The 57,671-nt window shown below is 41.7% G+C and carries 46 protein-coding genes and 1 pseudogene (1 of these 47 running past the window's edge); 24 read left to right on the top strand and 23 right to left on the bottom strand.

Annotated elements, in window-relative coordinates; all coding sequences use genetic code 11:
- Positions 1-934: part of a diflavin flavoprotein coding region (locus ACEW80_RS02890; protein ID WP_373525151.1), annotated on the top strand (this coding region is incomplete at its 5' end). The annotated region extends 532 nt beyond the left edge of the window; the window shows 934 of its 1,466 annotated nt.
- A gap of 355 nt (positions 935-1,289) precedes the next feature.
- On the opposite strand, the gene ACEW80_RS02885 is transcribed toward ACEW80_RS02890, so the two are convergent.
- A complete protein-coding gene (locus ACEW80_RS02885; RefSeq protein WP_373525150.1) occupies positions 1,290-2,891 on the bottom strand; it encodes a peptide ligase PGM1-related protein in 1,602 nt (533 codons plus the stop codon).
- Positions 2,892-3,614: 723 nt separating this feature from the next.
- Here ACEW80_RS02885 and ACEW80_RS02880 point away from each other — a divergent pair.
- Both ACEW80_RS02880 and ACEW80_RS02875 read left to right on the top strand, forming a co-directional pair.
- Entirely contained in the window at positions 3,615-4,505 is an 891-nt protein-coding gene (locus tag ACEW80_RS02880; protein WP_373525149.1) for an SDR family oxidoreductase, read from the top strand.
- Between the two features lie 297 nt (positions 4,506-4,802).
- A complete protein-coding gene (locus ACEW80_RS02875) occupies positions 4,803-5,060 on the top strand; it encodes a hypothetical protein (RefSeq protein WP_373525148.1) in 258 nt (85 codons plus the stop codon).
- 69 nt (positions 5,061-5,129) lie between these two features.
- Here the strand turns inward: ACEW80_RS02875 and mgtE are convergent, their stop codons facing one another.
- Positions 5,130-6,530 (bottom strand): magnesium transporter, encoded by a 1,401-nt coding sequence (mgtE, locus tag ACEW80_RS02870; protein ID WP_373525147.1) that lies wholly within the window; start codon positions 6,528-6,530, stop codon positions 5,130-5,132.
- 898 nt (positions 6,531-7,428) lie between these two features.
- On the opposite strand from mgtE, the gene ACEW80_RS02865 reads away from it, so the two are divergent.
- Positions 7,429-10,506, top strand: a complete 3,078-nt coding sequence (locus ACEW80_RS02865) for a PA14 domain-containing protein (RefSeq protein WP_373525146.1) — start codon at positions 7,429-7,431, stop codon at positions 10,504-10,506.
- Positions 10,507-10,923: 417 nt separating this feature from the next.
- Here the strand turns inward: ACEW80_RS02865 and ACEW80_RS02860 are convergent, their stop codons facing one another.
- Together ACEW80_RS02860 and ACEW80_RS02855 are read right to left on the bottom strand one after the other, a co-directional pair.
- Complete coding sequence (locus tag ACEW80_RS02860; RefSeq protein ID WP_373525145.1) at positions 10,924-12,456, bottom strand: mercuric reductase; 1,533 nt, start codon at positions 12,454-12,456, stop codon at positions 10,924-10,926.
- A gap of 71 nt (positions 12,457-12,527) precedes the next feature.
- On the bottom strand, positions 12,528-13,286 hold the full coding sequence (locus ACEW80_RS02855; RefSeq protein WP_373525144.1) for a TVP38/TMEM64 family protein: 759 nt from the start codon (positions 13,284-13,286) through the stop codon (positions 12,528-12,530).
- A 171-nt stretch (positions 13,287-13,457) separates the two neighbouring features.
- On the opposite strand from ACEW80_RS02855, the pseudogene ACEW80_RS02850 reads away from it, so the two are divergent.
- Both ACEW80_RS02850 and ACEW80_RS02845 read left to right on the top strand, forming a co-directional pair.
- A pseudogene (locus ACEW80_RS02850) lies at positions 13,458-14,035 on the top strand (single-stranded DNA-binding protein).
- Positions 14,036-14,252: 217 nt separating this feature from the next.
- Positions 14,253-15,455, top strand: a complete 1,203-nt coding sequence (locus ACEW80_RS02845) for an SUMF1/EgtB/PvdO family nonheme iron enzyme (RefSeq protein WP_373525143.1) — start codon at positions 14,253-14,255, stop codon at positions 15,453-15,455.
- 83 nt (positions 15,456-15,538) lie between these two features.
- On the opposite strand, the gene ACEW80_RS02840 is transcribed toward ACEW80_RS02845, so the two are convergent.
- Positions 15,539-18,904 carry an AAA domain-containing protein gene (locus ACEW80_RS02840; RefSeq protein ID WP_373525142.1) on the bottom strand — a complete coding sequence of 1,122 codons (3,366 nt, stop codon included), beginning with the start codon at positions 18,902-18,904 and terminating at the stop codon, positions 15,539-15,541.
- Positions 18,905-19,007: 103 nt separating this feature from the next.
- The gene (locus tag ACEW80_RS02835; protein ID WP_373525141.1) at positions 19,008-19,973 is read right to left on the bottom strand and encodes a caspase domain-containing protein; all 966 of its coding nucleotides are present in this window, start codon (positions 19,971-19,973) and stop codon (positions 19,008-19,010) included.
- 379 nt (positions 19,974-20,352) lie between these two features.
- Between ACEW80_RS02835 and ACEW80_RS02830 the strand changes: the two genes are divergently transcribed.
- Both ACEW80_RS02830 and ACEW80_RS02825 read left to right on the top strand, forming a co-directional pair.
- Positions 20,353-22,218, top strand: a complete 1,866-nt coding sequence (locus ACEW80_RS02830; protein WP_373525140.1) for an ABC transporter ATP-binding protein — start codon at positions 20,353-20,355, stop codon at positions 22,216-22,218.
- A 334-nt stretch (positions 22,219-22,552) separates the two neighbouring features.
- On the top strand, positions 22,553-25,663 hold the full coding sequence (locus tag ACEW80_RS02825) for a plasmid replication protein, CyRepA1 family (RefSeq protein WP_373525139.1): 3,111 nt from the start codon (positions 22,553-22,555) through the stop codon (positions 25,661-25,663).
- A gap of 259 nt (positions 25,664-25,922) precedes the next feature.
- On the opposite strand, the gene ACEW80_RS02820 is transcribed toward ACEW80_RS02825, so the two are convergent.
- From ACEW80_RS02820 to ACEW80_RS02800, 5 genes are all read right to left on the bottom strand, one after another.
- Positions 25,923-26,072, bottom strand: coding sequence for a hypothetical protein (locus ACEW80_RS02820; protein ID WP_373525138.1), 150 nt, complete (start codon positions 26,070-26,072; stop codon positions 25,923-25,925).
- A 142-nt stretch (positions 26,073-26,214) separates the two neighbouring features.
- On the bottom strand, positions 26,215-26,808 hold the full coding sequence (hpsU, locus tag ACEW80_RS02815; RefSeq protein WP_373525137.1) for a hormogonium polysaccharide biosynthesis acetyltransferase HpsU: 594 nt from the start codon (positions 26,806-26,808) through the stop codon (positions 26,215-26,217).
- Positions 26,809-26,842: 34 nt separating this feature from the next.
- Positions 26,843-27,799, bottom strand: coding sequence for a glycosyltransferase family 2 protein (locus tag ACEW80_RS02810; protein ID WP_373525136.1), 957 nt, complete (start codon positions 27,797-27,799; stop codon positions 26,843-26,845).
- A 23-nt stretch (positions 27,800-27,822) separates the two neighbouring features.
- Positions 27,823-28,752 carry a glycosyltransferase family 2 protein gene (locus ACEW80_RS02805; protein ID WP_373525135.1) on the bottom strand — a complete coding sequence of 310 codons (930 nt, stop codon included), beginning with the start codon at positions 28,750-28,752 and terminating at the stop codon, positions 27,823-27,825.
- Between the two features lie 120 nt (positions 28,753-28,872).
- Complete coding sequence (locus ACEW80_RS02800) at positions 28,873-29,703, bottom strand: hypothetical protein (RefSeq protein ID WP_373525134.1); 831 nt, start codon at positions 29,701-29,703, stop codon at positions 28,873-28,875.
- A 500-nt stretch (positions 29,704-30,203) separates the two neighbouring features.
- Here ACEW80_RS02800 and cobU point away from each other — a divergent pair, with 500 nt between their 5' ends.
- The 5 genes from cobU (at position 30,204) to ACEW80_RS02775 (ending at position 33,699) form a co-directional block, all read left to right on the top strand.
- Positions 30,204-30,761, top strand: coding sequence for a bifunctional adenosylcobinamide kinase/adenosylcobinamide-phosphate guanylyltransferase (gene cobU / locus ACEW80_RS02795; RefSeq protein ID WP_373525133.1), 558 nt, complete (start codon positions 30,204-30,206; stop codon positions 30,759-30,761).
- A 118-nt stretch (positions 30,762-30,879) separates the two neighbouring features.
- Positions 30,880-31,776, top strand: coding sequence for an ABC transporter permease (locus ACEW80_RS02790; protein WP_373525132.1), 897 nt, complete (start codon positions 30,880-30,882; stop codon positions 31,774-31,776).
- A 66-nt stretch (positions 31,777-31,842) separates the two neighbouring features.
- Positions 31,843-32,052: a hypothetical protein gene (locus tag ACEW80_RS02785; RefSeq protein ID WP_373525131.1), complete on the top strand. Its 210-nt coding sequence runs from the start codon at positions 31,843-31,845 to the stop codon at positions 32,050-32,052.
- Positions 32,053-32,134: 82 nt separating this feature from the next.
- On the top strand, positions 32,135-33,037 hold the full coding sequence (locus tag ACEW80_RS02780) for an ROK family protein (RefSeq protein WP_373525130.1): 903 nt from the start codon (positions 32,135-32,137) through the stop codon (positions 33,035-33,037).
- A gap of 2 nt (positions 33,038-33,039) precedes the next feature.
- Positions 33,040-33,699 (top strand): type I restriction endonuclease subunit R, encoded by a 660-nt coding sequence (locus ACEW80_RS02775; protein ID WP_373525129.1) that lies wholly within the window; start codon positions 33,040-33,042, stop codon positions 33,697-33,699.
- Positions 33,700-33,759: 60 nt separating this feature from the next.
- Here ACEW80_RS02775 and ACEW80_RS02770 read toward each other — a convergent pair whose 3' ends face one another.
- The 3 genes from ACEW80_RS02770 to ACEW80_RS02760 form a co-directional block, all read right to left on the bottom strand.
- The gene (locus ACEW80_RS02770; RefSeq protein WP_373525128.1) at positions 33,760-34,323 is read right to left on the bottom strand and encodes a Uma2 family endonuclease; all 564 of its coding nucleotides are present in this window, start codon (positions 34,321-34,323) and stop codon (positions 33,760-33,762) included.
- 68 nt (positions 34,324-34,391) lie between these two features.
- On the bottom strand, positions 34,392-34,814 hold the full coding sequence (locus ACEW80_RS02765) for a hypothetical protein (protein WP_373525127.1): 423 nt from the start codon (positions 34,812-34,814) through the stop codon (positions 34,392-34,394).
- A 132-nt stretch (positions 34,815-34,946) separates the two neighbouring features.
- Positions 34,947-36,578, bottom strand: coding sequence for a CTP synthase (locus tag ACEW80_RS02760; RefSeq protein ID WP_373525126.1), 1,632 nt, complete (start codon positions 36,576-36,578; stop codon positions 34,947-34,949).
- An 84-nt stretch (positions 36,579-36,662) separates the two neighbouring features.
- On the opposite strand from ACEW80_RS02760, the gene ACEW80_RS02755 reads away from it, so the two are divergent.
- The 4 genes from ACEW80_RS02755 (at position 36,663) to ACEW80_RS02740 (ending at position 39,962) form a co-directional block, all read left to right on the top strand.
- The gene (locus ACEW80_RS02755) at positions 36,663-38,417 is read left to right on the top strand and encodes an N-acetylmuramoyl-L-alanine amidase (RefSeq protein WP_373525125.1); all 1,755 of its coding nucleotides are present in this window, start codon (positions 36,663-36,665) and stop codon (positions 38,415-38,417) included.
- A gap of 287 nt (positions 38,418-38,704) precedes the next feature.
- Positions 38,705-38,929: a hypothetical protein gene (locus ACEW80_RS02750; protein WP_373525124.1), complete on the top strand. Its 225-nt coding sequence runs from the start codon at positions 38,705-38,707 to the stop codon at positions 38,927-38,929.
- A complete protein-coding gene (locus tag ACEW80_RS02745; protein WP_292846745.1) occupies positions 38,929-39,192 on the top strand; it encodes a type II toxin-antitoxin system RelE/ParE family toxin in 264 nt (87 codons plus the stop codon). Before ACEW80_RS02750 ends, ACEW80_RS02745 begins: the two co-directional genes overlap by 1 nt.
- Before the next feature lie 524 nt (positions 39,193-39,716).
- Positions 39,717-39,962 carry a hypothetical protein gene (locus ACEW80_RS02740; RefSeq protein ID WP_373525123.1) on the top strand — a complete coding sequence of 82 codons (246 nt, stop codon included), beginning with the start codon at positions 39,717-39,719 and terminating at the stop codon, positions 39,960-39,962.
- Between the two features lie 313 nt (positions 39,963-40,275).
- Here ACEW80_RS02740 and ACEW80_RS02735 read toward each other — a convergent pair whose 3' ends face one another.
- Both ACEW80_RS02735 and ACEW80_RS02730 read right to left on the bottom strand, forming a co-directional pair.
- Positions 40,276-41,055, bottom strand: coding sequence for a Uma2 family endonuclease (locus tag ACEW80_RS02735; protein ID WP_373525122.1), 780 nt, complete (start codon positions 41,053-41,055; stop codon positions 40,276-40,278).
- Positions 41,056-41,310: 255 nt separating this feature from the next.
- Complete coding sequence (locus ACEW80_RS02730; RefSeq protein ID WP_373525153.1) at positions 41,311-41,907, bottom strand: pentapeptide repeat-containing protein; 597 nt, start codon at positions 41,905-41,907, stop codon at positions 41,311-41,313.
- 23 nt (positions 41,908-41,930) lie between these two features.
- Here ACEW80_RS02730 and ACEW80_RS02725 point away from each other — a divergent pair, with 23 nt between their 5' ends.
- Complete coding sequence (locus ACEW80_RS02725; RefSeq protein WP_373525121.1) at positions 41,931-42,503, top strand: YraN family protein; 573 nt, start codon at positions 41,931-41,933, stop codon at positions 42,501-42,503.
- 78 nt (positions 42,504-42,581) lie between these two features.
- Here ACEW80_RS02725 and ACEW80_RS02720 read toward each other — a convergent pair whose 3' ends face one another.
- Entirely contained in the window at positions 42,582-42,971 is a 390-nt protein-coding gene (locus ACEW80_RS02720; protein ID WP_012412259.1) for a hypothetical protein, read from the bottom strand.
- 251 nt (positions 42,972-43,222) lie between these two features.
- Here ACEW80_RS02720 and queA point away from each other — a divergent pair, with 251 nt between their 5' ends.
- The 3 genes from queA (at position 43,223) to ACEW80_RS02705 (ending at position 46,670) form a co-directional block, all read left to right on the top strand.
- Entirely contained in the window at positions 43,223-44,443 is a 1,221-nt protein-coding gene (gene queA / locus ACEW80_RS02715; protein WP_373525152.1) for a tRNA preQ1(34) S-adenosylmethionine ribosyltransferase-isomerase QueA, read from the top strand.
- 89 nt (positions 44,444-44,532) lie between these two features.
- Entirely contained in the window at positions 44,533-45,156 is a 624-nt protein-coding gene (locus ACEW80_RS02710; RefSeq protein ID WP_373525120.1) for a serine O-acetyltransferase, read from the top strand.
- Between the two features lie 401 nt (positions 45,157-45,557).
- A complete protein-coding gene (locus ACEW80_RS02705) occupies positions 45,558-46,670 on the top strand; it encodes a tetratricopeptide repeat protein (RefSeq protein WP_373525119.1) in 1,113 nt (370 codons plus the stop codon).
- A gap of 147 nt (positions 46,671-46,817) precedes the next feature.
- Here the strand turns inward: ACEW80_RS02705 and ACEW80_RS02700 are convergent, their stop codons facing one another.
- A complete protein-coding gene (locus ACEW80_RS02700; RefSeq protein ID WP_373525118.1) occupies positions 46,818-47,513 on the bottom strand; it encodes a TrkA family potassium uptake protein in 696 nt (231 codons plus the stop codon).
- A gap of 178 nt (positions 47,514-47,691) precedes the next feature.
- Positions 47,692-49,026 carry a TrkH family potassium uptake protein gene (locus tag ACEW80_RS02695; RefSeq protein WP_373525117.1) on the bottom strand — a complete coding sequence of 445 codons (1,335 nt, stop codon included), beginning with the start codon at positions 49,024-49,026 and terminating at the stop codon, positions 47,692-47,694.
- A 260-nt stretch (positions 49,027-49,286) separates the two neighbouring features.
- On the opposite strand from ACEW80_RS02695, the gene ACEW80_RS02690 reads away from it, so the two are divergent.
- Positions 49,287-50,129, top strand: coding sequence for a methyltransferase domain-containing protein (locus ACEW80_RS02690; protein WP_373525116.1), 843 nt, complete (start codon positions 49,287-49,289; stop codon positions 50,127-50,129).
- A 213-nt stretch (positions 50,130-50,342) separates the two neighbouring features.
- Here ACEW80_RS02690 and apcB read toward each other — a convergent pair whose 3' ends face one another.
- Positions 50,343-50,852, bottom strand: coding sequence for an allophycocyanin subunit beta (gene apcB / locus ACEW80_RS02685; RefSeq protein WP_373525115.1), 510 nt, complete (start codon positions 50,850-50,852; stop codon positions 50,343-50,345).
- A 358-nt stretch (positions 50,853-51,210) separates the two neighbouring features.
- On the opposite strand from apcB, the gene glnA reads away from it, so the two are divergent.
- Positions 51,211-52,632: a type I glutamate--ammonia ligase gene (gene glnA / locus ACEW80_RS02680; protein ID WP_373525114.1), complete on the top strand. Its 1,422-nt coding sequence runs from the start codon at positions 51,211-51,213 to the stop codon at positions 52,630-52,632.
- 121 nt (positions 52,633-52,753) lie between these two features.
- Here the strand turns inward: glnA and ACEW80_RS02675 are convergent, their stop codons facing one another.
- The gene (locus ACEW80_RS02675) at positions 52,754-52,954 is read right to left on the bottom strand and encodes a hypothetical protein (RefSeq protein WP_373525113.1); all 201 of its coding nucleotides are present in this window, start codon (positions 52,952-52,954) and stop codon (positions 52,754-52,756) included.
- Between the two features lie 307 nt (positions 52,955-53,261).
- On the opposite strand from ACEW80_RS02675, the gene ACEW80_RS02670 reads away from it, so the two are divergent.
- The gene (locus tag ACEW80_RS02670; protein ID WP_373525112.1) at positions 53,262-54,320 is read left to right on the top strand and encodes a class I SAM-dependent methyltransferase; all 1,059 of its coding nucleotides are present in this window, start codon (positions 53,262-53,264) and stop codon (positions 54,318-54,320) included.
- A gap of 613 nt (positions 54,321-54,933) precedes the next feature.
- Here ACEW80_RS02670 and patX read toward each other — a convergent pair.
- Together patX and ACEW80_RS02660 are read right to left on the bottom strand one after the other, a co-directional pair.
- Positions 54,934-55,161: a heterocyst-inhibiting protein PatX gene (gene patX, locus ACEW80_RS02665; RefSeq protein WP_373525111.1), complete on the bottom strand. Its 228-nt coding sequence runs from the start codon at positions 55,159-55,161 to the stop codon at positions 54,934-54,936.
- Between the two features lie 107 nt (positions 55,162-55,268).
- On the bottom strand, positions 55,269-57,197 hold the full coding sequence (locus tag ACEW80_RS02660; protein WP_373525110.1) for an FAD-dependent oxidoreductase: 1,929 nt from the start codon (positions 57,195-57,197) through the stop codon (positions 55,269-55,271).
- Positions 57,198-57,671: the final 474 nt, after the last annotated feature.

The raw sequence follows: 57,671 nt of genomic DNA, 5'->3' as shown, positions 1-57,671 counted from the left end.
GGCTCTACTTTATGCCTCAGCTTATGGCAATACAGCCATCCTCGCCCAGGCCATGGCTTTGGGATTGACTAAAGGCGGAGTTGCAGTGCATTCGATTAACTGCGAATTTGCCACCCCGGATGAAATCCACGCTGCAATCGAAAAGTCTGATGGCTTTGTGATTGGTTCTCCCACTATCGGCGGTCATGCACCGACTCCCATTCATACTGCGTTGGGGATCGTATTAACAGTTGGCGATAGCAACAAACTCGCAGGTGTTTTTGGTTCTTATGGCTGGAGTGGCGAAGCCTTTGAATTAATTGAAGGTAAACTCCGGGATGCTGGATATCGCTTTGGCTTTGAGACTTTGAAGGTGAAGTTTAAACCTGATGAGGTGACGCTCAAGCTTTGTGAAGAAGTCGGCACAGACTTTGCCCAAGCATTGAGAAAGGCTAAAAAGGTGCGCGTACCACAACAAACCGCTACTCCAGTGGAACAAGCTGTGGGTCGGATTGTGGGTTCGGTCTGCGTGATTACAGCAAAACAAGGAGAAGTGTCCACCGGGATGCTAGGCGCTTGGGTTTCTCAAGCTACCTTTAATCCACCTGGACTAATTGTTGCTGTTGCCAAAGACCGAGCGATCGAATCTCTGATGTATGCAGGCGGAAAGTTTGCCTTAAATATTCTATCTGAAGGCAATCATCAAGACTACATGAAGCATTTCCGTAAATCTTTCGCGCCTGGAGAAGACCGATTTGCCAACTTTAATACAGCAGTCGCAGATAACGGTTGTACCATCCTTACCGACGCTTCGGCATATTTGGAATGCTCAGTCAACCAACGTTTAGAATGTGGCGATCATTGGGTTGTGTATGCAACTGTGGATGAAGGTAAATTACTCAAGCCTGATGCCGTGACTGCTATCAACCATCGTAAAACGGGGACTCATTATTAAATAGTGAGTAGTTCACTCTAACAAAACCGCTTTAGCCCAAATTAAGGGGTTTAAAACCCCATCCCCAATGGGTTGCTTGTTTTGTGTTGGGGTCTAAATCCCCATTACAAAACATAATTGCGTTAGCGGTAGCGGCGCGTTTAGCGCATTGCGAATTGCGAATTGTTTAAAGCGTTTCCCAATTACATGAAATACACCCCACCTGCGCTGTCGCGCACCCTCCCCTTAGTAAGCTACGGTGTACACAGAAGTCTTATTACCCCCCTTAATCCCCCCTTGTAAAGGGGGGAGACCGGAAATCTAGTTCCCTCACCTTTGCAAGGGGAGGGTTAGGGTGGGGTAAAACCTGTGTTTTTTAGCTATATTCATCCCAAACCACGGGAAAGGAGTAATCTGAAAACGCCGAAAAACCGTGATTGTCGCTGCGGGTTTCTTGATCCAGAACTTTGACGACTTTGTTATAAATATCTTGTGCCTGTTGCGGAGAATCACCGATGCTGGTTAATCCCAACTTGCCAAACTGTGAAAGGCAACCCATAAGATGAAACACTGTACCCGTTTCAGGACCGCTATCGAAGTGCAGTCTGTGGTGAGCGATGATATCCATTAAATCATTAGGTAATAATCCCTGATAGCGCTCTTTTTGCAGATTATCAGTGGCAATATAGTATTTTGGACGACCTTGCTGACTGTAAAATAAGCCTGTAGAAAGGTCATAACGACCATTGGTTAATAATTTCAGGGTCATGAATGGATGAGTTGTGCCACCTTTACGCAGGTTAATTTCGATCGCCTGAATATCCCACTCTCCATTACCCTTGTCAACGGTGATAAAATCTACACCAAATCGCTCTAAAGTACCTTTCTCTGCTAGCTTTCTGCCAACTTGTAATCCCAATTGCTGTAATTCCAAGCGATATCTTTCATCAGCAGGAAAGCTGCAACCAAGATAAATCTGACCGTCTGGGCCTCCGAGAATTTGGTCATGGGTTGAAAGGATTTCTACTTCGCCAGTGGGTGTAATCCGTCCTTGGACACTGGGCGATCGCTTAATTTCCCCTTCGACAAATGCTTCGACAATTGCCCCTAACTCAGAAATTCGCCCAGAAAAATTCTCCCAACTCTCTTGTTTTGCTTGAAAACGCATTGTTGAGAAGCGATCGCTAATTGCTGCTACCCTTTCGCCATGAGTACCTTTACCTGGTGCGACATTCTCAATTGGTCTAAAATCTAGCAGCGCATTCCCTTCTCCCGAAATGCCTTCGTTGAGTTTCACCACTACCCGTTGTAATGTCGGTTGTCGTTCCCACAAATCACTGGTAGCTTCCGCTAAATCTGTGTGGTTCCAAATTTTTTCGCTGCCATCTGGATGCGGTACTCCGCTTTCCTTGAAGATTTGCCGACTACCACTTTTTGTCCCCCAAATCTGTAAATCTGGTGCGGCAGCATACAAAGGTACACCCAATTTTACAGACAATTCGCCTTCCCAGTGCGAAGAGTTGTAGCAGATCATAAATGATTTATCTAGCCTCAAAGCTTGATGAATCCGTTCTAGTAAGCGGGGGCGTTCTAAAATCTTTTGGCTGAGGGGCTTCAGGGAAGAATCGTAAGTAGAAAGTAGCAGCAAGCGATTGCGAGCATGAGAAAAGGGAATTCCTGGCAACAGTTGCAGATAATAATCAATGATACTGGGATGCAGTGGTACTGATGTTACATAAACCAGCCGAGTTTGGGGATTCTGCAACCGAATTAAGGAAAATAGTAATCTTTCTTCATAATGTTCGCAGCCTTCAATCTTTTGGAGCTCGCGCTGGTCGAGACTCAGGGAAGGAATAATTAAAATATCTGCTTCACTGTTGTCAAATAGCTCGATCGTTTTCCAGCGATCGCGCAGGGTTAATTGTAAGTGGCGAAACTTTTCAACCTGCTCTAACTCAGAAATATTTACTGTTGCCATAGCCCTTACCCTGTATCCAACCCAATACTGCTCTACTACTCTGTATATCCCAAGTCAACCCTCTTTAACAGAATTTAAAATTAAAAATTAAGAACCTCATAAAAATATTTAAAGGTTTGAGACATTGCGTTAAGCAAGTCAGAGAAACTTGACAAGAAGTGCGAAAAGTTTCTTTGAAGATATGGGCTTAAGTTAATTTAAACAAAAATGGCAATAATAGCAAGCATTTTTATAGCCAGAGAGAAATAGGTAAAAATCTATATTTTCATTTACCGAAAATGCCACAATTTTAGAGTTACAACATGATGATATAGACAAATTTGGTAATTCTCATTCCTTTAATTTATTTTATGTCTTAAGGGTGAATAAATTTTAACTTTTTTCCCTCTAAGGAGCGATAAAGTACTGCAATATATATAGTTAACTTGAAAGTAGGTGAAAAAGAGGAATCTTTTATCACATAAGAGTTGTATACTTGTTTTTCGTGGTCAAATGTGAAGATAAACTAAGTCGCGTACACTTATCGGCAATAATTACCTTTGGCAAGTATCCGGGGTATAAACGACTAAAATTGCAAATGGTAAGTGGGAACCAAAGCAAAAAATAAACCTTGGGTTACATTTTCGATCCAAGGTTTACTTTTGGGATTGGTGAACCGTTTTCCCAATACCTAAATACTTAATACCCAATTGTATTCAATATTTAATTACCAAGACAAAACCTATGCCTAAATCAAAAGAGCCAAAAGAGCCAAAAGAGCCAAAAGAAAAAAAATTACAACCGCCACAGCAACAAGAAGCACCAGGTGTTGAATCAGAGATGACACCAAAACCCAAAGCGGATGATGCTCAGTATCGGGGTAGTGGCAAGTTACAAGATAAAGTAGCATTAATTACGGGTGGAGATAGTGGTATTGGTCGTGCTGTAGCGATCGCATTTGCTAAAGAAGGTGCAGATGTGGCGATTCTTTACCTGAACGAACACGACGATGCGAAAGAAACAAAAGATTTGGTAGAAAAACAAGGGCGTCGTGCAGTAACTATTGCAGGCGATATTGGCGATGAAACCTTTTGTCAGCAGGCTATCCAACAAACAGTTGATGAGTTTGGTAAACTCGATATTCTGATCAACAACGCCGCTGAACAACATCCTCAAGAAAGTATCGAGGAAATTACTAAAGAACAACTAGAGCGGACTTTCCGCACTAATATATTTTCAATGTTTTTCATGACTAAAGCTGCAATGAAGCATCTAAAAACAGGCAGTTCTATCATCAATACCACATCGGTAACAGCTTATAAAGGGAACCCACAACTACTAGATTACTCCTCTACAAAAGGTGCGATCGTTGCCTTTACTCGCTCGTTATCACAAAATTTGGTGTCAAAGGGAATTCGTGTTAATGCTGTCGCACCAGGGCCAATTTGGACACCTCTAATTCCCTCAACTTTCCCCAAAGAGAAAGTCGAAACTTTTGGTAAACAAGTACCAATGCAACGAGCTGGACAACCAGAAGAAGTTGCTCCCAGTTATGTATTTTTAGCCTCCGATGATGGTTCTTACGTTTCTGGTCAAGTGTTACATATCAATGGGGGGGAAATTGTCAACGGCTAATTAGTCATTGGTCATTGGTCATTGGTCATTGGTCATCTCCGATAATGAATGTAGAGACGCGTTAGCGCAGCGGGACGAAGTACAATTTCGCGTCTCTACAAGGGTTCTGCATAACGCATATTTAATTTCTGGAGATGTCTATTAATTATTCACTTTAGAAAAATGACAAATGACTAATGACAAAGAAATAATCACTTCTAACTCTACCCTAATTGTCATCCATTGGAGGGAGGAGTTAATGTTGAAATATTGTTAATCTATCTAACAGCAAACATTTAAGAAATAACAACTACGTCTATGGCATCTCCAACACCACTGCATGGCACCGAACTAGTAGATTGTGCTAGAGCAAATGCCAAGCAAGGAATTGAAACTGCTGCTTATCAATGTGGCTATGGTGAAGACCTCAACAAATTTGCCCAAGAACTCAGACAAGCTTGTGAAGAAATGAATTTACAAGTCAAAGAACTCAGCGGATTGATTACTGACCAAGACATGATACTACAATTGGGTACTGGCGAAATTGTTGCTCCAGATACAGCATCAGAATTGTAAAAGTTAGTCATTTGTGCTTTGTTATTCACAAATGACAAATGACAAATGACAAATGACCAATGACTCTTTTCATAATTTTAAAATTACCCGCGCTAAATTGAAGTAAATTAAAACGCCCACGACATCGACTGCTGTAGTGATGAATGGTGCTGACATCAATGCTGGATCTAAACGGAGGTAGCGAAACAGAAACGGCAGTGCTGAACCGGAGATAGAAGCTAAAATAGAAATAGCTACTAGACTAACGCCTACAGCGATCGCTACTTCTAATTGTCCTTGGAGAAAATAAGCCCAGACAGTAGCGATCGTCCCTAACATTCCTCCCAATAATGCCCCAGCGATCGCTTCCCGGCCAATTACTTGCAATGTACTAAGCGATCGGATTTCATCAGTGTTCATCCCGCGAATCACCACTGTGGAAGATTGGGCACCCACATTACCACCAGTACCAGTCAACAAGGGGATAAACGCCGTCAGTGTTACCACTTTTGTCAAAATATCTTCTTGCGACTTAATAATTGTTCCTGTGATGGTATTGGTTACAAGTAAGACTAATAACCAGACAACCCGCTTCCGAGCAATTTCCAGTAAATTCATCTGAAAATAGTTGTCGCCCCCCGACTGCACACCACCACCCAAGGCATAGATATCTTCGGTGGTTTCTTGTTGCAAAATATCAATCACATCATCCACAGTAACAATACCTACTAGACGCTGTTCTCGATCTACCACAGGTACAGCCAGAAAATCATATCTTTGGATTAATCTTGCAACTTCTTCTTGGTCTGTATCAGTGTGGACAAACACCACATCACGGGTCATACTTTCGCCGATAATTTTTTCAGGCTGAGACGTCACCAACTCCCGTAACGATACAATCCCGGTTAAGCGTCTTTCCGCATCAGTGACATAAAGATAATAAATTATCTCACTGGCATTAGCTAAGTTGCGAATTCGCTCTAGGGCTTGAGATACTGTAAAGTTTTCTTTCAGCGAGATTAACTCAAGCGTCATGATTCGCCCAGCAGTATCAGCTTCATAACCCAATAGTTGGGCTGTAGCTTGACGTTCCGCCGGACTCAGTTGTTCTAGCAGGCGATTGACGACTTTTGCTGGTAATTCATCAAATAACCTAGCTCGGTCATCTGGCGACATTTGATCGACAATATCGCGGACTTCCTGACTTTTAAGTTCCCCAATTAATCGTTCTTGTACACTGTAGTCGAGATATTCATAAACCTCGATCGCTTCTTGCTTAGAAAGCAAGCGAAAAGCCAAAGCGTGCATTGCTTCTGGCAAACCCTCAATCGCCTCGGCAATATCCGCAGGCTGTACAGGCACGAGAATAGCTTTTGCTGCCTGCAAGTCTCCTGCTTCTAGGAGCATTTGCAGCTGAGTCCGCACTAAATCTCGCAATTCCCTGCGTGAGACATTTTGAATGTTAGGGTTTAAATTGTTTGTCTCGGTCAAAGTCCACTTTCCTCAGCCAGGTTAAACAAGGTTGCTGCCCTTAGTCTAGGGGAAAGTGGGAATGTCAACGTCAAACTTGTAACTTTTTTGACTTGAATAAATTGATAACTTTTGTAAATTAACAAAATAATCAGGGTTTCGGCTGAATAATTGCGATCGCCAGATAGCTGACCTACAGCAATGTTACTAGAAAAGTAGATGATTTAGGGATTGCAACGGATTATATTCCCTACTTATAGCTATTTTTAGTTGGTTTAACTCCAGATTTTCGTAGAGGCACGGCAAAACTTTTCCAGCCGCTGACTTTAGGTTATGACTCTATCTCTGTTAGTTCATGTAACAAAAATATAAATTAACAGTCAACATGAAGCGATGGATTAATAATACTTTTTTAAATCTTTAAATATAGACAATTTCTTTATACAACTTTTATATGATTAATAATTATGCAGATAAAAAACATGGGATTATTATTTATGTTGGTAACTTTATTTAAACATTATCAAAACTTTCACATACCTTTAAAAATCTATCGCTCAATGTAAATATTTAGACAAAATTCCGCAAAGCGTAGCGTTAACCGTGTCCGCGTAACCCCACGGCGAAGCAAGCAAGCTACGCGCAGCTTCCGCACTGGAGCATCTGGGGTTTTCTGAATTTCTTGATAGAGATTAATAAAGACTGATTCGCCCCTGAAATAATCTCTAGTAATTTTGGTTATACACAATTTTCCTATATATCTGCTTTTAGGGGAGATATAGGAAGGTATGTCATATCAGCATTAATATATTTTCATTAACAACATTGCACATTTTCTTTCAAAAGATTCAATATAAAACTAATTCTAAGCTACTGATTATGGCATTAGTTTTATTACTACTGTGAGGCATATATCTCGATGAATAAGTTACAAGGTCTTAATCAACTGTCGCCAACATCTCCAAGTCCAGTAATTGGTGCTCAATCTTCTCTAGCAACTATTGATCAGCTACAACCGAGTATTTCCGCTCGGGCTAGCAGCAGCGTGTTTTCTGAAGGAGATGGACTCAAAGCAGAGTATTACGACAACAGAGACTTTACCAATCTGAAGCTAACTCGCACAGATGCGACAGTGAACTTTGACTGGGGTAGGAGTTCTCCAAATCCGTTGATAACAGGTGCAGATACCTTCTCAGTGCGTTGGACAGGTTTTGTAGAAGCTAAATATAGCGAAACTTACAACTTCTACACCACTAGTGATGATGGTGTGCGACTGTGGGTCAATGGTCAGCAAATTATCAATCGCTTTGTCAATCAATCTGCCACAGAATACAGCGGCTCAATCAGACTAGTTGAAGGTCAAAAGTACGATATTAGACTTGAGTATTACGAAAATCAATATGATGCCGTTGCCAAACTCGCTTGGTCAAGCAACACTCAGACCAAAGAATTCATTCCCCAGTCTCAACTATATAGTGCTGTCAACATAGCTAGTAGTGGCAACGGACTCAAAGCAGAGTACTACGACAACAGAGACTTTACCAATCTGAAGCTAACTCGCACAGATGCAACAGTGAACTTTAACTGGGGTAGGAGTTCTCCAGATCCTTCCCCAACAAGTCCTTCCAGAATAGGTGTAGATACCTTCTCAGTGCGTTGGACAGGTCAAGTGGAAGCTAAGTACAGCGAGACTTACAACTTCTACACCACCACTGATGATGGTGTACGGTTGTGGGTCAATGATCAGCAAATTATCAATCGCTTTGTCAATCAATCTGCCACAGAATACAGCGGCTCAATCAGACTAGTTGAAGGTCAGAAGTACGATATTAGACTTGAGTATTACGAAAATCAATATGATGCCGTTGCCAAACTCGCTTGGTCAAGCAACACTCAGACCAAGGAATTCATTCCCCAGTCTCAACTGTATTCACAGGCCATCATCACCTTAGGATCAGCTTCTACGACTGTGAACGAATCCGATGGTAGTGTGTCCATTACTGTGCTACGAGGTGGTGATTTAAGCGGCATATCTTCAGTCAAGTATGCCACTATAGCTGGTACTGCCACAGCAGGAGTTGACTACGGGAGTGAAGGCACGGAAAGCGCTGGAACAATTATTTTTGCGGCGGGGGAAAGCAGCAAACAGATAACCATTCCTATCCTGAATGATTCATTAGCAGAAGTAGATGAAACCTTTAATTTTGTTGTTGATCAGTCAGAAGGAGCAAATCTAGGAACTCAAAGAACTGTTGGAATTACGATTCAAGATAACGATCGCTCTGACCTAGACTTTACTCAGCCAATAGTTAATGAAGGTGTTGGTGCTGCTATAGTAACAGTTACACGAGGTAACGCTTCGGCGGTTGCTAGCGTCAACTACATAACTGTGGATGGGACTGCTAAAGCTGGCTCTGACTACCAAGCTCAGACTGTACCTAAAACCTTGAGTTTTGCAGTCGGAGAAATCAGCAAAACCATTTCTATCACCCTGATAAATGACACCATTGGGGAACCAAATGAAACATTTAATTTGAGGTTTAGTAACGCAGTTGGGGTGCAACTAACTACCCAAGAAACAACTATCAGTGTTATCGATAATGACCCTGGTAATTTTGTTTCAGAGACGGTGGCTTCTGGTTTAATTGAACCTACAGCTTTTGACTGGACACCTGACAATAAGCGGATGTTCATTGCCCAAAAAGATGGGGTAGTGCGAGTGTTAAACAATGGCACATTATTATCAACGCCATTTATCGATATTTCTGGACAGGTAAATAACACGCGCGATCGCGGTTTGTTAGGCATGGCTGTACATCCAGATTTTGGCCAAACTGCAAACGGCAAAAACTACGTTTACTTGTTGTTTACCTACGATCCAGTAGAAACTAATCCCAACAATCCTAAGAACAATCCCAATACCTCATTAGACAATCCCGATCAGAGGGGGAACCGGACTGCGCGGCTAATTCGGGTGACAGCAGACCCCAACAACGACTACAAAACTGCGATCGCAGGCAGCGAAGTTGTACTGCTGGGCAAGAATAGCATTTGGGATAATATTGTTCGTCCCGATAGCAACAGCACAAATGTTAACCTTAACCACGCACCATCAGGAATTCTTAACAGAGATACTGACAAGCCGTTTACCAGCTTGGAGGATTATCTCAATAATCTCGATAAAGTCCAAAATATTCAGGATTTTATCGCCACCGATAGTGAATCTCACTCAGTTGGAACTGTGCGTTTTGGAACCGATGGTTCTCTATTTGTCAGCCTTGGCGATGGCACTTCCTACAATGGCACAGACGCACGAGCAGTTCGCGTCCAGGATGTCAACAGTCTATCTGGTAAAATCTTGCGGATTGACCCGATTACTGGTGCTGGCCTATCAAGTAATCCTTTTTATAAAACCGGTGATGACCTCAATAGCAACCGTTCCAAAGTTTATAACTTAGGTCTGCGTAACCCCTTCCGTTTCACAATTGATGAGCGCACCAATACCCCTTATATTGGTGATGTTGGCTGGTATACTTGGGAAGAAGTTAATGTCGGAACACCAGGAGCTAACTTTGGGTGGCCGTACTATGAGGGTGCTAGAAATTCAGCAGGCAATAACTTCAGCCGACAACAAACAAAGTATCGTGACCTACCATCAGCGCAAGAGTTCTATAATAGTGGCAAACCTGTTACAGCACCAACTTATACCTACCCTCATCTTGGTAATTCTGCTTCGATCATAGTAGGTGATTTTTATACAGGCAATACTTTCCCCTCAATCTATAAAAATGCCTTATTCGTCGGTGATACGAGTCGAGGAACTATTGATGCTTTGACGTTGAATAGTGAGGGTAAAGTTGTCTCGGTTCGGCAGTTTGCTTCTAGTTCGGAAATACCTGAGATAGGAGTACCTGTACAAATTAGCGTTGGAGAAGATGGCAATTTGTACTACGCAAACTTAATTTCAGGTGAGATTAATCGCTTCCGATCTGTTTAGAGATAACTTGAAGAAGGCAGGAGGAATATCTAAGGAGATTTAACTCCTGCTAACATCATGTCCGGCTGATTAGTTGTGGTTGCAAACGAGAAGTATCAGTGAACAGTTATCAAACAGAATTCAGTAGTCAGGAGTCAGAATTCAGCAATGTTTTCTGTACGAGTGGCGGACTTCGGCGTGAGCGCTCAGTCGAACGCTAAATAAGCGGGTTTAAGGCACCCACAAAACAAGAACATTTGGTGGTGCAACAATTAACAATTCAGTGGTGGTCACTGAGCTTTGCCGAAGTGCGGGTCTGAATCCCCCACTGACTTGTACTGAGCCTTGCCTGCCCTGAGCTTTGCTGTTGGCGCAGGGCATCGCTCCTGAATTCTGACTTCTGAATTCTTCTTCAACTGAGATGTTCACTGATTTTCTTTAAGATAACTTTGTCAGAAATCCCAACAATTTTTTCGTTCTTGATGTCAAGAGTGTCCGACGATAAGCATCAGCTGCTTTTTTAATCGCTTCGGCTTGAGTAGGATAAGGATGAATCACGCTGCTTAACTTACTCAAACCTATTTTATTCACAATTGCCGTAGTCACAACTGATATCATCTCACCCGCATGACTGGCGACAATAGTTGCACCGATAATTTTATCAGACCCCTTTTTATGGTGGATTTTGAGAAATCCTGACTCTTCACCATCAGCGATCGCTCGGTCTACACTATTAAAAGGTATCTTGATTGTTGTCACTTCAATGCCTAACTTCTCTGCTTCCTGTTCATACATCCCGACATGGGCAATTTCTGGGTCGGTATAAGTTACCCAAGGCATTACCAGACTACTGAGTTTAGAGCGTCCTAAACCAAAGGGAGCAAACAGCGCATTTTTAATCACAATCCGCGCCGCTGCATCAGCCGCATGGGTAAACTTCCAGTTCATGCAGATATCGCCAGCTGCATAAATTTTGGGATTGGTCGTTTGGAGGTAATCATTCACCTTCACACCTTGACCCTTGTCGTATTCTACCCCTACTGCTTCTAAATTCAAACCTTCCACATTTGGCGATCGCCCCGCACCGACTAAAATTTCGTCTACTGTCACCGAATCTCGATGACCATTTGAGGAAAAGTAAAGCCGTTTCCCCTCGGTAACTGTTACCACCTCTTCCAACTGAGAATTCAAGACGACGCGAATTCCTTCGCTAATTAAAACTTTTTGGAGAATTTCCGCAGCCTCAGTATCTTCTTTATTTAAAAGATGAGAGCCGCGATGGAAAAGTATCACCTCACAACCCAAGCGCCGGAAAGCTTGCGCCAATTCGCAACCAATCGGGCCGCCACCAATTACAGCTAAACGTTCCGGTCGTTGAATCAGGGAAAAAACCGTCTCATTAGTTAGATAACCCGCTTTTTCAAGTCCCGGAACCGACAGTCGTGCGGCTCTAGCACCAGTAGCAATTACAGCTTTTTTAAACCGCAGAGTTTTGTCGCCAACTTCTACAGTATTTTTACTTGCAAATCGGCCGCTACCCAAAAAGACATCGACACCCAACGATGAGAACCGCTCTGCCGAGTCGTTATGGCTGATATCAGCCCTTATCCGCCGCATCCTGGCCATGACTTTGGGAAAATCTACATCAATATTATGTTGGGGTATATTAACTCCCAAGTCTTTAGTGTTCCAGATTTCGCCAACTACGCGAGCCGAGCGAATCACAGTTTTAGATGGTACGCAACCAAAATTTAAGCAATCCCCACCCATGAGATGCTTTTCAATTAACGCCACTTTTAAGCCCAAATCTATCCCTGCTGCAACCCCCGCCACGACTAATCCCGCCGTACCAGCACCAATTACTACTAGGTCGTAAACATCGGCTGGTTGAGGATTAACCCAATTTGGCGGATGGACGTAAGATACTAACTTTTGGTTGTACTCATCCATTGGGCGAACTGTGTTGGTCATTGGTGGTGGCAATTGAGGTTAGATTTAAACGTAAAGGTTCGCAAGGGGAAGCGCAGAGGGGCGCAAAGGAGTTAATTATTGCTCACTTCTTCTTCTAAGGCTTTTTGGGCAATACGGGTTATATAAATTGTAACGGCGACTGTTGCAATAAAACCTACAATCCAAATTGTCCATTGTACAGTTGGGTTAGTGGGTTGATTCTGACTACCAATCATGGCAAGATTACCCGCAAGGGAACCAATATAAACGTACATAATGGTTCCGGGAATCATGCCGACGGAGCCGATAAAGTAATCTTTGAGTGAAACTCCTGTAATTCCAAAGGCATAATTCAATAAGGTAAAAGGAAATATTGGGGACAGTCGCGTTAACAGGACAATTTTTAATCCTTCTTTACCAACTGCTTGGTCAATAGCGGCAAATTTTTTGTTATCGGCAATTTTACGTGCAACCCAGTTTCTTGCTAAATAACGTCCGACGAGGAAAGCAATGGTAGCGCCGATGGTTGCACCAATGAACACGTAAAACGAACCCCAAGCTACACCAAAGATAATACCAGCCCCAAAGGTAAGGATCAAGCCTGGAAAGAAAGCGACAGTAGAGATAATGTAAAGTCCAATAAAAGCGATCGCTCCCACTGTACCAAGGCTATCAATCCACTGCAAAGCATTCCGTAAAATTGCTTGGGGATTGAAAGAATTTGGATTTGCAGATTCTTGTGCCAAGGCAAAGTCTATTTTTAACAAAAAAGCCAGACCTAACGTCAAAAATACTAATCCAATCAATCTAAAATACTTACGCAAGCCTGGGATATTAAATTGATTTGACATATACTTATTTTTCATAACGTGCAAAGGTGAGAGAAATCCAACATAATTTGGGGTTAGTGCTTAAGATGTAATAATGCCTGATCTATTGTTAAAATCCAGATAATTTTAAGTTAATATTCATAAAACCCTCACTTTTTCAATCAGTACTTTTTGCAGTCAGGAGTAATTTTAATGAACAACTGCGTTTTGATGGTGGAAATTATTAACGAGCCGCAACTCCGCTATACAGCGGATAATCTGGGAGTCACTGAAATGCTAGTGCAGTTTCCCAATTCTCAGAAGCCAGAAGATCCGCCAGCCACCCTGAAAGTTGTCGGCTGGGGGAATTTAGCCACAGAAATTCAGTAAAACTACGAAGGCGATCACGTCATCTTGGTAGGACGTTTAAGTATGAATACTGTTGATCGTCCAGAAGGTTTTAAAGAAAAACGCGCTGAATTGACAGTGCAACAAATTCAATCTGTTGGAGGTAGTTTTAATACTGATCCATTGCCTTCAGCAACCGTAACTCCATCATTCACTGAAACTGCTCCACGACAACCATCTTCAGCATCTCGTCCTCCACAACACAACAAGAGGTTCCCACTTACGAGTCACCACGTCCAGCGCCGACACCAGCGACAAATCCTGTTGGCGTTACTCTCCAAGCGACAAGTTACGAACCCATACCTCAAGCGACAAATTATGAGCGAACCACTTATCCAGCAGTGAAAGAGGAAGAACCAGATTCAGATGATATTCCCTTCTAAAGTTGGTAGTTGAGCGGGTATTCAATTTGCTCATAATACTTAGCAAAAAGCATTACAATTAGACAATTTATACAAATAGCTATCCTTTAGGATGTGCTATTTTTTTATCTGCGTTGGCACTTTGCGTCTTGTCGTAAAACATCACTGACTTTAGCGGCGAGTCACGGATAGAGAACGATATACTTTTTTTAACAGCGGTTACAACATTTCATGATAAATGACTACACCTGAAGAATTAGTTACCATTTTTGAACGTATACGTGATGCTACTCAAGACGAGAAAGATATTTTGCTATTAAGGCAATCGCTGAAAAACAGCGATGGTCAGAATGTTTTACAAGTGGCCAAAAATATTACCAAGATTGTTAATGGTAAGGATATTCATATTGGCGATCGCACTTACTATAATATAGATGTTCAAGCTATCGAGGCTGTTCTTAAAGAACTATTAAAAGACTTCATAGAGAGCATTAATCTAGAAAAATCACCTCAACATAATTCTGTTCAGCCTAATTTTTTATCTCAAACTAAAAATAAAGATTTAGTATTAACAAGCGAATCACAAAATCAACAAATTCTTCCTCCAAGAATACCAGCTATTACAAAATTCGAGTTTGAAATCATAACTGTAGACATTCAGGGAATAGAAATTAAGCGTTGTCTTAAACAAGCTGAGTATTTTATAGAAAATTTAGCAGATGGCATTATATTAGAAATGGTTTCTATTGCTGGTGGTAAATTTCAAATGAGTGCACCTCAAGATGAATCTGAATCACTTGAAGATGAACGTCCCCAGCACATAGTTACTTTAAAACCCTTTGTTCTGGGTAAGCATCCTATTACTCAAGCACAGTGGAGAGTTATTGCAAAGCTTCCAAAAATTAAACGCTGTCTTAAACTAGAACCATCTTGTTTTAAGGGAGATAATTTACCTATAGAAAGAGTTTCTTGGTATGATGCACAAGAGTTTTGTGAGCGACTTTCACGAGAAACAGGAAGAAAGTATCGCTTACCTAGCGAAGCTGAATGGGAATATGCCTGTCGTGCTAAAACATCAACTCCATTCCATTTTGGTAATACCATCACAACAAATTTAGCAAATTATTGCAGACTGAACGAAACTATTAATAGTACTGCTCCTCAACAGACAACACAGGTTGGCAGTTTTCCAGCTAATGCGTTTGGAATCTATGATATGCACGGCTTAGTCTGGGAATGGTGCGCTGACTGTGAACACGAAGACTATCAAGGCGCACCATTAGATGGTAGTTCTTGGCTGAATGATGGAAATTCAGAATACCGAATTTTGTGCGGAGGTTCCTGGGATTCTGCTACTCATTTATGCCGTTCTGCATCTCGCTTTTCTGAAGATGCAAGTATCACGGATAAAAAATTTGGTTTTCGGGTTGTCTGTTCTTAGATATAAAGTTAGTTAATTATTAGTAAATTTATACTAGGGTGTGTTAGGTTAAAGCCATAACACACTCTAAACTAATTCTCGAATTATTGTGTAATTAATTGGAAAATTCTCGTTTTTATCTCCTCAATAGACAATGAATCAGAAACTTGTATGCTTGTCTCTCGGCGGATTTGAACCTTAGAATTTATTGATGATCTGCTACACTGCTTTCTGTAAGGATGAGAAAGCCAATTCCAGCTTCCTAATACAGCAAATTTAGTGTCACAAAGCAATATTTTTTCATTTGTTCCTCTACTTTCTATATGTATTTTTTTACCTAGACAAGTTAAAGATGAACCTCGATATTTAGAAAACAATTTCTCTAAATCTTTTTCAATTTGAGCGTCGTTACCATCATTCTCTTCACTACCTTTATTACCATAGATTAATCTAACCTTAACTCCTTTTTCCAAAGCTAAAACAATATCATTCACAAACCGTTTGGATTCATTATCACGAATCCAAGGTGTGACAATTGCCAATTCTTCTTCAGCTTGCTCAATAGCATCTCTAAAAACCTTTAAATGGTCACAATCATAAACTAGAGTTGCTCCAGGCTGAGGCTGTGGTATTTCAGCTTCAGATTTGTAATCTAAAATATCTCCATACTCCCCAATGTGTTCAACAAGCTCACGAGTAAGCTTGCCTTTTTGTAATCTGTGAAGATTACCAACTAAAATAAATAGTTCTTTTGCTCTGGATACTGCAACATTAAGCAGGTTTGGGCGCTTATTAAGCCAGTTAACATTATCTTGTCTTCCGCACACTTTTGTAGATAAGATAATCACCTTTTTCTCAGAACCTTGGAAAGTGTGAATTGTGCCAACAGATTTTGTATCTAATCCAGAGAATTTTTGAGTTAGATGCTCTCTCAATCCGCTAGCATGAGCATTAAAAGGAGAAATAACGCCGATATCTTGTAATGAGTAACCTTGCTTTTGCAAGTGCTGGATTACATCACTCACAGCAAAAATTTCTTCTTTATTAACATTATTGCTAATATTTCCCTCAACATGATAAGCAACTAAGTGGGAATTTAATAAAGAAGTAACTGGTTCTGTTTTTACTTCTAATCCATAGTTAGCAATAGCATTGCAATATTCAATAATGCTAGGTTGACAACGGTAATGCTCAATCAAACAAATCCCTTGACCTTTATCATTGTCTTCTCCAGTTGCTCCAGCAGCGCGATGATAGCTAGTAGCGCTATGTTCTTCCTCTGGACTGTAACAATGGTAATCAATTTCGGTTAATCCTCTGTCAAGAAAAGCTGTTTGGCAATAATCATCGCGTCTTTGGTTGCTGAGGGTGATTACAGGCTCTATTTGTAGAGGATCACCTACAATAATAGCTTTGCGCGATCGCACCAATAACGGAAATGTTTGATGCAAAGGAATCATTCCCGCTTCATCTATAATTGTACGGTCAACACATTCCTTAACCCAAGGAAGTATATTTCTGATGGAAAGCAATGTACCAGTAATGACTGGAAAAAATAAACTCACATTTTTAATATGCTCGTTGAGATTTTCTACCATCTTATTTTTATCTTTCCAATTTCCAGAAAGAACATTTGAATACAGTTCCAAAGAAGGTTTCACACGGTCTTTATAGGAGAGTGCTTGTTGAGTAAGCAATTTCTGCGATAACTTAAATAGCTCCTTCTGCTGCTGATGAAAATTTTGATGAAAGTAATCATAAAAATCTTCCAGTTGAGTAGCCAATCGATTTTCTAAAGACGTTTGCTCTCTACTCGCTTCATCTTTTTGTTGCTCTGTAGTTATGATATCTCCAGAAATTTCTTGTAATCTTCCTTGTACAGTGTTTAGCTCATCCGCTTTTGCTAGCCGTTCATTAACTAACCATAATTGTTGAATTAAATCATTCCGAGTTTCGGGAACTTTGATAGGAAAGATAGTATTAACAGTGTTTGAAATTGCCGATTGACAGACTTCAGCCGTTCTTGTCAAAATCTGTCTTTCTGTTCTGCCAGAAAACCAAAGTAATATCTTCTTCCACCAAGAGATTCTTCCTTCAGGAAGTCGCATTTTAGCAGTATTTAGTAGAACTTCAAGTTGTCTATAAGCTTCTACTGGAAGTTTTTTATAGTCGGATAATTGTGCGGCTCGTCTCTGAAAGGTCGTTCTGGCGGCTAATATTTCTTCTAAATACTGTTGAAGTGTTTGTATTTTTTCTAAAATTTGAGTAAGTCGTTCTTCATCTAAAGTTCTTTGATGACGTTTTTCTAAAAAGTTCGATTCTTCAGCCTCTAACTCATTTTTTATCTGTTTTATTTGCTGTGTTAGAGTATTAAAACGGCTTTTATTAAAACTATTCTGTTGTAAATAGTCCAGTGCTTGCTGTAAATGTTCTAAAGCACCACCAGCAGATTGTATATTAACTTTACTTCCTCCTTTGAGATAGAGAAAATCATGTTCTAAAGATTCATCTTTTAACCAATCATCTAACTTGTCAATGACATTTTCAACTGCTTTGTTATTGGTACTACTAATAACAGTTAAGTTATTAATGTCTTGGTCAGTTTCAATTAGACCGAGTGCGCGTTGGACTACCTGTTGAGCGATGAGATGAAGGATAAGAGTAGTTTTCCCGGAACCTGGTGGACCTTGGACAGCTGTCATCGGTTCGGTTTGAGCGTGTTTCAGTGCTGTTGATTGCGATTTAGTCGGTGCGTGAGTTGGAAAAGCACCCATGTAAGTAACTTCGTGTTCTGGAAGTTGAGGCAAACCGAACAAATATTCATAAGCCGGATGTCTTGGTTTTAACCAATTTTTGGAGCCTGACTTGATTTCTTTCAAATCTTGCTTGAGATTCCTAGAATATATTGCTCCTGTAAACGCAAACAAGTATGGCTGGCGTTGAATTTGGTAGCGACGAGGTATGGTAACGTGTTGCATCCACTCATCATAGGTCTGAAATTCTTGCCCAAATGTAGTTTCGAGAAACCGTCGCAGTCCATCTTGGGTAATCAACTGCTCACGTTGTTCATCATCCAATCCAAGGAAGGTGGCTAGGTTATCTCCCGCTTCCATCAGTTTTAACTCGTCAAGACTCCATCCTGCTTCTCGGTACTCTCCTTTGAGAATGGATGTAACATCCAAACTAAACAGAGGACAGAAAAAATATTTTCCCTTGTCTACATCAATAAATTGGGGAAAAGATAATGCCCACACAGTTTCCTGTTGACCTTGTTGGACTTTGGCAACTTTTTGTTGCAGTTCTAAAAAAATGGTTGACTCAATCAATACATGGTTGCTCACTAGCTTGACACCACGCTCTTTTACCGTATCCTGATTAGCTGCTTCAATCCTAGCGTTACTGTAATCATCTAAAGCAATGTAATCGAACCACGCATTGAGAATTGCATCTACCTTGCTAGTTGCGTTCAAAATTACCTCCAGATTGCCTTACTAGTTTTAGTTTTCTATGTATTATTACTAACTAACTGGGATACTAATGAAAATTACGCCAAATATATATTTTACGCAGCAGTTATTTGTTGTACACGTCACCAATATGCATATTACGAGCTTCATTAATATTCGTGATAAACTTTCCATACTGGTTTATCGTCTCGGCAATTTTATTAATATTTTGTCTAGCTTGGGGCTTAACTTCATCCCATCCCTTATCAGGTAAACCTTTACCACCCTGAAGTTTAGCAATTACAAAATCCCCTGCATCCATATCAAAATGCGGAATTTGTTCTGCATTGTACAACTTACGCGCACTTTCAGACACAGTTTTACCCAAATAATTCATTAAATTAGAAACCCGAACTTCTGTATCACCAGGCTGATTGCCAGCACCTTGCAAAGCTTCGAGAAAGTGATAAGTATAGATGCTGCTTGATTCATCTTTTATCCAAGATTGTTGTTCTCCTTCAGAGGAAGTAAAAACTACTCTACCTTTGCCTTGTTTAAAATCATCAATCAAACTTTTAGAGGGAGCTACTCGAATAAAATCTTCAAATTCTTCTTCTAATTCCAAATCAGCCTCTTTAGAAGTTGCCATTCCTGCTGCATGACAACTATCAATCACAACTAATAAACGTTCTGCTTTTATTTGTCGTAATGCATCCGTGAAAGTTTCTGCCGCCAGAGCGGAACTAGCAAGTTTAGTTGGCTTAATATCATGTTGTAGTAAATAATAATTTTGCGTATTTTTATCTATCCAGCCATGCCCTGAATAATAAACAAATATGGTTGCATTAGGGTCTGCGGCTGATTTTTCTTTTAACCAATTTAATCCATCTAGAACAACGGCTTTATTTGCTTCTTGATTATTCAGCACCCGAATATGATCTTTATCATCGTTATAGGCACATAGTTGCGGGTCAATTAAAGCAGCATAAATTGCTTGAGTATCTTTTACTGTTACTGGCAGCGAAAGCTTACTATATTTAGATTCTCCTACACCAATTAATAGTGCATAACCGTGAGTAAATTTATCGCTCACTTTGATCTAACTCCATATCCATAAGTGATACTTAAGTGATTTTACAGAGAATATCTGTTATTTATCTAAATATAACAAAGTATTAACTAAGTCAGTGGCATTTACAACATAAACACCACCAACCTCATTGCGTGGTGCCAATTTTCTGTGGTTAATGCTGTTATGTAAAGACTGGAATTCTGAAAAAAGAGTATACCATGAACTGATCGCAATTTCCCGAAATCACAAGCAGTTCTATATCGCAAATGCGTGTATATTGTGGAAGTATGCGATGTCAGAAAAACTGCCAAGGAGTGTAAAAACCAAATTTACCGACATATACATCAAAACTATTGTTAAAATCCAAATAATTTTAAGTTAATATTCATACTAAACTCCTATGAGAGAAACTGTCCTAGAGGTTCGCAATCTCCAAGTTGAATTTCCCAGTGATGGCAACACTGTCAGAGCTTTGGATGGTATTTCCTTTGCGCTGCATCGGGGTGAAACTCTAGGAATAGTAGGAGAGTCCGGGAGTGGGAAATCAGTCACAGCCCTGGCTGTAATGGGTCTGTTGCAGACTCCCGGTATAGTTACTGGCGGTGAAATCTGGTTTCGTCCTCAGGAGAATGCCAACTCCATCAATTTGGTGAAATTGCCTCCTGAGCAAATGCAGCTACACCGAGGCGGCGACATCGCCATGATTTTTCAAGAACCGATGAGTTCGCTTAATCCCGTTTATAACATTGGGTTTCAGCTAACAGAAGCGATTATGCGGCATCAAAATGTGTCAGCAGCCCAAGCAAAACAAATTGCGATCGCAGGTTTACAAGAGGTAAAACTTCTACCTAGCGATGAGGAGATACAACAGCAGTATACCGAAACTTCATCGAAACTAGATCCATCAAAGTTACCACAGTTGGTCAAAGAACACAAACAAGCCATGCTGGAACGCTACCCTCATCAACTTTCTGGGGGTCAGTTGCAACGGGTAATGATTGCAATGGCAATTTCTTGCAACCCATTAATCTTAATTGCCGATGAACCAACCACAGCCTTGGATGTGACGGTGCAAGCGACAATTTTGGAGTTAATCCGAGAATTGCAGCAAAACCGTGACATGGCAATGATTTTCATCACTCACGACTTGGGGCTAATTTCGGAAATTGCTGACGAAGTAGCGGTAATGTATAGAGGTAAAGTTGTGGAGTCTGGTGCTTCTGACCAAATTTTCAGCAGTCCCCAGCATCCATATACTAAAGGTTTGATCGCCTGCCGTCCCTCACTAGACCGCCGTCCCCAAAAATTACTCACCGTTTCCGACTACATGAGTGCAGAAGAAACAGCAACGGGACAACTAGTAATTCAGGCGAAAGAACCCCCACAACCCATAGAAATCACCACCGAAGAGATTGCTGCCAGATTGGCAAACTTCAATGAGCAGGAACCCCTGCTGCAAATCTGCAACCTGAAAGTTGGTTTTCCGGTGCGCGGTGTATTTGGCGGTACAAAACGCTACAATATGGCAGTTAATGACGTTTCCTTTGATGTTAAACCAGGAGAAACACTAGGATTAGTTGGAGAGTCTGGTTGCGGTAAGACCACCCTCGGCAGAACCTTGCTGCGATTAATTGAACCGATGAGTGGTCAGATTATCTTTGAGAAACAAGATATTACTAGCCTCAAAGGAGAAGCGTTGCAAAAACTGCGACGAGAAATGCAAATAGTTTTCCAAAATCCTTTTAGTTCCCTCGACCCCCGCATGAAGGTTGGGGACGCAGTGATGGAACCGTTGTTAATTCACGCCGTTGGTAAGACAAAGCAACAACGACGCCAACGAGTAGCCGAACTCTTAGAACGGGTAGGGTTGAATGCAGATGCAATTAACCGCTATCCTCATCAGTTTTCTGGCGGTCAGCGCCAACGGATTTGTATTGCCCGTTCTTTGGCGTTAAATCCTAAGTTTATCATTTGCGATGAGTCAGTTTCAGCACTGGATGTTTCAGTACAGGCGCAGGTATTAAATCTGCTGAAAGAATTACAGTCAGATTTTCAGCTTACTTATATTTTTATTTCTCATGATTTAAGTGTAGTGAAATTTATGAGCGATCGCATTTTAGTCATGAATCGCGGTCAAATTGTCGAACAAGGAACAGCCGAAAGCATTTACCAAAATCCTCAAGAGGAATACACCCAAAAATTAATTGCTGCCATTCCTACTGGTAGCGCCGAACGTGTGCGAAATCACCATCTACGGGCTTTATAAAAGCGATTAGATTTTTTAAAGGGGATCATCACCGAAAAGGTAGTGCTGGTACAATTGTACCGCTAGTGATGCCTGTAACAACTAAGGAATGCGATCGCATTCCTTAACAAGTAAATTTACTGTTAAATAAAAATTAATACCGAACAAATATCACAATACAAAACTATTACTTCAGCGAGCTAATAGGCAGAATAAGCCACTAGAGTCTTAACCGATGTGTCTACTACAACGAAGTAAAAAAAGCATCATTAAAGCCTCGTAATCTCTCGTATAGGGAAAAAGCAGATGCGTGTTACTGTTTTAATCTCATCGTCTTTTCTTCGCGGCTTTCCCTATGCATCTGCACTATTTACACCCCCAACACCTTGAAGAATTAGTCAAGAGTAGTGGTATAGACTTACACTTAGTGCAACTCAACTTTCGGTCGCTCCAAGGTGTAACCGCCTATGAGTACCTGTTGATTTCTGAACTGCTTCCTCGCACTAATACCGGAATGGTGAAAAGTAGTTTATTGCAGCGTTATGCTCATATCACTGAAGGTGGTTGGTGGTGTTCAGGGTTAGACCCTTTGAACAATTGGCAAATGATGGAATGGGGATGCTTTAAGCCAAATGAACCCCGACAAAATAACAATGGCAAATCCATCAAATACGAGCATCCCCCTAGTACGCCAACACGGGTGTTTTGTTTGCGGGTAACGCTGCAAATATGGCAGCAAGTTGCTGCACGTTACAATCTAACTATGCCTGATAATATTAGCCTTACCCTCGATGGTGAAGTTGCAGGCTTTTGGCAATGGGTGATGGAACAGAATATCCCTCTCGTCATCTGCGAGGGTGTCAAGAAAGCAGCGACGCTATTGACACAAGGATATGCAGCTATTGCTATTCCCGGAATTACTAGTGGTTATCGAGTTGTCAAAGATGAATTTGGTAAAGTTACCCGTCGTCAGCTGATTCCAGATTTAGCAGCCTTTGCGATTACAAAGCGCAGCTTTTATATTTGTTTTGATTTTGAAACTCAACCTAAGAAAATTGCTGCGATAAATAATGCCATTTCTCAACTTGGTTGTTTATTCCAGCAAAAAAATTGCCCTGTTAAAGTCATTGAACTTCCAGGAATAGAAAAAGGAGTTGATGAGTTTATCGTTGCTAAAGGTGCAACTAGTTTCGATAAAGTTTATCGCCAAAGCGTTGATTTAGAGATTTATCTTGCTCAAACTAAACCCCATACAGAGTTAACCATTCCGGCTGCACTAACCTTCAATCGTCCTTATATAGGTGAAATACCTTATCCTACCTCTGGATTAGTAGGAGTCAAGTCGGCTAAAGGAACGGGTAAAACTACAGCACTACAAGCCGTTGTTCAGCAGGCCAAAAGCCGAAATCAACCTGTTTTATTAATTACTCACAGAATTTTACTGGGACGATTTTTGTGTGAGAAAATTGGAATTAAATGGGGCATGGAAAAAGAATCTGGATTACTTCTTAGTAATTACCAACTACCAATTAATAAATCATTTGGTTTGTGCGTTGATTCAATTTGGAAGCTTAACCCTGAAAATTGGCACGGGGCAATAATAATTTTGGATGAAGTAGAGCAATCTTTGTGGCATTTATTAAACAGTAGTACTTGTAAACATAAGCGGGTAAAAATATTAAAGTTATTTCAGCAACTAATTTCCACAGTTTTAACAACTGGAGGGTTAATAATTGCCCAAGATGCTGATTTATCAGATGTTTCACTAGAATATTTACAGGGATTAGCGGGAATTAAATTAACACCTTGGGTAGTTCTTAACCAGTGGAAACCTCAGCAAGGTTGGGACGTTACTTTTTATGATTCGCCGAACCCAACGCCGCTAATTCACCAACTAGAATTGGATTTACTTGCTGGACGTAAATGTTATGTTACTACTGATAGTCGCGCTGGGCGTTATAGTTGTGAAACAGTTGAACGTTATCTGAAAGAACGGCTACAAAAATTACGACGACAATTTCCTAAAACCTTGGTAGTTAGTAGCCACACTACAAATACACCTGGCCATGCTGCGGTTGATTTTATTGCAGCTATCAATCAAAAAATATCTGAATATGACGGCGTTTTTGTTACCCCTAGCCTTGGTACAGGAATTAGTATTGATGTCCAACATTTCGACCGAGTTTACGGCATTTTTCAAGGGGTAATTCCTGACTCGGAAGCACGACAAGCATTAGCGAGGGTGCGAGATGATGTGCCGCGTGTTGTCTGGTGTGCTAAACGAGGTATTGGTTTAATTGGTAGTGGTAGTACAAATTATCGCTTGCTATCTAATTGGTATCAAGAAAATCAAAAAGAAAACTTAGCTTTGCTTAGTCCCTTACATAAAATAGATGTAGATTTGCCTTTAGTTCATGACCCAATTCATTTGCGAACCTGGGCGAAGTTGTCTGCAAGGGTAAATGCTTCTATTCGCCTCTACCGTCAATCGATGCAAGATGGTTTGATTGCTGATGGGCATCAAATTCAAATGCGGAGTAATGCTGTTCACAATAATATTATTCGAGATTTACGCCTGGCCTTCCTGGCGACTGACACCGATGATTTAGAAACTCGCAGAAGGTTAATTTTAGAAATTGTCCAAGTTCAAAAAGATTGGGCGCAAAGCCGTCAAAAAGCTAAAGACATTAAACGCAAAATTAAAGATATTAGGCAGCAAAATCAATTAACGATGGCAACTGCTGTAGCTCATGCTAAGGATATGAATTATGTAGAACATGAGCAGCTATTAGTTAAACAATCTTTGACTAGTGAAGAACGAAACCGAATTAATAAGTATGTTATTAGACAAAAATATGGGGTAGAAGTTACTCCTTGGTTAAAGTTGCAGGATGACCAAGGATACTATCCTCAACTTTTAATTCACTATTATCTAACTCACGAAAGCGAGTATTTTCATGTTAGAGATGAGCAGGAATGGCATCAACAATTATCTTGGGGTGAAGGGAAAGTTTTTCTACCAGATTTAAAAACTTATACGCTGAAAGTTGAGGCAATGAGAGCTTTGGGAATGCTTCAATTTATCGAAGCAGAACGAGAATTTGCCGAGAGTGATATAGATTTAATATTGCTGAAAGATGTTGCTTTTCGACATAGTAAACATATTAAAAGAGCGCTTGGTATTAATTTAGTTGGAGAGAAGGAGCAGGTTTCAGCGATAAAAATACTCAGCCGATTGTTGCATTTGCTGGGTTTGAAACTAAAGCGGGTAAATGAGGTTTATCAAATCGACCCAGAGACGCTATATGATGGCAGGGAAAAAATCTTTGCAGTTTGGCATCAAAGGGATGAGCTGATGTTGGCTGATGTTAAGAGTGTTGGCTATGAGATGGCAAATTATTCTTCAGACTGGGAGGTTGAGATTATACAAAACCAGCCTGTTAAAGCCAGGGCTATTTCATTCTAGACATAAACCGCCCAGAACTAAAGTTCCTTTTCTTATAGCTAAAGTCCGTTAAAACGGACTATAACATGAGTCTCAGTCGCCTTTAGACGACTTTCGCTATTAGACTCAGAATTCATTCTGAGGCGGACTAGATGAGAATGAAATAGCCCTGCTGTTAAAGCGAACTATATGGCGTTTGTTCCTACTCTGCCATTATTAAAGATATAAACCAACACGCTTGGGTTAAGGCTAAAAACTAAAACTGGTGTAGGTTGGGGAGCTACTGCGCCCTTGCGGTTTCCCAACTTGTACCCCTGTGGGGAAGCAAGCTACGCGCAACGTCTCCCCTTCTCCCAAAGGGAGAAGCTAGCGCCAAGGGAGAAGCAAGTGGTGTTTGAGGAATGAAACTCAACATTTTATCCTTGTTCATGTTGGGTTTCACTCCCGTTCAACCCAACCTACATTGAGAGATTTTATTGCAAGTAATCACCTAAACATGATATAATCTCTTTAAATATTCTGAACCTTGGGCTGTGCGCCTCTACAAGCAATCTAGTTTCACTTAAGTATATTTATTCCTCAAATTCCAGGGTTGTGGGGGAATCAAGTTTTATCCGAACTGTATTCGGACGACAGGGGCTTCCCCAACAAACTTGCCCAGAAGGCATATCCGTAAAAACGCTACTACGAGCGCCAATCACAGCATTAGCCCCGATTTTTACTCCTGCACCAATGAAACAATCTGCTGCCACCCATGCGCCATTGTCAATAGTGATACTAGCTGTTTTTAACCCAAAAGCCGAGTCTTGAATATCATGACTACCAGTACACAGATAACTTTTTTGCGAAATTACGCAGTGTTCACCGATGCGGATTTGATCGAGGCTGTATAAAACTACGTTATCTCCAATCCAACTATAGTTACCAATGGTGACTTTCCAAGGGTAGGTGAAGCGGGCAGTGGGTCGAATTAATACACCTTTGCCGATACAAGCGCCAAATAGTCGTAGCAGAGAACAACGCAGAATATTTAACGGTTGAGGAGTGAGGGGAAAAGCGATCGCTTGTACAAACCACCATAAAAAAATATACCAACTTGGCCGTCCCCGGTCAAACCAAGATTGATCGTATTTGCGTAAGTCTACAAAAGGTTGATCATTTGTCATTTGTCAAAAGTAGAGACACGATTAATCGCCTCTGTTAAGAGTCAATAGTCAATAGTTTTCCCTCTGTTTCCCTGCTCACTTGCTCAGCTGCTCCCTCCGTTGAGATAGTTGCAGTATTTAAGTGACCACCACAGCTGCGTAATTCGTAAAGTTTAACCCCAATTTGATATTCATATTGACTCAGCAAGCGTGCATAGATATATCCTGCTTTGCCATCCAAAAAACCACGTTGAATAATATAAAACAAAACAAACCGCAAAATGGGTCTAAATGGCAGGTGTACCCACACTTTTTTCAAAAAGCGCTTGCGTTGCACTGCATCACCAAATAGATTCGCTCCAATAGTACCGCTATCACCTTTACCTGTGAGAATATTAAAATAAACACTAGCTTCCCAGTTGGAATAGCGGTTGTGTCGTTCTAACCAGTGGTAAAGGTCGCGGAAGTCTTCGTGGAGCATATCATTTTTGAGATACCCAACTTTCCCCTGCAAAATCACGTGTTCGTGAACTTCGTTATCACCAGTATTAGGAATATCCTCAGTATTTAAATTTTCGTAGCGACCTTTTTTATGTTGAAATAAACGCAGATTCCAATCGGGATATTTACCACCATAACGAATCCATTTTCCTAAGAAAAATACGCGGCGGTTGAGATAATAACCTGTATATTCAGCGTTTTGAATTGCTTGGTCAATTTCTTCCCAAAGTTCGGGGGGGATGCGCTCATCGCAATCGACAATTAGCACCCATTCGTTGCGAAAAGGTAGATTATCTAAAGACCAATTTTTCTTTTTGGGCCAGCGTCCATTGAAGCTGAATTGCACGACGTTGACACCGTGACTTTTAGAAATTTCAACACTCTTGTCGGTGCTTTGAGAATCTACTACAAATATTTCATCTGCTCTGGTGAGGCTAGCGAGGCAGGCAGGCAAGTTTACTTGTTCGTTTTTTGCCGGAATTAGTACGGAAACTGGAATTTTAGATGTCATACGAGTATAAATTATGTTGTTGATTATTTCTTATTTGATGTGGATAAAAGACCTTGAATAGCAGCATTTAAGTACCCAATCTGACCATAAGCATACACAAGTTTGTCAAACCGTTCTGCTGGATCAGAGAAATATTGCAATGCTTTATACAAGCCGCGCACAAACCGTTCGCCACCCCGCTGCAACTGAGCGATACCAGCTTTACCAGCAAGTTGTTCTCGATAGCACTCACTGATACCTTGCCACCAGCCTCGGTTTAAAAACCAGGAGCGTTGGAGGCGTTCTGGAGCAACATTGTGAGCGACTAGTGCTTCGGGAAGATAAGCGACTTGCCAACCACGCTGTAGGGCAAATTCGGTCATTTGCAGCTCTTCATTAGATAAGAGATTTTTCCCAACTCGACCGAGATGAGGATCAAAACCGCCAATTTCTTCTAAGAAACTGCGGCGGATGGAGTAATTTAAACCTCTGGGTGTTAAACCAGGTTGCTCTATATAGATGATACTGTCACCCAAGTCGTATGCACCCAGATTTGCCGCTAGCCCCGGAGATAGCCACCGTGGTTGTTGGATTCCTTCAGGCCAGAGGAGAGTGACTTTGCCACCAGCGATCGCTAGTTTAGAGTTATTATAGGCAAAATATAAAACTTGTAGCCAACCCTTGCTAGCAACGGCATCATCATCCAGATAAGCAATAATATCAGCACTAGCTACTTTGGCACCCGTGTTGCGGGCGACAGATAAACCGATGGTGGGTTCAAAGACATATTTCAGGCGCGGATTGTGGGCCCTTTGTTCTACAACCTCACGAGTGCGATCGTTAGAAGCATTATCAACTACTACAACTTCAAAGTTAGCAGCGAAATCCTGGGCTAAAAGACTATCAATTGCAGCACCTAAATAGGTATCTCGATTGTGGGTACAGATAATGGCAGAGATTTGGTTGTCTGGCATAGATTTAATTTTGGATTTAAGATTTTAATCTCAAATCTAACTCACATCTCCTGAGAGTTAATTTAAACCAAAAGTTACCGACCCACCAACCGGGTTTTTTCGGAAATAATCTTTAAAACTTCATGTTTGTTGAATATGACTGCGTAAAACTACAAGAGTTTGGGCTAATTGACTCAGATTGGTTTCCAAAGATTGCTTGCGCCCTAACAGTTGACGTAACTTTTGGTAACGAGCGATCGCCATGCTAACATTGGGAACCTGATCGGCTGGACATGGGCGTGACCAGACTTTACCTGTATCATCCACACCACACAGGCGGTAGCCAGTAATAGATGATTCATAGGATACTTTACCACCAGCCGCGCAAATTTCTTCCACATAGTGCATCAAGCGGTCAACTTCTGCATGGCGCAGGGTTGCGGTTCCTTCCGGTTCTGGTTCCTGGGGATTGGATTCTAACCAGCCATTGACAATTGGTCCTTCTAAGTAAATATCCTGAATTTGCTTCAAAATATTTTGTAATTCTGTTTGCCAACCGGCGACAGTTTCCTGAATTTCTCCCAATAGATTCATCGCCAAGGCTGGATTGGCGCCGTGGCGATGGCTACTAAAGCTTGGAGTTTTCAACTTAGGTAGGCTGGGTGTTTTGCTACCATTCTCTTGTGTTTGAAAGGTCTGCACAGAGTCATGGTGAGGAAATAAATTTTGTTCATAAGGATAATCACTCTCAGTACCTACGCCCAAGTCAACTGTTTGCCCTTGTGTCTTTGGTTTCTCATCCTCAGCCGATGAAATTTGTGTACTTTCTGTAGGTTCGTTAGCTCCGACGCTGATTCTAAAGGAGAAAGGCCTTTTTGTTGTGGTTGAATCACCTGTTTCGGCGGTAGAGGCAGTGCCGCGATTTCCTAAATCGTGTAGAGTTGCTTCGATGCGTTTTAAGCCTGCGTTCATAAAGACATCCTAAAGTTTGCTGTCCCCAATTTGAATAATTAAGAATGGGGTTGTTGGGATTTTTGGCTTTTGCCAGCCGTGGCATTAATGATGCTGGTGCTAATTTTATCTCTTAAAAGTTATTTGAAACCAAAAATCTTACTTATGAAGTAAAAACTGCGATGATACACTGTAACTAGCTACTTATTTAGGACTTACACACAACTACACGCTGTCGGGGAAATTCATGAATTGTTCGGCGTTGCATATTTGCGGGATGATTTATGTCACGCAGAGGAGCCAGTGCGTTGGGCGGCTCTGCCGACTTGTTCGCGCAGCGTCTCCGGTAAGGAGAAGCACCTGGCGTCGCGCAGAGACGCAGAGAGGATAAGGAGTTTTAGATTTCAATAGATAACATTTCATCCCTTGATTCAGCAACGCCAATTGTTCCTACCTGAAATCAGGGTTTTGGCTATTGTTTGCGTAAGTTCTATTATTGTTAAGATTCTCAGGAAACAACTTTGGGTAAAGTTATTTTAGTAATAGGGCCAGCCCGATCTGGTAAAAGTGAATGGGCAGAAACTCTAGCTATGCAGTCAGGGAAAGCAGTTGTTTACGTAGCAACAGCCACCGATAACCCAGATGACGCAGAGTGGCATCAACGCATTTTAGAACACCAACAACGTCGTCCCCAAGATTGGGTAACTCTATTAGTACCTGTGGAACTGTCTGCTACTCTTGCTGATGCCAAACCCTATACCTGCCTTTTAGTTGATTCTTTAGGAACTTGGGTAGCTAATCTGCTAGAAGAGGACGAATCTAGCTGGCAAAACATCCTTGTAGAACTGTTAGAGACGGTGGATTTGGTTGCTGCTGATCTGCTGTTTGTAGCTGAAGAAGTGGGTTGGGGTGTAGTACCAGCTTATCCCCTTGGGAGAACGTTCCGCGATCGCCTGGGTTCTTTAGTGCGCCAGCTAGGTGCATTTAGCGAAACTGTTTATTTGGTTACTGGTGGCCATGTCCTCAATCTGAGCGTCCTTGGTTCGCCATTACCAAATATAAAAAAGCTTCCAGAGTAGGGAGTCAAGATTTTTAACTCTTGGTTCAAATTAATCCAAAATCCGTCTAGTAAAGTTGAAGGTATAAGTAATAAATTAAAATGGTCAGCGTATCTTGCTTGATCTGAGCGATCGCTTTATGGCCATTACAAAACGGCGGCTACCGACATTTTTACAGTTTGCCAAAACTTCCAATCTTTCCCAGAAACTCATGCTCATCGGGTTAGCCATTACCCTCTTTTTTATCTTCCTGGCATTCTTCGCTCCCATATTCCAGGCTTGGGGATGGCTGCAAAACCCGAAAGATTTTCTCTCTAACCCAATTCACGAGCCACCCTCAGCTAAACATTGGTTTGGTACTAGTCGTCTGGGTTATGATGTCTTCTCCCGGACAATGTTCGGCGCTCAAGCTGCTTTGCTGGTGGTGATTTTGGCAACAGCGCTGAGTATGATTATCGGTGTGCCTTTGGGGATGCTGAGTGGCTATCTTGGCGGTAAATTGGATAAAGTGTTGCTGTTTATTATGGATAGCATCTACACCCTACCGGGACTACTGCTGTCTGTGACACTGGCGTTTGTGGTGGGGCGTGGGATATTGAATGCAGCGATCGCTATTAGCATTGCTTACATCCCCCAATATTACCGTGTTGTTCGCAACCACACCGTGAGCGTGAAAACTGAAGTATTCATCGAAGCTGCTCAAGCAATGGGTGCTTCCACTTGGGTTGTGCTTTCTCGATATCTATTTTTTAACGTCATTCAAAGTGTACCCGTATTATTCACACTCAACGCCGCTGATGCGATTTTAGTGTTGGGCGGTTTGGGCTTTTTGGGGCTAGGACTTCCCGAAGAGGTGCCAGAATGGGGACATGATTTAAAACAAGCCCTAGAAGCTTTACCTACTGGCATTTGGTGGACTACGCTTTTCCCTGGTTTAATGATGACATTTATGGTAGTAGGGTTATCACTACTTGGTGAGGGGTTAAATGAATTTGTCAATCCCCGATTACGCAGAGATAATAGAATCCGAAAGTAGTCAATGGTCATTGGTCATTAGTCATTAGTTTTAGACAAAGAACAAATAAACAATACAGAGATTTGTATGAAAGATAATCTAACGTTAATTGCTGCCGCTACTGGCGGGTTTATGCTTTCTGTTGCCCTTGCTGGTATTTTACGAGGTGCGCCAATTACAGCTTGGCAAGAGCAATCGAGTTTTTGGACTACGACTGTTGCTGATTTACAGAGATCGGAGTTGAAAGCTCCGCGTCTTCTCCCAACGGCAGACGCTGCGCGAACAGATCGGGGATGAAAACGACTCGCACCCAATAATAGGGAATAGGGAATAGCTGTTCACCAATACCCAATACCCAATACCCAATACCAAATGACAAATGACAAATGACAAAATTCAAGTAATTGGCATTGATGTGGGGGGAACAGCGATTAAGCTGGGACGTTTTACAGATGATGGTACTTGTCTCTTATCTTTGACTGTGGCATCTCCTCAACCAACGACACCAGGGGATGTGCTGGCGGTAATTGTGGATGCGATCGCTCAAATTGATCCAGATAACCAAACTGTTGCAATTGGTGTTGGTACTCCAGGGCCTGCCGATGCAACGGGGCGCATTGCCAAAATCGCCATTAACTTACCTGGATGGCGCGATGTGCCTTTAGCTGACTGGTTAGAAGCTAAAACTGGTAAACCTACTGCGATCGCTAATGATGCTAATTGCGCTCTTTTGGGAGAAGCTTGGTTAGGAGCCGGTTGCAACTTTCAAAATCTGATTCTGCTAACTTTAGGGACTGGGGTTGGTGGCGCAATTATCCTCGATGGCAAATTGTTTGTTGGGCATCAAGGAGCTGCTGGGGAATTAGGTTTAATATTATTCAACCCTGATGGTCCAATGTGTAATAGTGGCAATCAAGGCTCTTTGGAACAGTACGCCTCTGCTACTGCGATTCGTCGCCGCACTCTCAAGGAACCCGCCGAGTTGGGTGTTCTTGCCCAACAAGGAGATCCCGCAGCATTGAATTTTTGGGAAGAATATGGTAGGAATTTGGGAACTGGTTTGACGAGTTTGATTTATGTATTGACACCAGAAGCGATCGTGATTGGTGGCGGTATTAGTGGCAGCTTTGAATTTTTCTTACCAGCAGTGAAGGCAGAAATTGAGAAGCGAGTACAGCCTTTATCACGAGCGGGGTTACAAATTTTGCCAGCGAAGTTAGGCAATTTTGCTGGGATAGTGGGTGCAGCAAAGTTGGCGTGGCAACTCTATTCAGGATTTTAGATATGGTTCAAACAATCCCAGCTAGAGACATCAGTCTTTACGAATTAGAAGAAAAATTTGGTTTGCAACTTGCCAAAGACACCAACTTCTTTACAGAATGGGCAGAAAATTTACCCACTCTGACTGATAATGAAAAGCAAGCGATGTCTACGACGGGCTACGCCTACGCCCGAGTGAAAAGCAACTATTTAAACTTGAATAAGCATCGTTTGATGTCAGAAGAGGCGGTAAAAATGGTAGTGCTGTCTCCTTTACTCGATTTAGCTGGGTTTTATCAACTTCCTTTTGAGATTGAAACCGAGACTTCTGTTGAGATTTCTGCTGAAGACGAGAGCTTTATTGTTAAAGGAAACATTGATGTTCTTGTCATCCAAAAACGTTTTTGGGTACTTGTTATCGAATCTAAAAGTAGTAAATTTGATGTGATGACAGCCTTACCTCAAGCACTGACTTATATGCTTGATTGTCCAAATATTTCACAACCCACTTTTGCTTTATTAATCAACGGTAGGGAATTTGTTTTTGTCAAAATGATTCAACAAGAACATCCTTGGTATGCACGATCTTATGCCTTATCAATTGAACGTGATTCAGAACTACACCAAGTACTTAGTATATTGAAGCGCCTTAGAGAATTAATTGTGCTTTTACTCTCTGAATGACCAAATTGTTTTTTGGGAGAATGCGGTAAGCGGAGTTATGCCATCAGGCTTATCGCCTACCTATACTTGCAACTTAAATCCAGGTAATATATCTTCTCCAGAAAGAATCGCCGGCATTTGAATAACTTCTACAGCTTTCAAAAGTCGATAAATTTCCACTTGCTTATTTTGAGGATTAATTAGCCAACCTAAACGCAAACCATTTTCTATGTATTCCTTCATTTTCGCTTGAATAGGTGCAAGCCTATCTGTTTCGGAACGCAGTTCAATTGCAAAATCGGGTATAAGTGGCGGAAATTTTTTTCGCTGTTCTAGTGTTAAAGCTTCCCACCGTTCCAACTTTACCCAAGACGCATCAGGGGAACGTTTTGCACCATTTGGAAGTATAAAGATAGTTGAAGAACTAAAAACTTTGCCTAATTTAGCTTGACGATTCCAGATTTCTAAATCGGTAATTAGTCCAGCTTCTTGATTTCCGCTTTCTCCTCCTACTGGTGGCACAATTATTAATTCTCCTGCTTCATTCATTTCCAGGCTTAAATCGCTATTGGCAATACATAACTGATAAAATTGCTCATCGGTTAAATGAGCAATCGGTTCTAGATTAAGCACAACAGTATTCATTAAATCTTTCCTCGTGCCTTTATTGCTAACATCGTTATCTTTAGTTAAAACTTTATTATCAATTAATACTAAGATAAAGAATGTCCTGTTGCATTGTGAACATATTGCACCACTTTTTGATATGATTCGGGATTACTCACAGGGCTGATAATGATGGGGATAGTGCCATCCGGCAACCAAAAAGTTATCCTACTATTCGGTTCATGACAAAAGGAACTAATACAGTTGAGATTAATTACATATTCGTTTTTTTCGTAAATTATTTTCACCCAGTGGGCATGATCTAATTCCAATCCTGTAACGCATTCTAGATAATCGAGAACTTTTTGATAATCTTCAATATTATTTTGCGGATTAATCACTATGGGAATAGCACTATCGGGTAACCAAAAAGTAACCCTGCCATTCCGCTCATAACAAAAAGCATGGACACGTTCAAAATTTACTACATATTCTTTCCTCTCGTAAAGGATTGTTACCCAGTACGCCACAACATCTCCTCAAGTCCGAAATTTATGAATGATGCACCCTGTATGTCCAAATCTACTGAAGCCTTAAGTTAATGTTGCTATCCACCAATTCAAAATCTAAAAAATTAATTTTGAATTACGAATTACGAATTGTTATGACACCTCCAATGGTGTACCAGATGTCGAGAGAGAAAGAGCGATCGCTGCTTGAATGAACCCTTTAAATAAAGGATGAGGAGTACTGGGGCGTGATTGAAATTCTGGATGAAATTGGCAAGCAAGAAAGAATGGGTGCTTGGGTAATTCCACAATTTCAACTAAGCGTTCATCGGGAGAAGTGCCGCTGATTACATAGCCAGACTTTAACAACAGATCGCGGTAAGCATTGTTGAACTCATACCGATGCCGATGTCGTTCATAAATCAAATCTTCTTGATAAAGCTTGAAAGCCAAGGTATCAGGAAGAACGCGACAAGGATATAGTCCCAAGCGCATTGTACCCCCTAAATCGACCACATCTTGCTGTTCTGGCAATAAATTAATTACCGGATCAGTTGTATAAGCGTCAAATTCAGCACTATTGGCATCTGTTAATCCCCCTATATGCCTTGCCCATTCAATTACGGCACATTGCATTCCCAAGCATAAACCCAAGAAGGGGATTTGGCGATCGCGAGCGTATTTAATGGCAGCAATTTTACCATCCACTCCCCGAACACCAAAACCTCCCGGTACAACCACGCCGTCGACACCCTTAAGATGAGTTTCGGCTGGTTCAGTTTCTAAATCTTCTGAGTTCACCCAACGCAGGCGCAGTTTGCCATAAGTGGAAATTGCAGCATGGTTTAGTGCTTCCACTACAGATAAATAAGCATCACTTAACTGCACATATTTCCCGACAATGGCAATTTCTACGTCGTGCTTGGGACTATGTAACTGTTTTACCAGAGTTTGCCACTGTGTCAAATCTGGTTTGCGTTGCTCCATTTGCAGCAAGTTCAGCACTTGTTCTGCCATTCCTTCCCATTCCAGATTCAGCGGCACTTCGTAGATACTTTTGGCATCTTGGGAAGTGATGACGCATTCTTCGGGTACATCGCAAAATCCCGATAATTTTTGCTTTAAGCCTTTGGGTAGAGGGCGATCGCTCCGACAAACTAAAATATCTGGTTGAATGCCAATGGATCTCAGTTCCTTAACTGAATGCTGTGTTGGCTTAGTTTTCATCTCACCCGCCGAGGCAATCCACGGTACTAGCGTTACATGCATATACAGCACATTCTGCCGTCCTACCTCTTTGCGGAACTGGCGAATTGCTTCCAAAAACGGCAGTGATTCAATATCTCCCACTGTACCGCCAATTTCCGTAATCACTACAGAGGGGTTTGTACTTTTGGCAACTCGCAGAATCCGATCTTTTATTTCATTGGTAATATGGGGAATTACCTGTACAGTGCCGCCATTGTAGTCTCCGCGTCGCTCTTTATTGATGACTGCCTGGTAAATCGAGCCAGTAGTTACACAGTTTAAGCGCGACATTGAAGTATCAGTAAAACGTTCGTAGTGTCCCAAGTCCAAATCTGTCTCCGCACCATCCTGGGTAACGAATACTTCCCCATGCTGAAAGGGACTCATCGTGCCAGGATCGATATTGATATAAGGGTCGAGTTTAAGAATCGACACCGAATATTCGCGCGATTTGAGCAAACGCCCTAGACTTGCTGCTACAATGCCCTTACCAATACTGGAAACTACGCCTCCAGTTACAAAGATAAACTTAGTCATAGTAGTTTGAATTTCTAACAAATTCTAAAAATACATCCCGTCATTGTGCCACAGTTATTGTGGTGTAGTTTTCTGCGATTTGCTGTGAAAAACCTTTTAGGATTAGTAATATTAGGCTGTATTGTCACATCCTCCGTAGCCTTGGCAAAGCCATCTCTTATAGTCGTTTTTCCCCAGACAAACTACCAGACAAGTGCCCAAAAAATCTTCTTTCTGGGCACTGCACCACCAGATGGTGAGGTTTTGTTCAATAGTAAGCCAATTACCCGCAGCAAAGCCGGTCATTTTTCTCCTAGTTTCCCCTTGCAGTTGGGGGAGAATATTTTTACTGTGCGTCACTCCAATCAAGAACTCCAGATTAAGGTGACAAGGCTTACTACTAGCCCGGAGCTACCACAGGGTTTAGCCTTTGCTAAAGATTCCCTGACTCCCACAATTGACATTGCCAGACTACCGGGAGAACTAATTTGTTTTAGCGCAATCGCACCCCCGAATGCCAGTGTATCTGTCAACTTGGCTAATCAAACTGTTACTCTTTCACCCCAACCCCAACAGGCGCAACTACCAAGTAATTTGGCAGCTCTGACAGGGCAAAATCAGGCTCATACTCAATCTAGCGGAGGTAATTACAAAGGTTGTACCACAGTGGCAACAGCCGCCGATCTGGGACAACCTCAGTTTCAACTGACGCTCAATGGTAAGACGATAACTCAACCCGGATCTGGTAAAATTCAAATCCTCTCACCCGCCCAGTTGCCAGTTTCGGAGGTGACAGTAGATTCAGGCGTTGCTCGCACTGGCTCAAGCACCGATTATTCTCGACTCACACCACTGCCCAAAGGCACACGCGCAACTGTTACAGGTAGGGAAGGTGAATGGTTGCGCCTAGATTATGGCGCTTGGATTAATAGTAAAGAAACCCGCATTCTACCTGGTGCAATTCCCCCACAGACAATAATTCGCAGTGTTGGATACCGTCAACTCCCTACTGCCACAGAGATAGTTTTCCCCTTGCAAGTTGCCGTACCTGTGAGCCTACAACAAAGTGAGCAAACGATCGCTCTCACTCTCTACAATACCACTGCCCAAACAGACATTATTCGCCTGGATGATGACCCCCTGATTTCTCGCCTAGACTGGCAACAGGTGGCTCCAGGACAAGTAAAATACACCCTTAACCTCAAAAAAGCTCAACAGTGGGGATATAAGCTCAGATACGACGATACAACCCTGGTTTTGAGTTTGCGTCATCCGCCTAAAATTGGGAACACAGGACGCAAGACTTTAGCTAATTTTAAGATTGTACTAGATCCAGGGCATGGCGGTAAAGAATCTGGTGCCAGTGGTCCAACTGGATATTTAGAAAAAGATGTGAATTTGGTAATATCTAAGTTGCTACGCGACGAATTGGTGAAGCGAGGAGCAACAGTAGTGATGACGCGGGAGGACGATCGCGAAGTTTCCCTAGTGGAACGTCAGACAATTATCAATCAAGAAGAACCTGCGATCGCTCTTTCCATACATCACAACTCTCTACCCGATAATGGTGATGCCGAAAAAACCAAGGGATTCGGCGCTTTTTGGTATCATCCCCAAGCGCACAACTTGGCAGTATTTTTACAGAAATATGTAGTCAAAAAACTCAATAAACCTTCTTATGGTGTATTTTGGGATAACCTAGCGCTGACACGTCCTGAGGCTGCGCCATCGGTGTTGCTGGAATTGGGTTTTATGAGTAATCCTGATGAATTTGAGCAGGTGGTAAACCCAGAGGAACAGAAAAAAATGGCTGATGCGATCGCTCAGGGGATTACTGAGTGGTTTAGGAGTGTTAAATAAATTTAGAGGTACAACACTAGTTGTACCCTCATTGTATTTGGTGGAGTGCGATGTCTGACGACAAGGCTAGCGCGATCGCTATTTTTTAGCTAGTTCGTTCCTGCTCAATGTTGTGATCGCTGTTTGTTCAATGACTTTTATAGTGTATTTTCATAGGTCACTTACTTAGTTGGTTAGAAGATTATTTATTTCTCTAAAAGCAATGGGTATTATTGATAATGATGATGTGTCTTTAGGTGAAACTAGAGGCGGTGACAGAAAAATTAAAAATAATGAGGTGAGTAAAAATGAAAACTCAACAAGAAAGAAAAGAAACAATTGAAGCTATCAACGTGTTGTTAAACCAAGCATACGACAGTATTTTAGATGAAATACTCGCAGATTTAAAAAGAATTGATGATATAGAAGATGAGGAAGATACACAAGCTATTAAAGAAGCTAGAGAAGATAGACGCATCAATGGCACTGTGTCTTGGGATGAATATAAAGGATATAACAGAGAAACGGCTTAATGTATCAAATCGAATTTACTAAGGGTGCGATAAAACAACTAAATAAACTACCAAGCAACATTAAAGAACGCATCGATGTAAGAATTTTAGATTTGTCTACAGAACCGCGTCCAGACGGAGTTAAAAAAATAAAAGGTGATGAAAATTCTTATCGTATTCGAGTAGGAGATTACCGCGTAATTTATGAAATATATGATGATATTTTGTTAATAAGTGTAGTTAGAGTAGGGCATCGAAGTAAAATTTATAAAGATGAAACTTGACAAATAAGAAAATCTTAGGGCTAGTGGCAACATCGGGGTGTGAGTTTCCAAGTACAGCACTTCCGGCAGCTATGAGGTACATCCTCAAAACTGAAAGCTATGCTAGGAAAGGGCAAGGAGGAAAACTGTATTGCATAATAGCGGGAAGCGCTGTAAGCACCTAGTTAAGAAACGGGGATTGAATAGCATGATTGATTAAATTGTGCCGGACATTGATCAGAAATGCTGTGTAAAAGTTTCTTATTTTAGTCTTTGTTCAAGTTTTTTTACCATTTGCTGCTTTGAGGCGATCGCTCTCCCAACTCCTACAAAACCAAGCATTGCTCTCTAACCTCTGTAGCTTCTGCTCTACAATGAAGTGAAAAATCTAGCAGCTTAAATAGGGGATTTATTTATGTCCCGCCCTACGCTCAGTAGCCAAGAAGTCGCCCGACGTGGAAAGGATCTCTATCAAAAAAGTATCCGTGCCAAAGTTGAGACACAAGAGAACTGTTATTGATACAGGATTTTAAGGGTTTTTAACTTTGCCGCCTTCTGTCATTGCTGCTCTTGGCTTGCCCTACCTCATCAACATCAACGCAAACCTCGCTAACAATTCCAGTGTGCAAACCGATGTTTATTTGGCAGCAGTTGTACGGAATGGTGTGGAGCGTAATATTGCAGCCCTAATGGGTCGTCGTCCACTCATTGGAACTGCGCTGCTTGAAGATTATCATCTCAGTATAGATTTTTGTGAGGGTGGTACGGTTCTCGTGGATGAAATTCTATAACCTTCGGCGAGAAGTGGGCAGTAGTGACGTAGCATAACAATTTTTCTGTATTACGTTTCTCTGCTTCATAGCTTATTTTCTTATGGTTCCCATTTGAACACAGATGCGATCGCCTCACTACCAAACCCAGAAGATAGCAAAAAAAGCCCTCAAATTCTTGAAAGGCGCGTTGGCGTAGCCCGCACTTTGACTTGGCTCAGTGACCATCGTAGACATCGCTCATTTACCTTCCACAGAAAAGCTAGTTGAAGTCTGTGGTAAACTTTTGCCCGTGATTACTAAGTTTTTCTACTTCCCATAACGTTAGTAAATATTACTCTATATCTGGATCTATACCCATTGCCCTGAGCCGATCTGCTAATTGTGCAGCTTTTCGTTCTGCTTGCTCTGCTCTTTGCCTTTGCTGTTCGGCTTCTTCTTTGCCAACCAGTAATAGATTTCCCTCTAAATCCCACCAGCGCAACCAAAATTGCTCAGGATTATTCAAGTAGCTTCCCTGCCATAATCCTAGTTCTACCCCTAGCGGTGGAATTGGGTAGTGCCCCCGCTCATTAGGCTGTATCTTATGGTAAGAAAAATCTACTAGGTGATAAACCTCCAGTTTGGCATTATTGATTTCATAAATTGCGTAGTAGGGGATGCGGATAATTTGCTGATATACCCAGAATTTACCGGGTTTCGCGCCTTCCCGACTCTTGGTGAGCGATAGAGGCGTTGTGTCTCGCTCTTCATTGCCATTTCCACTAGCTAGTTCTATGGCAATTAATGGGGGTATGTATTCTCGCCATAGAACATAGGAGCGACGAATTTTACCATCTAGCGTTGGTAATACACCGGGTACATAAAACCAGTCTGGTGCTTCTGCTCCTTTTTCTGGTGGTTCAGTTTCTCGCCAATAGATACCACAATCTTGACCGATGCAATATTGTCCATCTGGGTGTAAACGTTGCAAAACTTGAGCAATTGAGTCTGTCAAAATGATGCTTTGGGGATGCTCTTGAAAATTTTTCACGAATGTACCATCAGACTCTGGCAGTTGAGTGTGATCGGGAAACGGGGGTGATATGGCAATATCAGCAAGTGTTTCACTCATATTTTGAGAAGTATTGCAGCTATTATTAACTATCTTGCACCATTCTCAAGCATTCAATATGCCGTGGCATCTTACAACAAAATCTGAAGTTCTATTGTGTGCGTTAGCGTAGCTCACCGTAGGTATCGCAATATTTATCTGAATACACACATTTATCCAAAAGTCAACATAGCTAAAGTAAGATAATAATCCTGAAGCACTGAACATGGCTGGTAATGCCAAGGCATATCTTTATTTCGGGGTTTATCGGAAATTTTAAGGACAAAACAACGTATCACGGGTATCTCGTCCTGTAATTGGATTAGTTCCTTTGGCAAGTTTGCACAATTTTTTTTGTTCATCGGAACGCAGCAGCGCATCGGTAAAATCTGCCCCGTCAATGATTGCACCATCAAATCTGGCGTTAGCAGCAAAGGCACCCTCCAATAGTGCATTTGTCAGATTTGCTTTGATTAAACGAGCTGAGTCTAGAGTCGCATTTGTCAAGTCTGCTCCCTCCAAATTCGCAGACTCCAAATTTGCTGCGAAAAAACTGACACCGCGCAAATTAGCTCGGCTGAAGTTGCTTTGGCGAAGATTCGCTTTGGTAAAGCTGGAGTCTGTTAAATCACGTCCAGAGAAATCAGCCTCGACCAAAATTTCTTTATTATATTCGAGTGCTAAAGCTGTTGGAGCAAAACCGACCGTTGCCGTGATGCCAACTATTCCCCAAAGGAATAAGCTGAGTATACTTGCCCAAAGGTAATAGTCTGTTTTACGCTTCAACCCAAATTTTGTTCGGGATGAGTCGAGTGTAGAACCCGGTGTGCCGCAGCTACGCCCGTCGTAGACATCGCTTAACTTAGAATTTATGGATTTCATGATATTTTTAGTCAATGGCTAACTTTCCTCCATCTCATTATCCAGATATTGGTGTATTAGGAGAAGACCTAGTAGCCCAATGGTTGCAATCTACAGGTTGGGTAATTCTCCATCGTCGTTTTTCTTGTCGCTGGGGAGAAATCGATATTATTGCCCAATATGATGGAGGAGCGGGGGACAAGGGGACAAGGGGACAAGGGGGAAATCCCTCTCTTTTATCTCCCAACTCAGCATGGGCTGAACGCCCCGCTACAGCTAATAGCACTCAGCACTCATTATTGGCATTTGTTGAAGTCAAAACTCGCAGTTCAGGTAGTTGGGATGCAGGGGGAAGAAGCGCAATCACTCCACAAAAGCAAGCAAAAATCTGGCGTACAGCTGGAATATTTTTAGCCCAGTACCCTGAGAAGGCAGATTATTCTTGCCGATTTGATGTTGCGATTGTCTACTCTCAGCGGATATCAAAAAATTTGACTGGAGTTACAGCAACCCAAGAAGCTTTAGCTACTTCATCAGTAGCCGGATACAAGTTTAAGCTGCAAGAATACATTCTCGCAGCTTTCGACTCTTTAGTTGATAATGGTTGATCGGTTAGTCGGTAATGGACAAAATATCTTGATTACCAATGACCAATGATTTTGTAGTGGCGTTACAAGCAAATAGTGTCACGCCAAAGTCTCTGGACAGTAGCCTAAGCCACGGACAAACTGTTGCCGGAACGCTTCGATTTCGTCTCTCTCTGGGCTGCCGTGAGAAACTATGGCTACCTGATAGCGACGCATCACGTCCACAGGGCACTGTCCCGCTTCCAAACTCCAAAGTGCCATTTGTACCCTCATTGGCGGCTCGTAGCTAATTCCTAATTCATTTAGAAAAGCGCGAAAGTCGCCATCTTCTTGAGGCGAGACTTGACCTTTGAGTTTGATCCTAACCACCCAGCCATCAATTTGATGAATTACGGTGACGAACGAAACAGGTGTCTGGGGTCTAGCGTGGAGGTGTTGAACAACCCTCAGAGTTAGACTGGCATTTGCCAGATAATACAAATATTCCATGTTTGTTGGTGCTTGGGATCAAAGCCAATCCTACATATCTATATTCATCAATCAATGCCTGTTCCCGGTAGAGTAAAATCCCCCATTTATAGATAGGGAGATTTACCCAGTTTTTATGTTAATTGTTCCGTGTTACCTAATAATATCAATCTTATAGCCTAGCGATGAAATTGAGTGGTGATGGCTTAGAGTTTTTTTAGAAGGAAAAGCTCAAACCAGCTTTTTTTAAGATAAGAGAGTATAAATACTAAATAAAGCAAAAATTAGTACAGACCAATTTGAACGACACCTCTAACCTACAAGCAAAAGATTTTGAATTAGATCGTTCGGTAGCTGGGTATGACTACGAACTACCTCCAGAACTTATTGCTCAAAACCCAGCAGTTCCTAGAGATAGTTCGCGGTTACTGGTAGTTAATTCTCCCACTACAGGCAGCCAAACACCACCCCTGCACCACATTTTCCATGATTTGCCTGCACTGCTTCGCTCTGGTGATTTGTTGGTTATGAACAATACAAAAGTTATTCCAGCGCGGCTTTATGGTCATAAATCTACTGGTGCTAAAATTCAGGTGTTGCTGTTGGAAGAGCGGCAATATAACTGTTGGTTAGCTTTAGTTAAACCAGGAAAAAGCTTCAAACAGGGAGCGAAGATTATTTTTGAAGCAAGCCGATTGGGCATTAGGGATCAAAGATTAGGCTTTTGCCGTGAGCGTCAGCCGAACGGGATTGGAGATTGGAAAGATTCCTATCCTGTCCCCACTACTCAACTCACAGCTACAGTTCTAGAAACAGATGCAGCAACCGGGGGGCGTTTGTTGCAATTTGATGTTCCAGAGGGAAAGTCTTTGGTGCAGCTGTTAGAGGTATTTGGTGAGATACCGCTACCACCGTACATCACTGACTCAAAAGCTGCTGATGATCAATATCAAACAGTTTATGCTCAACAGCCAGGAGCGATCGCAGCTCCGACAGCAGGATTACATTTTACTCCAGAATTATTACAAAAATTGCGCGATCGCGGGATTAATCAAGCTTTTGTAACACTACACGTTGGCGTGGGAACTTTTCGCCCTGTGGAAGTGGCGGACGTAACTACCCATCATATGCATGAAGAATGGGTTGAGATTCCCGCCGCTACAGTAGAGCAAATCCGCGCCACTAAAGCAGCTGGCGGTCGGATTATTGCTGTGGGAACAACAGCAGTCCGGGCTCTAGAAGGGGCGGCTCAATCTGGGAATTTACAACCATTTTGCGGTAAGATAGGCTTGTTTATTTATCCGGGCTATCAATGGCAGGTAGTTGATGGTTTGATTACCAATTTTCACCTGCCGCGTTCCAGTTTGTTGATGTTGGTAAGCGCGCTAATTGGTAGACAACAGTTATTGAATATATACAACGAAGCGATCGCTTCTGGGTATCGTTTCTATTCCTTCGGCGATGCCATGCTAATTTTGCCGTCAGCCATCTAGACCCCACAAGGGTATTATGTTTGGAGTTGCTATTGTTCAGCTACTTTTACTTTTTTCAGATAATTAAAATATCCAGTGTGAGTAACCTTATGCGTGATTTCATAATTAAGTTTGCCCAAACTATCGCACAGATAGTAACCGCTCCGATGCTCATATTGTTTTTCTTAAGTAAAAACAAAGAAGTGATTATCTTAGATGTAAGGCGATGGATAAAGATAGTTAATAATACGAATGAATCTAGTCCCATCTGGGTTAATTTGCTCTATTTGCTTTCTATATATTCAGAATTTAGAAATCTTTACTACTACAGAATTAAGCAGGGTGACTCGATTGGCTTTTTTCTGACGCAGGGTTTCAGAATTTTCTATAAACAATGTCCATCCCTTTTTATTGACTGTAATAATATTGGTTCAGGGCTATTTATTCAACATGGATTCAGCACGATAATTTCAGCAGAGAGTATTGGTGAAAATTGTTGGATTAATCAACAGGTTACAATCGGCTATACCACTAATGGTCGTCCCATAATTGGTAACAATGTAACCATAAGTGCAGGAGCAAAAGTGGTTGGTAAACTAAGTATAGATGATAATGTCAAAGTGGGGGCGAATGCAGTCGTAGTCAAAAATGTTCCCAATAATTGTGTTGTTGTCGGTGTTCCAGCTTATATAGTCAAGAGAGATGGCGTGAAAGTAAAAGAGCAGTTGATTTGAACCTGTTTATAACTGGATTGCAAAACCTATAGTAATCTGCTTTGATTTTTGAAATTATTTGCGTAGGCAGGCAGTAGGGAGTTTTTTCAAAAATCAAATAGGAGTTCGATAAGCGGGTATGCAAAAATATTTATATGATTGCGTTCGCCCTTGGCGTTCCCGTAGGGTACGTTTCGCTTTGCTACACTGGCACTGGCAATGTATATTTAATTTTGCATGACTACTTATAGAATATGGCACTAATTTCGGCACGTAGGTCAACTGAACAATGACAGGGGTATTTTTACAAAAGTGGGATGCTCTCGGCATGAGGAATTCTTAATTTTTGGATTTGTAATTTTTCATCGTCTAGTGGGTACTCTGACTTATAAAGATATAAGCGTAAGTACAGCGATCCATTCATGTCTAAAAAACTTCAACCTCTTCAGTGGTTAAACTGGTTATTTAAGGTGACATTTTACCGAAGCCCTGTTCAGCAAAAGCTCTTGCTCAGACTTTTGTTTGCTTCATCTGCGTTTTTGGTCTTGAGTACACCGACAATTATTAATTTACCAGAAAGCAAGCTGCTAGCAGAAAACGCAATTTCTCAGGATTTGGAAGCGGCTAGCTTTTTCCAGCAGGGAGTCATGCGTTATAACCGCAAAGACCTACAAGGTGCGGAATATGCCTTTCGCCAAGCGTTGCAGCATGACCCTAACCTGGGAGCAGCGCGCAACTATTTAGGTAATATCTTCTTGCAGCAAAATCGCCTGGATGTAGCTTTACAAGAGTATGCAGAGGCGGTGAGAGTTAATCCCAATTTTAGTGAAGCTTATTACAACTTAGGGTTAGTGTTGCACCGGCAAGGAGAAAAAGAAGCAGCAATTACGGCTTATCGCCAGAGCCTTGTGATAGATTCCACAAGGGTAGCAGCGCTGTATAATCTGGGTTTAGCACTGTATGAACAAGGACAGCTAGAAGAAGCGATCGCTGCATACCAGCAAGCAATTAATCTGGATCGCACCAATGCCAATATTTATTTTAACTTAGCGATCGCCTTGCAAAAACAAGGTCAAATAGAGCCTGCGATCGCAGGCTATCGCCAAGCCTTGCAACTAAATCCTCAAAATGCCCCAGCTTACAACAACATGGCAAGTTTGCTAGCGATTCAAGGTCAAGCTTCTGAATCTATTTCTGCTTATCGGCAAGCTATTCGCCAAAATCCCAAAAACGCCTCAGTTTACTATAACTTGGGAGTGATTTTATATAATCAGGGTGATATCAAAAATGCCAGTAGAGCATTAATGCGTTCCCATAATATCTACCTCAATCAGGGGAACATTGAGCAAGTTGAGAAAATTGACCAACTAATGCAGCAAATTGCTCAAAAGAAAGAGCAACTACAACCTCAAGTTAGTCAAACAGCTACTCCTTCTCAAACTCCAGATTCTACAAGTAATGTAGTACAAACACCTGAGCCACAGACCCCAAATCAACCAGAAACGCCAGCCAACCCTGTCTCCGTTGAACCATAATCAACTTCAACGAGTCCCGAACAATAAAAAACTCAGAGTTAGGAATAAATTAATAACTTCTAACTCTACCAATTTTAGATTTTGAATTTTGGATTGAAGTAAAAATCTAAAATCTAAAATCTAAAATTGAATGATCTCTAACTTTTTTTAAATCGGCAAACGATTGATATCTTTATTGCAACCAATAACAACCATTGCTGTACCACGCTCTAAACGCTTGGTGGGGTCAGGATTAATTTGAAATTTACCATCCTGACTTACCGCTAGCAAATTTAAACCGTAGCGGTTACGAAGTTGAAGTTCGGTAATTGTTTTGCCGTGAAATTCATCAGGTACAATCAACTCTACAATACTATTATCTGGGTCTAGGTCAAATCGATCTAGAATTGCTGGTTTTGTGAGGGTACGCGCTAGGGCACAACCCGCTTCATACTCAGGAAAAACAACATGATCTGCTCCTACTCGCCCCAACAGTTTACGATGAACTTCACTAGAAGCTTTGGCAACTACATGGGGTACACCAGCCTCTTTTACATTTAGAGTAGTTATGATGCTTTCTTGAACATAGTTGCCAATCGCTATAATTACAGTATCAAATTCAAAAATTCCAGCTTCTTTGAGTGCGCCTGGTTCTGTGGAGTCTAGTTGTAAAGCATGACCAACAATTCCCTCAGTCAATGCTTCCGAAACTCGTTTTTCATCAATATCTATTGCCAGTACTTGATAACCAAAATTGTGTAGTGTAGAACAGACAGACCTACCAAAACGACCTAACCCAATTACAGCAAATTGGCGGTTATCTTTACGTAAACTGCGAAAAAAACTTAATGATGGCAGATTCACCCTTGTTATCCTTCTTATGGCTCCCTGTATTTAGGGCAAAAAACGGTTATACCGCTTGAATTAAAAATTTTATTTTTTGCCTTCCAATGTATATTTTATCAGTTTATTTGTTAGTCATTAGTCATTAGTCATTAGTCATTAGTCAATTGTCAAGAATTATTCTCCCCCTACTCCCTAGCTATCCTACGAGCAAATTTTCTTCAGGATAGTGAATTCTGGTAGGACGTGGATCTCCTAGTACTGCGGACATCAGTAGTAAAATACCTACTCGTCCAACGTACATAGTGACAATTAAGATCAGCTTTGCTCCTGTCGAGATACTTGTTGTAATACCTGTAGAAAGCCCCACGGTGGCGAAGGCTGATACCACTTCAAACAAAATTTTAATAAAATCTAATGTTGGATCTGTGAGGCTAATTAAAATAGTAGCTAAAATCACGGTTGCCACTGAACCGACTAATACACCCACAGCTTTCAAAATCAAAGATATTGCTATTTTGCGATCATACAATAAAACTTCTTCTTTTCCCTGAAGAATCGTTTTGGTGCAGCTAGTCAAGACTCTCAACGTTGTTGTTTTCATGCCTCCTCCCGTACCACCTGGACTTGCACCAATAAACATTAGTGCAATCGTAATAAATAGACCGGCAGTGGTCATTTTGCTAATATCGACGGTGTTAAAACCGGCAGTTCTGGGAGTAACTGATTGAAACCAAGCTACTAATAACTGGCCACGTAAATTTAGAGAACCGAATGTTTCAATATTTCGGATTTCTATACAGAAAAAGGCAATAAATCCTATTACTAATAATATAATAGTTGTGCTGGTTGCGACTTTAAAATCTAGGGTAAATACTTGAGTTTTAGTTTTTTGGAGGATGCGATCGCGCAACCAAAGGTACATTTCCAAAATTACCTGATAGCCAATCCCTCCAAAGATAATTAACAGACTGATAGTGAAGACTACTAAGAAAGATGACTGATATCCAATTAAGTTATCTTGAAATAAACTAAAACCAGCATTATTCCAAGCATTGATACTATGAAAAATTGCTAACCAAAGTCCTTGACTCCACCCGTAATCAGGAACAAAAGCAGGTAAAAGTAAGAATACTCCTGTAATTTCAAAAATTAAAGTTGTAGCAATAATTGAGCGGATAACTTGGGAGCTACCACTCATTCCCGGTCGGTCTAAAGCTTGTTGAATTGCTATTTTTTGCCGCATATCAAACTTCCGTCCAATGAGCAAAATCAGGAATGTGGTAGTTGTCATGTAGCCCAACCCACCAATCTGAGCTAAGAGTGCAATAAATAACTGACCCCAAAATGAAAAATACGTACCAGGATCAACTACTGATAAACCTGTGACACAAACTGCGGATGTCGAAGTAAATAGTGCCACAATCAGGTTATTCCATGTACCATCGCTAGTAGAGAAAGGCATAATCAACAGGATACTACCGACAGCAATGACCGCCAGAAACCCCAAACAAATTGTGCGAGCAACAGTCATAATTAATTCGTAATTCGTAATTAAGAAAGTTAGATTTAATCGGGGTTTACGCTTTTTATATATGTAGGGTTGTTTGATGATTGGTATAAATTCGAGCAAGAACAGTTTATTAAGGTAAAACCAATCAATTTTTTTAGGTAGGATACATCACAGTTGACCTTCCCTTGAAGTCAAAATACCCTTATTTAATTAAAAACATACATGGTAGCCTACCTGTATGTTTTTTTTGAATTCTACTTCGTCTAAATACTACTTTTTTCATGAGTGCAACACTTTACCAGCAAATTCAGCAGTTCTACGATGCTTCCTCTGGTCTGTGGGAACAGATTTGGGGCGAACATATGCACCACGGCTATTACGGCGCTGATGGCAGCCAGAAAAAAGACCGCCGTCAGGCTCAAATTGATTTAATCGAAGAATTGCTCAATTGGGCAGGGGTACAAGCAGCAGAAAATATCCTGGATGTGGGTTGTGGTATCGGCGGCAGTTCTTTATACCTGGCAGAAAAGTTTAATGCTAAAGCAACAGGGATTACATTGAGTCCGGTGCAAGCTGGCAGAGCAACGGAACGCGCCCTAGAGGCGAATTTGAGTCTGAGAACACAGTTTCAGGTAGCAAATGCTCAAGCGATGCCCTTTGCTGACGATTCTTTTGACTTGGTTTGGTCGCTGGAAAGTGGTGAACATATGCCAGATAAAACTAAGTTTCTCCAGGAGTGCTACCGGGTGTTAAAACCAGGTGGCAAGTTAATTATGGTGACTTGGTGTCATCGACCGACTGATAAGTTACCCCTGACGGCGGATGAGGAAAAGCACTTGCAGGATATTTATCGGGTGTATTGTTTACCTTATGTGATTTCTTTACCAGAGTATGAAGCGATCGCCCAGCAACTACCATTACATAATATCCGCACTGCTGACTGGTCAACCGCCGTCGCCCCCTTTTGGAATGTCGTGATTGATTCTGCCTTCACCCCCCAAGCGCTTTGGGGCTTACTAAATGCCGGTTGGACTACCATTCAAGGAGCATTATCATTGGGGTTGATGCGTCGCGGTTATGAGCGTGGATTAGTTCGGTTTGGGTTGATATCTGGGATTAAGTAAAGACGTGATAAATATCTCTGGCAGGCATTAGTCGAAAATAGCTGCAAAAATACAGTTTTAATCTAGCAAAACTATTTTACAAAGGCGGGATGTTGCCCTTTGCTGGCGAAAAGTTGGATAAAGCCTTCTCAATGCCTGGTAGATTTGATAAAAAAGCGATCGCTCCATAAAATAAAAGTGCGATCGCTATATCTTATACTTGTTGTTGAATGACTAAATATCTTGCTCGCTCAACTCGCGTGTGATGTGATCAAATGGTTCATCCACAAAAGCAGTATTAACTACACCTGCGGCTCTCACTTGTTCCTTAATCAAATCCTTGAGAATCTGGATACCGCGAACCGTAGGCCCAATAGGCACGCTTAAAGAATTGTAAGTTTCCCGCAGCCCTTGCAGCACACGCTCATCCAATACATTCGTGTTGCCAGCAACCAGCGCATAGGTGGCGTAGCGCAGGTAGTAGTCCATATCCCGCAGACAAGCCGCATAACGACGAGTTGTATAAGCATTTCCACCGGGGCGAATCAATTCTGGCAGTTCTTCAAATAACTTTATACCAGCTTGTTTGATCAGCGCCGCCGCATTAGAATTAATCGCCGCCGCCGCTTGTACTCTTGCTGTACCACTATCAAAGTAAGACTTTAGGCTATCGATCGCATTCCGGTCAAAATACCGGCCAGTTAGGTCATAATTCTTAATTAAACTTGTTACCGCATCGCGCATTCCTTTTTCTCCCAATCTTTGCTATTTATGGTTTGATATTTATTTGGCTGCACTTATGCACCAGTAAACTTTTGTGCGATTTAAAATACATTTGGCACAAAAACAACTCATCCACTATTTAAGGATTTTATGCCAAAGTTGACCCCTATGCGATGAATTTTCCAGTTTTGTACAGATGATCGTCGAAAGGTTAATATAACCTGAGAATCCAGATATCTGTAACACAAACTACAAAATCTGCTAATGTCTAGTATTTAAGATATTTCAGGTGTGTCACGGCTTGATTGAGATCAACAGGGTCAGGATGCAATGTAAGATTCTAGTTTTACTTTAGGAAATTGGTAAAGAAGGAGTAACAATGACAACACCACAAGAAGTCTTGAAGAGAATTCAAGATGAAAAAATTCAGCTGATTGATCTCAAATTCATCGATACAGTAGGGACTTGGCAGCACCTCACACTGTACCAAAACCAAATCGATGAGACTGCATTCACTGATGGCGTACCTTTTGACGGTTCCAGCATCCGGGGTTGGAAAGCGATCAACGAATCAGATATGACGATGGTACTCGACTCCAACACTGCTTGGATCGACCCATTTATGGAAGTCCCAACGCTAAGTATAATTTGTAGCATCAAAGAACCCCGCACAGGCGAATGGTACAACCGTTGTCCACGGGTTATTGCTCAAAAAGCAGTAGATTACCTGGTTTCCACTGGCCTTGGTGATACAGTCTTCTTTGGCCCTGAAGCTGAGTTCTTTATCTTTGATAGCGCCCGGTTTGCCCAAACCGCCAACGAAGGCTACTACTTTTTAGATTCCGCAGAAGGTGCTTGGAATTCCGGTAAAGCCGGTACCGATGAAAAACCCAACTTGGCTTACAAACCACGCTTCAAAGAAGGTTACTTCCCAGTTTCACCGACGGATTCTTCTCAAGATATCCGTACAGAAATGCTGTTGACAATGGCAGAATTAGGTGTACCCATTGAAAAGCACCACCACGAAGTTGCTACTGGTGGTCAGTGCGAATTGGGTTTCCGCTTTGGGAAGTTGCTCGAAGCGGCTGACTGGTTGATGATTTACAAATATGTCATCAAGAACGTTGCTAAGAAACACGGCAAAACCGTCACCTTCATGCCAAAACCGATTTTTGGCGATAACGGTTCGGGAATGCACTGTCACCAATCCATCTGGAAAGATGGCAAACCTCTGTTCGCAGGTGATAAGTATGCTGATTTGAGTGACATGGCTTTGTACTACATTGGTGGTCTTCTCAAACACGCACCAGCACTGTTGGCAATTACCAACCCCAGTACCAACTCATACAAGCGCTTAGTGCCTGGTTATGAAGCTCCAGTGAATTTGGCTTACTCCCAAGGTAATCGTTCTGCTTCTATCCGCATTCCTTTATCTGGCACTAACCCCAAAGCCAAGCGCTTAGAATTCCGTTGTCCAGATGCTACTGCTAACCCCTACTTGGCATTTGCTGCAATGCTTTGTGCTGGTATCGATGGCATCAAGAACAAAATCCATCCTGGTGAACCCTTAGATAAAAATATCTATGAACTCTCTCCAGAAGAATTGGCAAAGGTCCCTTCAACTCCAAGTTCTTTAGAACTGGCGTTGCAAGCACTAGAAAACGATCACGCTTTCTTGACAGAATCAGGCGTCTTCACAGAAGACTTTATCGGAAATTGGATTGACTATAAGCTAGCTGAAGTCAAGCAATTGCAACTGCGTCCTCATCCCTACGAGTTTTACCTCTATTACGATGCTTAATTAAGAGTTGTATCCAACTAAAAGTAACAAGTTTTGCCACCCTAAAGTAGAGGGTGGCTTTTTTTCCAGCGTTGTCAGTTGAGACATTTACTCAAAAAATCAACCTTAAAACTCTGGAAACTTAGCTCATGGAAGCATGGCTAGGCCCATAAATCATCCGAGTGTTAGCATCTACCTTCCCTTGAATAGGGTTCCAGTAATGTGATGTTTCTTCAGAAAGACCAAGTTCTTGTGCAGCACGCATTAGTATTGATTGTTGTCGATTCTTGACTTGCTGATGTTCACGCACCATTAACGCACGAGATTTATCTGCGATAGACATAACTATAACCCTCTTTATTTTGTGAATATATAATCTTTGGTTCTTCTTTAAACTAATATAGCAAAAATTCTGTAACATAGACTACTAAATTCTATTTATTTATAAAACTTTATATTTGCTTAAATATTAATTGGGTATTTTTCTGCCAAAAGCCCAGAAAATCTTTCTCAAGCCAGCTTTGACAACTAAAATCATCTAGCTTGAGATTTGTTTGAGCTAAAGGCATACACCTTTCCAACACTAGATAATTTATTCGTTACAATTGGTTACACAAGAACTATAAGTAATCAAAACTCAAGCTATTTTTATGCCTGACACTTTAACTAAGCTGACTTATCAGACCTTTCAACAGAGCAAAAATTACTTTGGTGTGGCACACAAAATATTAAGTTCACAGTTGAGGAACCTGGTATACCCAACGCTGGAACAAAAGACCAAACCAATCCCGAAGGAGGTTGTACTCCAACTTCAAGAGAGATTGAATCAGGTGCTAGAAACAGACTGGCAAGATGCTCAAAAAGGTGTGTATCCCGAAAGTTTGCTGTTTGATAACCCTTGGGAAGACTTTTTCCGCTACTATCCACTGGTATGGCTAGATTTTCCTCAAATGTGGGAGCGGGTTAAACAACAGAATTACCAAGATTTTTCCCCGGAAATAGACATAGATGGTTATCCCAGCTACTACGTGCAGAACTTCCATCACCAAAGTAATGGCTACTTAAGCGATATGTCAGCCAATTTATATGACTTACAGGTGGAAATTCTTTTTGGCGGGGCAGCTGATGTGATGCGGCGGCGGGTTCTTGCTCCCCTCAAGCAAGGGCTGAAAGCTTTTGACTCAGTTTCACCAAAGCAAGTTCGGATTTTGGATGTAGCTTGTGGAACCGGGCGGACTCTGAAGTTGATTCGGGCGGCATTGCCTCAAGCATCCCTGTTTGGCACGGATTTGTCACCAGCTTATTTGCGGAAAGCAAATGAACTATTATCCCAAATTCCCGGAGAATTGCCGCAACTTTTAAAAGCGAATGCTGAAGAGTTACCTTATTTAGATAACTATTTTCATGGAGTAACTTCTGTTTTTCTCTTCCATGAGTTGCCTGCGATCGCACGTCAAAGTATCATTGAGCAATGCTTCCGGGTGACAAAACCAGGGGGAGCCTTTATTATCTGTGACTCAATTCAGTTGAGTGATTCACCTGAGTTGGAACAGATGATGGACTTTTTCCCTGAAGCTTTCCATGAACCCTACTACAGAAATTATAGTACTGATGATTTGGTAGAACGTTTAGAGAGAGCAGGTTTTGAGAATATTGAAATGCAAGTCCATTTTATGAGTAAGTATTTTATTGCTCATAAGCCAGCTTGAAATGGCACGTTTCTAGTATCTTTTCTTTAGGTAAAATTCAAATAAAAAGGGCAGATGCAAAATTTTGCATCTGCCCTTGGGCGTAGAGTGATTTAAAATGCTTTACTAGGCCTTTGCTAATAAAAGTTGGAGGGGCAAGAGTAGGTCAGGAATAGTAAGTATTTGCTGCCAAGTGCAATAAAGCTGTATTGCTTGTGCAAATCAGATGAAACGAAAAGAATTTTATGCTTCGGCAAAAGACGCCAAACAAGCGCCAGAGCGAAGATCAATTGTTTCTTGATGTATGAGGAGACTTATCTGGGAATAAAGTCAAGTTGCGTTAATGTTGTTTCCCTAATAAGCAGAATATCTGAATTAGATGTGCTTTAGATTAACTAATAGCTTAAGTAACATCTGTTTTTAGAGTACTTGAGGATTGAGACGCAGAGCTTCGCAGGAATATTGCCAACCATATAGACAAAGCTTACAGTTAAAATACTAAGCGATCGCTGAAGATTTTCGTGTGTCAACTGTACATATCTCTGCCAGAAAAGTCATGTGGAAAATGTGAGCATAACATCCCGTTTTCTGGTAATTCTGTTCCATTGGGAAAAGAGGCATTACCCTACGGGAGTTAAACCACAGCATAGATATTTCCGAATTTTTGCCTTACTTCTCTGCGCCCACTACCGCGATGACGTGGCGCGTCATCTGAATTTTGTTCAGATGCCGCCGAGAGCCACTGTTGCGAAGCAGGCGTGGAAAGCAGCCCATAGGATAAGTGATTGACCATTGCTTGGCAGTTATAAGCTAAAGGGCCGAACACTAGACTCGATACTAAAAATGAAATGGCAGCACGCATAGAAGATGTCTATTTTGGAACTCTCCACTTCACTGATACTTAGCTTTTTAATGAATATCCGGACAAATCATCAAAAGGTATTCTGTTTTACTGAAAATAAACTCTTCTTATCCATCGTTTAAATGTTCGACTAATAACCAATTACCAAAGTGATTCTGACGACCCCACAATGTGAGCAATTGTCCGTCGGGATAAGCGCGTAATTGCTCGTCAATATGCGATCGCAAAGTTACAAGCTGCCAATTTTGCGCTTGATGTCCAGTTGGTGCGGTGATTGTAAATCTGTATTCCTGCTGATTCAAGCGGTAGAAAACGCCTTTGAAACAGTTACTTTCCCGGATTAAGTCCTTGTCAAAAGTAGAGTTATCGGATTTATCTTCCGATGGGCAAGGGCAATCACCACTAGCTGGATAGGCTTGTGGGTTATCTAAGTAATACAGTTGCCAGTGCAGCCAATCCGAATGATTAGGCGGTAGATTAAAAAAAGGAATGATTGCTGCCTTGGCGCGATCGTCTTGCAGTAAAGCTGTTTGCAGCGCCTTGACAGGTAAATCCCTCGGCTGACAGTTTAACTCTACACACATCGCTGCTGCCATTCCAGCTGCTTGACCAATGCCCATAACTACAGGTTGTAATCTGGTAGCCCCATTGGCAATATGGGAGACAGAAATATTCTTTTCACACACCAAGAAACCATCTGTTGCGGCTGGAATTAAACAACTGTAGGGAATTGTAAAGGGCGTCCCAGTGCAGCGTCCTCCCCAACGAAGCGATTTAGGTTGGAGTGGAAATTCAACACCAGGATAATGATGGTCATTGGCGTAATTACCAACAGCGATCGCTTCTCTACGAGAGGCTTCTCTACGAGAGGCTGCGCCAACGCCAACGCAAACGCCTGCCGTAGGATGCCCGAAGGGCTGTAGGGCGATCGCATCATTAAATACAGGTGCAACTCTACCTCCGGCAACTGGCAAAATATCTTGTTCTCGCACAGTAGTCAGTCCCACTAAGCGACGACTTTCCCGGTAGTAGGGATGCAATGCAAAAGCAGTAGGGGCGTGAGGAAATACTTGTTTTGCTAAACCATAACGACGACCAAGTTGATTTTGAATAAAACGGGCAAAATTTTGGCTGTACCAGCGAGATTCTTGGTTGAATTCACCTCTGGATAGCTCTGACTCTATCAGACGCTCTAGCCCTTGGCCGTAGTCATTGCCACAGATTGGCCAGTTAATCATGAATAAGCCACCAGGCAAACGTCCATAATTCAAAAAGCGCAAACCTCGCGCGTCCGCGTCTCCCGGCGTGAGAGTTTGCAAGACTCTCTCTACTCCATAGCTGTTCCAAGCACCTGTAAACTGGGATGGATTATCATTAGGGGCAGCTGGAATTTCTGGGGCGTTGGCGTAGCCCGTCGTAGACATCGCTTCACCAAAGTCTTGCATAATTACTACCCAAGTGGGCGCTTGCACCGGATATTTCTTGGTAAAAGAGTTAAAAGTCACTGGGGCGCTGGGTTCTCCCCATTCCGATTGCAATTCCCAGCCCCAGCGATAAGGTATGTCAGCTAAAGCCAATAAATCTCCTAATTCTGTAGCGTCGAGAGTAATCTTGGCTGTGACAGCAAAATCAGCAAAGCGGACACCAATAATAGAATTACCTTGACGGTAAACTTCTTTTGGCACTTGTTCAGAAATCCAGTGCAGATTGGGCAGTTCCTGCACCCACTCGGCAAAAATCTCCGCCCCAATCCGAGGATCGTAACTAAAAAAGCTAACCCAACTGTTATCTAAGCCGCCTGGTTGTCGTTGTCGCAATTCCTGCAAAAACGCCCCCCATAATCCTGTTTGAAAGGCTTCTAATTCATTGCCATCAGGTGCAGACACTCCAGCCGAAGTTAGCATTCCCCCCAACCAAGAAAATTCACTCACCAAAATCGTTTTGGCTCCCCGTCGGGCTGCTTGAATAGCAGCCGCAGTGCCTCCAGTTCCTCCACCGACAACTAAGACATCAGCTGTGTATGTTTGATTGAGCATTTCTTACCTCTCTGAAGTGTCCCGCTATGTTCTCCAGTTAGGTTACATCAAGCAAGAGAATTTGTTTAGAAGCAGGGGTGAGGCGGTGAAGATGCTATGTTATTGGTTTAACAGATTTTAGTTTTAGCTAGAATCCCCTGAAGTTACTCTTGATCAAGGAGATTGCTTAAATGTGTTGCGTAGGCGTAGCCCATCGTAGATATCGCTCCCTGATAATTGAGTCAAACTCATACTTAAAGTTAGAAATAAAAATTATGGGCAGTAGATAAACTAATTACTGACGGTTATCGCAAAAGTTTAGATCCATTATGTTTTCCCTGACTAAAATCTCAGATTTTAGCTAGAGCAGAAGAAGCCCCACGTCTCACCCTGTACTCAGGGGAGCGTGGGATGAATTCTGGGCAATGATAGCGTTCGCGTAGCGTCTCGTAGAGAAGCGGTAGCGAGTCATCGAGCGTCGGAATTGACTTTCCG

The sequence above is a fragment of the Nostoc sp. genome (assembly GCF_041747015.1).
Taxonomy (GTDB): domain Bacteria; phylum Cyanobacteriota; class Cyanobacteriia; order Cyanobacteriales; family Nostocaceae; genus Nostoc.
Note: the sequence above shows the minus strand (reverse complement) of the source record. Positions and strands in the feature narration are given on the sequence as shown.

What these genes read in the sequence shown, in the direction of transcription:
- ACEW80_RS02885 (WP_373525150.1), bottom strand. Translation starts at nt 2,891, where the DNA reads ATGGCAACAGTAAATATTTCTGAGTTAGAGCAGGTTGAAAAGTTTCGC.
- ACEW80_RS02880 (WP_373525149.1), top strand. Translation starts at nt 3,615, where the DNA reads ATGCCTAAATCAAAAGAGCCAAAAGAGCCAAAAGAGCCAAAAGAAAAA.
- ACEW80_RS02875 (WP_373525148.1), top strand. Translation starts at nt 4,803, where the DNA reads ATGGCATCTCCAACACCACTGCATGGCACCGAACTAGTAGATTGTGCT.
- ACEW80_RS02865 (WP_373525146.1), top strand. Translation starts at nt 7,429, where the DNA reads ATGAATAAGTTACAAGGTCTTAATCAACTGTCGCCAACATCTCCAAGT.
- ACEW80_RS02860 (WP_373525145.1), bottom strand. Translation starts at nt 12,456, where the DNA reads ATGACCAACACAGTTCGCCCAATGGATGAGTACAACCAAAAGTTAGTA.
- ACEW80_RS02855 (WP_373525144.1), bottom strand. Translation starts at nt 13,286, where the DNA reads ATGTCAAATCAATTTAATATCCCAGGCTTGCGTAAGTATTTTAGATTG.
- ACEW80_RS02845 (WP_373525143.1), top strand. Translation starts at nt 14,253, where the DNA reads ATGACTACACCTGAAGAATTAGTTACCATTTTTGAACGTATACGTGAT.
- ACEW80_RS02830 (WP_373525140.1), top strand. Translation starts at nt 20,353, where the DNA reads ATGAGAGAAACTGTCCTAGAGGTTCGCAATCTCCAAGTTGAATTTCCC.
- ACEW80_RS02825 (WP_373525139.1), top strand. Translation starts at nt 22,553, where the DNA reads ATGCATCTGCACTATTTACACCCCCAACACCTTGAAGAATTAGTCAAG.
- ACEW80_RS02820 (WP_373525138.1), bottom strand. Translation starts at nt 26,072, where the DNA reads ATGAACAAGGATAAAATGTTGAGTTTCATTCCTCAAACACCACTTGCT.
- hpsU (WP_373525137.1), bottom strand. Translation starts at nt 26,808, where the DNA reads ATGACAAATGATCAACCTTTTGTAGACTTACGCAAATACGATCAATCT.
- ACEW80_RS02810 (WP_373525136.1), bottom strand. Translation starts at nt 27,799, where the DNA reads ATGACATCTAAAATTCCAGTTTCCGTACTAATTCCGGCAAAAAACGAA.
- ACEW80_RS02805 (WP_373525135.1), bottom strand. Translation starts at nt 28,752, where the DNA reads ATGCCAGACAACCAAATCTCTGCCATTATCTGTACCCACAATCGAGAT.
- ACEW80_RS02800 (WP_373525134.1), bottom strand. Translation starts at nt 29,703, where the DNA reads ATGAACGCAGGCTTAAAACGCATCGAAGCAACTCTACACGATTTAGGA.
- ACEW80_RS02790 (WP_373525132.1), top strand. Translation starts at nt 30,880, where the DNA reads ATGGCCATTACAAAACGGCGGCTACCGACATTTTTACAGTTTGCCAAA.
- ACEW80_RS02785 (WP_373525131.1), top strand. Translation starts at nt 31,843, where the DNA reads ATGAAAGATAATCTAACGTTAATTGCTGCCGCTACTGGCGGGTTTATG.
- ACEW80_RS02780 (WP_373525130.1), top strand. Translation starts at nt 32,135, where the DNA reads ATGACAAATGACAAAATTCAAGTAATTGGCATTGATGTGGGGGGAACA.
- ACEW80_RS02775 (WP_373525129.1), top strand. Translation starts at nt 33,040, where the DNA reads ATGGTTCAAACAATCCCAGCTAGAGACATCAGTCTTTACGAATTAGAA.
- ACEW80_RS02770 (WP_373525128.1), bottom strand. Translation starts at nt 34,323, where the DNA reads ATGAATACTGTTGTGCTTAATCTAGAACCGATTGCTCATTTAACCGAT.
- ACEW80_RS02760 (WP_373525126.1), bottom strand. Translation starts at nt 36,578, where the DNA reads ATGACTAAGTTTATCTTTGTAACTGGAGGCGTAGTTTCCAGTATTGGT.
- ACEW80_RS02750 (WP_373525124.1), top strand. Translation starts at nt 38,705, where the DNA reads ATGAAAACTCAACAAGAAAGAAAAGAAACAATTGAAGCTATCAACGTG.
- ACEW80_RS02745 (WP_292846745.1), top strand. Translation starts at nt 38,929, where the DNA reads ATGTATCAAATCGAATTTACTAAGGGTGCGATAAAACAACTAAATAAA.
- ACEW80_RS02735 (WP_373525122.1), bottom strand. Translation starts at nt 41,055, where the DNA reads ATGAGTGAAACACTTGCTGATATTGCCATATCACCCCCGTTTCCCGAT.
- ACEW80_RS02725 (WP_373525121.1), top strand. Translation starts at nt 41,931, where the DNA reads ATGGCTAACTTTCCTCCATCTCATTATCCAGATATTGGTGTATTAGGA.
- ACEW80_RS02720 (WP_012412259.1), bottom strand. Translation starts at nt 42,971, where the DNA reads ATGGAATATTTGTATTATCTGGCAAATGCCAGTCTAACTCTGAGGGTT.
- ACEW80_RS02710 (WP_373525120.1), top strand. Translation starts at nt 44,533, where the DNA reads ATGCGTGATTTCATAATTAAGTTTGCCCAAACTATCGCACAGATAGTA.
- ACEW80_RS02705 (WP_373525119.1), top strand. Translation starts at nt 45,558, where the DNA reads ATGTCTAAAAAACTTCAACCTCTTCAGTGGTTAAACTGGTTATTTAAG.
- ACEW80_RS02695 (WP_373525117.1), bottom strand. Translation starts at nt 49,026, where the DNA reads ATGACTGTTGCTCGCACAATTTGTTTGGGGTTTCTGGCGGTCATTGCT.
- ACEW80_RS02690 (WP_373525116.1), top strand. Translation starts at nt 49,287, where the DNA reads ATGAGTGCAACACTTTACCAGCAAATTCAGCAGTTCTACGATGCTTCC.
- apcB (WP_373525115.1), bottom strand. Translation starts at nt 50,852, where the DNA reads ATGCGCGATGCGGTAACAAGTTTAATTAAGAATTATGACCTAACTGGC.
- glnA (WP_373525114.1), top strand. Translation starts at nt 51,211, where the DNA reads ATGACAACACCACAAGAAGTCTTGAAGAGAATTCAAGATGAAAAAATT.
- ACEW80_RS02675 (WP_373525113.1), bottom strand. Translation starts at nt 52,954, where the DNA reads ATGTCTATCGCAGATAAATCTCGTGCGTTAATGGTGCGTGAACATCAG.
- ACEW80_RS02670 (WP_373525112.1), top strand. Translation starts at nt 53,262, where the DNA reads ATGCCTGACACTTTAACTAAGCTGACTTATCAGACCTTTCAACAGAGC.
- patX (WP_373525111.1), bottom strand. Translation starts at nt 55,161, where the DNA reads ATGCGTGCTGCCATTTCATTTTTAGTATCGAGTCTAGTGTTCGGCCCT.
- ACEW80_RS02660 (WP_373525110.1), bottom strand. Translation starts at nt 57,197, where the DNA reads ATGCTCAATCAAACATACACAGCTGATGTCTTAGTTGTCGGTGGAGGA.